Source organism: Rhodococcus pyridinivorans, from assembly GCF_900105195.1.
Lineage (GTDB): Bacteria > Actinomycetota > Actinomycetes > Mycobacteriales > Mycobacteriaceae > Rhodococcus > Rhodococcus pyridinivorans.
The window spans coordinates 345,758-403,428 of record NZ_FNRX01000002.1 but is presented as its reverse complement, the minus strand read 5'-3'; the positions used below and the strand labels follow the sequence as shown (position 1 = coordinate 403,428).

General features: G+C 67.4%; 54 protein-coding genes, 3 tRNA genes and 1 pseudogene (2 of these 58 running past the window's edge). 34 read left to right on the top strand and 24 right to left on the bottom strand.

The features are described 5' to 3' along the window. A protein-coding gene (locus BLV31_RS02505) for an N-acetylmuramoyl-L-alanine amidase (protein WP_024102537.1) crosses the window boundary here: on the top strand, positions 1-284 show its 3' end. It extends 895 nt beyond the left edge of the window; 284 of the gene's 1,179 nt are visible here — the last part of the coding sequence; the start codon falls outside the window, past its left edge; the stop codon is at positions 282-284. Positions 285-359: 75 nt separating this feature from the next. Here BLV31_RS02505 and BLV31_RS02500 read toward each other — a convergent pair whose 3' ends face one another. The 9 genes from BLV31_RS02500 to rpmH all read right to left on the bottom strand — a co-directional run bounded on the left by BLV31_RS02500 (position 360) and on the right by rpmH (position 7,301). Continuing rightward, on the bottom strand, positions 360-1,049 hold the full coding sequence (locus BLV31_RS02500) for a hypothetical protein (RefSeq protein ID WP_033098129.1): 690 nt from the start codon (positions 1,047-1,049) through the stop codon (positions 360-362). A gap of 58 nt (positions 1,050-1,107) precedes the next feature. Beyond that, a complete protein-coding gene (locus BLV31_RS02495) occupies positions 1,108-2,340 on the bottom strand; it encodes a ParB/RepB/Spo0J family partition protein (protein ID WP_072740465.1) in 1,233 nt (410 codons plus the stop codon). Then, entirely contained in the window at positions 2,337-3,308 is a 972-nt protein-coding gene (locus tag BLV31_RS02490; RefSeq protein WP_006550904.1) for a ParA family protein, read from the bottom strand. Before BLV31_RS02490 ends, BLV31_RS02495 begins: the two co-directional genes overlap by 4 nt. 623 nt (positions 3,309-3,931) lie before the next feature. Further along, complete coding sequence (rsmG, locus tag BLV31_RS02485) at positions 3,932-4,612, bottom strand: 16S rRNA (guanine(527)-N(7))-methyltransferase RsmG (protein ID WP_064061424.1); 681 nt, start codon at positions 4,610-4,612, stop codon at positions 3,932-3,934. 110 nt (positions 4,613-4,722) lie between these two features. Continuing rightward, complete coding sequence (locus tag BLV31_RS02480; RefSeq protein WP_006550906.1) at positions 4,723-5,268, bottom strand: Jag family protein; 546 nt, start codon at positions 5,266-5,268, stop codon at positions 4,723-4,725. 22 nt (positions 5,269-5,290) lie between these two features. Then, positions 5,291-6,385 (bottom strand): membrane protein insertase YidC, encoded by a 1,095-nt coding sequence (gene yidC / locus BLV31_RS02475; RefSeq protein ID WP_064061425.1) that lies wholly within the window; start codon positions 6,383-6,385, stop codon positions 5,291-5,293. Between the two features lie 69 nt (positions 6,386-6,454). After that, positions 6,455-6,745, bottom strand: a complete 291-nt coding sequence (gene yidD / locus BLV31_RS02470; protein WP_006550908.1) for a membrane protein insertion efficiency factor YidD — start codon at positions 6,743-6,745, stop codon at positions 6,455-6,457. Next, positions 6,742-7,137: a ribonuclease P protein component gene (rnpA, locus tag BLV31_RS02465; protein ID WP_024102541.1), complete on the bottom strand. Its 396-nt coding sequence runs from the start codon at positions 7,135-7,137 to the stop codon at positions 6,742-6,744. Before rnpA ends, yidD begins: the two co-directional genes overlap by 4 nt. Before the next feature lie 20 nt (positions 7,138-7,157). Further along, positions 7,158-7,301 carry a 50S ribosomal protein L34 gene (gene rpmH / locus BLV31_RS02460; RefSeq protein ID WP_006550910.1) on the bottom strand — a complete coding sequence of 48 codons (144 nt, stop codon included), beginning with the start codon at positions 7,299-7,301 and terminating at the stop codon, positions 7,158-7,160. 659 nt (positions 7,302-7,960) lie between these two features. Between rpmH and dnaA the strand changes: the two genes are divergently transcribed. From dnaA to BLV31_RS25190, 17 genes are all read left to right on the top strand, one after another. Further along, positions 7,961-9,634: a chromosomal replication initiator protein DnaA gene (gene dnaA / locus BLV31_RS02455; protein WP_217636626.1), complete on the top strand. Its 1,674-nt coding sequence runs from the start codon at positions 7,961-7,963 to the stop codon at positions 9,632-9,634. Between the two features lie 502 nt (positions 9,635-10,136). After that, complete coding sequence (dnaN, locus tag BLV31_RS02450) at positions 10,137-11,321, top strand: DNA polymerase III subunit beta (RefSeq protein WP_024102543.1); 1,185 nt, start codon at positions 10,137-10,139, stop codon at positions 11,319-11,321. 22 nt (positions 11,322-11,343) lie between these two features. Further along, positions 11,344-12,576 (top strand): DNA replication/repair protein RecF, encoded by a 1,233-nt coding sequence (gene recF, locus BLV31_RS02445; protein ID WP_006550913.1) that lies wholly within the window; start codon positions 11,344-11,346, stop codon positions 12,574-12,576. Continuing rightward, on the top strand, positions 12,573-13,145 hold the full coding sequence (locus BLV31_RS02440; protein WP_006550914.1) for a DUF721 family protein: 573 nt from the start codon (positions 12,573-12,575) through the stop codon (positions 13,143-13,145). Before recF ends, BLV31_RS02440 begins: the two co-directional genes overlap by 4 nt. A gap of 215 nt (positions 13,146-13,360) precedes the next feature. After that, complete coding sequence (gyrB, locus tag BLV31_RS02435) at positions 13,361-15,397, top strand: DNA topoisomerase (ATP-hydrolyzing) subunit B (protein WP_019290470.1); 2,037 nt, start codon at positions 13,361-13,363, stop codon at positions 15,395-15,397. Between the two features lie 349 nt (positions 15,398-15,746). Continuing rightward, on the top strand, positions 15,747-19,232 hold the full coding sequence (locus BLV31_RS02430; protein WP_064061427.1) for a sensor histidine kinase: 3,486 nt from the start codon (positions 15,747-15,749) through the stop codon (positions 19,230-19,232). Then, positions 19,229-19,645, top strand: coding sequence for a roadblock/LC7 domain-containing protein (locus BLV31_RS02425; protein ID WP_006550917.1), 417 nt, complete (start codon positions 19,229-19,231; stop codon positions 19,643-19,645). The genes BLV31_RS02430 and BLV31_RS02425 overlap by 4 nt, the downstream gene beginning before the upstream one ends. A gap of 13 nt (positions 19,646-19,658) precedes the next feature. Further along, positions 19,659-20,033 (top strand): DUF742 domain-containing protein, encoded by a 375-nt coding sequence (locus tag BLV31_RS02420; protein WP_006550918.1) that lies wholly within the window; start codon positions 19,659-19,661, stop codon positions 20,031-20,033. Positions 20,034-20,046: 13 nt separating this feature from the next. Beyond that, a complete protein-coding gene (locus tag BLV31_RS02415; protein ID WP_024102547.1) occupies positions 20,047-20,601 on the top strand; it encodes a GTP-binding protein in 555 nt (184 codons plus the stop codon). Then, the gene (locus tag BLV31_RS02410) at positions 20,601-21,413 is read left to right on the top strand and encodes an MHYT domain-containing protein (protein ID WP_006550920.1); all 813 of its coding nucleotides are present in this window, start codon (positions 20,601-20,603) and stop codon (positions 21,411-21,413) included. The genes BLV31_RS02415 and BLV31_RS02410 overlap by 1 nt, the downstream gene beginning before the upstream one ends. A 146-nt stretch (positions 21,414-21,559) precedes the next feature. Next, positions 21,560-22,399 carry an MHYT domain-containing protein gene (locus tag BLV31_RS02405; RefSeq protein ID WP_024102548.1) on the top strand — a complete coding sequence of 280 codons (840 nt, stop codon included), beginning with the start codon at positions 21,560-21,562 and terminating at the stop codon, positions 22,397-22,399. A gap of 133 nt (positions 22,400-22,532) precedes the next feature. Next, positions 22,533-23,366: an MHYT domain-containing protein gene (locus BLV31_RS02400; RefSeq protein WP_064061428.1), complete on the top strand. Its 834-nt coding sequence runs from the start codon at positions 22,533-22,535 to the stop codon at positions 23,364-23,366. A 148-nt stretch (positions 23,367-23,514) separates the two neighbouring features. Next, positions 23,515-26,019 (top strand): DNA gyrase subunit A, encoded by a 2,505-nt coding sequence (gyrA, locus tag BLV31_RS02395; RefSeq protein WP_024102549.1) that lies wholly within the window; start codon positions 23,515-23,517, stop codon positions 26,017-26,019. Next, positions 26,020-27,282, top strand: coding sequence for a DUF3566 domain-containing protein (locus tag BLV31_RS02390; protein WP_064061429.1), 1,263 nt, complete (start codon positions 26,020-26,022; stop codon positions 27,280-27,282). 75 nt (positions 27,283-27,357) lie between these two features. Further along, positions 27,358-27,431: transfer RNA gene (locus tag BLV31_RS02385), tRNA-Ile, on the top strand. A gap of 137 nt (positions 27,432-27,568) precedes the next feature. Then, a tRNA-Ala gene (locus BLV31_RS02380) sits at positions 27,569-27,641 on the top strand. Between the two features lie 99 nt (positions 27,642-27,740). After that, positions 27,741-27,956: a hypothetical protein gene (locus BLV31_RS25190; RefSeq protein WP_037217364.1), complete on the top strand. Its 216-nt coding sequence runs from the start codon at positions 27,741-27,743 to the stop codon at positions 27,954-27,956. Positions 27,957-27,998: 42 nt separating this feature from the next. Here BLV31_RS25190 and BLV31_RS02370 read toward each other — a convergent pair whose 3' ends face one another. Genes BLV31_RS02370 through BLV31_RS02360 form a run of 3 tightly spaced genes read right to left on the bottom strand, consistent with a single transcriptional unit; the run spans position 27,999 to position 30,410 of the window. Further along, positions 27,999-28,571 carry a TetR/AcrR family transcriptional regulator gene (locus BLV31_RS02370; protein WP_039584440.1) on the bottom strand — a complete coding sequence of 191 codons (573 nt, stop codon included), beginning with the start codon at positions 28,569-28,571 and terminating at the stop codon, positions 27,999-28,001. Between the two features lie 31 nt (positions 28,572-28,602). Continuing rightward, on the bottom strand, positions 28,603-29,283 hold the full coding sequence (locus tag BLV31_RS02365) for an ABC transporter ATP-binding protein (protein ID WP_006550926.1): 681 nt from the start codon (positions 29,281-29,283) through the stop codon (positions 28,603-28,605). Further along, positions 29,280-30,410 (bottom strand): FtsX-like permease family protein, encoded by a 1,131-nt coding sequence (locus BLV31_RS02360; protein ID WP_033098092.1) that lies wholly within the window; start codon positions 30,408-30,410, stop codon positions 29,280-29,282. Before BLV31_RS02360 ends, BLV31_RS02365 begins: the two co-directional genes overlap by 4 nt. Positions 30,411-30,552: 142 nt before the next feature. Between BLV31_RS02360 and BLV31_RS02355 the strand changes: the two genes are divergently transcribed. From BLV31_RS02355 to BLV31_RS02340, 4 genes are all read left to right on the top strand, one after another. Further along, on the top strand, positions 30,553-31,053 hold the full coding sequence (locus BLV31_RS02355; protein WP_019290459.1) for a hypothetical protein: 501 nt from the start codon (positions 30,553-30,555) through the stop codon (positions 31,051-31,053). Positions 31,054-31,130: 77 nt separating this feature from the next. Further along, complete coding sequence (locus BLV31_RS02350) at positions 31,131-31,637, top strand: copper chaperone PCu(A)C (protein ID WP_024102556.1); 507 nt, start codon at positions 31,131-31,133, stop codon at positions 31,635-31,637. Beyond that, the gene (locus BLV31_RS02345; RefSeq protein WP_064061430.1) at positions 31,630-32,805 is read left to right on the top strand and encodes a Dyp-type peroxidase; all 1,176 of its coding nucleotides are present in this window, start codon (positions 31,630-31,632) and stop codon (positions 32,803-32,805) included. Before BLV31_RS02350 ends, BLV31_RS02345 begins: the two co-directional genes overlap by 8 nt. 45 nt (positions 32,806-32,850) lie before the next feature. Beyond that, positions 32,851-33,828 (top strand): R2-like ligand-binding oxidase, encoded by a 978-nt coding sequence (locus BLV31_RS02340; protein WP_016931505.1) that lies wholly within the window; start codon positions 32,851-32,853, stop codon positions 33,826-33,828. 28 nt (positions 33,829-33,856) lie between these two features. On the opposite strand, the gene BLV31_RS02335 is transcribed toward BLV31_RS02340, so the two are convergent. Then, on the bottom strand, positions 33,857-34,963 hold the full coding sequence (locus tag BLV31_RS02335) for a DUF7159 family protein (RefSeq protein ID WP_006550931.1): 1,107 nt from the start codon (positions 34,961-34,963) through the stop codon (positions 33,857-33,859). A 215-nt stretch (positions 34,964-35,178) separates the two neighbouring features. On the opposite strand from BLV31_RS02335, the gene BLV31_RS02330 reads away from it, so the two are divergent. After that, on the top strand, positions 35,179-36,471 hold the full coding sequence (locus tag BLV31_RS02330) for a lipase family protein (RefSeq protein ID WP_033098094.1): 1,293 nt from the start codon (positions 35,179-35,181) through the stop codon (positions 36,469-36,471). A 73-nt stretch (positions 36,472-36,544) separates the two neighbouring features. Here BLV31_RS02330 and BLV31_RS02325 read toward each other — a convergent pair whose 3' ends face one another. Beyond that, a complete protein-coding gene (locus BLV31_RS02325) occupies positions 36,545-38,500 on the bottom strand; it encodes an acyl-CoA dehydrogenase family protein (protein WP_064061431.1) in 1,956 nt (651 codons plus the stop codon). A 354-nt stretch (positions 38,501-38,854) separates the two neighbouring features. After that, positions 38,855-39,319, bottom strand: a complete 465-nt coding sequence (locus BLV31_RS02320) for a hypothetical protein (protein ID WP_006550934.1) — start codon at positions 39,317-39,319, stop codon at positions 38,855-38,857. 101 nt (positions 39,320-39,420) lie between these two features. Here BLV31_RS02320 and BLV31_RS02315 point away from each other — a divergent pair, with 101 nt between their 5' ends. Further along, positions 39,421-39,948 (top strand): peptidylprolyl isomerase, encoded by a 528-nt coding sequence (locus tag BLV31_RS02315; protein WP_024102562.1) that lies wholly within the window; start codon positions 39,421-39,423, stop codon positions 39,946-39,948. A 10-nt stretch (positions 39,949-39,958) separates the two neighbouring features. Then, a complete protein-coding gene (locus tag BLV31_RS02310) occupies positions 39,959-40,885 on the top strand; it encodes a rhomboid family intramembrane serine protease (RefSeq protein ID WP_064061432.1) in 927 nt (308 codons plus the stop codon). Here BLV31_RS02310 and BLV31_RS02305 read toward each other — a convergent pair. Further along, a complete protein-coding gene (locus tag BLV31_RS02305) occupies positions 40,870-41,328 on the bottom strand; it encodes a PH domain-containing protein (RefSeq protein WP_064061433.1) in 459 nt (152 codons plus the stop codon). The genes BLV31_RS02310 and BLV31_RS02305 overlap by 16 nt on opposite strands. 107 nt (positions 41,329-41,435) lie before the next feature. Beyond that, positions 41,436-41,699, bottom strand: coding sequence for a cell division protein CrgA (gene crgA, locus BLV31_RS02300; RefSeq protein WP_006550938.1), 264 nt, complete (start codon positions 41,697-41,699; stop codon positions 41,436-41,438). 103 nt (positions 41,700-41,802) lie between these two features. Here crgA and BLV31_RS02295 point away from each other — a divergent pair, with 103 nt between their 5' ends. Together BLV31_RS02295 and BLV31_RS02290 are read left to right on the top strand one after the other, a co-directional pair. Beyond that, complete coding sequence (locus tag BLV31_RS02295; protein ID WP_024102564.1) at positions 41,803-42,528, top strand: DUF881 domain-containing protein; 726 nt, start codon at positions 41,803-41,805, stop codon at positions 42,526-42,528. 154 nt (positions 42,529-42,682) lie between these two features. Beyond that, on the top strand, positions 42,683-43,345 hold the full coding sequence (locus tag BLV31_RS02290) for an aminodeoxychorismate/anthranilate synthase component II (protein ID WP_006550940.1): 663 nt from the start codon (positions 42,683-42,685) through the stop codon (positions 43,343-43,345). 67 nt (positions 43,346-43,412) lie between these two features. Here BLV31_RS02290 and pknB read toward each other — a convergent pair whose 3' ends face one another. The 7 genes from pknB to BLV31_RS02255 form a co-directional block, all read right to left on the bottom strand. Continuing rightward, positions 43,413-45,317: a Stk1 family PASTA domain-containing Ser/Thr kinase gene (gene pknB, locus BLV31_RS02285; protein WP_006550941.1), complete on the bottom strand. Its 1,905-nt coding sequence runs from the start codon at positions 45,315-45,317 to the stop codon at positions 43,413-43,415. Then, on the bottom strand, positions 45,314-46,873 hold the full coding sequence (locus tag BLV31_RS02280) for a serine/threonine-protein kinase (RefSeq protein WP_064061434.1): 1,560 nt from the start codon (positions 46,871-46,873) through the stop codon (positions 45,314-45,316). Before BLV31_RS02280 ends, pknB begins: the two co-directional genes overlap by 4 nt. Before the next feature lies 1 nt (position 46,874). Beyond that, complete coding sequence (locus BLV31_RS02275; protein WP_006550943.1) at positions 46,875-48,359, bottom strand: peptidoglycan D,D-transpeptidase FtsI family protein; 1,485 nt, start codon at positions 48,357-48,359, stop codon at positions 46,875-46,877. Then, positions 48,356-49,804 (bottom strand): FtsW/RodA/SpoVE family cell cycle protein, encoded by a 1,449-nt coding sequence (locus BLV31_RS02270; RefSeq protein WP_064061435.1) that lies wholly within the window; start codon positions 49,802-49,804, stop codon positions 48,356-48,358. The genes BLV31_RS02275 and BLV31_RS02270 overlap by 4 nt, the downstream gene beginning before the upstream one ends. Then, complete coding sequence (locus BLV31_RS02265; RefSeq protein WP_006550945.1) at positions 49,804-51,333, bottom strand: PP2C family protein-serine/threonine phosphatase; 1,530 nt, start codon at positions 51,331-51,333, stop codon at positions 49,804-49,806. The genes BLV31_RS02270 and BLV31_RS02265 overlap by 1 nt, the downstream gene beginning before the upstream one ends. Next, a complete protein-coding gene (locus BLV31_RS02260) occupies positions 51,330-51,791 on the bottom strand; it encodes an FHA domain-containing protein FhaB/FipA (protein ID WP_006550946.1) in 462 nt (153 codons plus the stop codon). The genes BLV31_RS02265 and BLV31_RS02260 overlap by 4 nt, the downstream gene beginning before the upstream one ends. 154 nt (positions 51,792-51,945) lie before the next feature. After that, entirely contained in the window at positions 51,946-53,307 is a 1,362-nt protein-coding gene (locus tag BLV31_RS02255) for an FhaA domain-containing protein (protein WP_064061436.1), read from the bottom strand. A 202-nt stretch (positions 53,308-53,509) separates the two neighbouring features. On the opposite strand from BLV31_RS02255, the gene BLV31_RS02250 reads away from it, so the two are divergent. From BLV31_RS02250 to BLV31_RS02220, 7 genes and pseudogenes are all read left to right on the top strand, one after another. Continuing rightward, positions 53,510-53,592: transfer RNA gene (locus BLV31_RS02250), tRNA-Leu, on the top strand. Positions 53,593-53,721: 129 nt separating this feature from the next. Further along, on the top strand, positions 53,722-54,426 hold the full coding sequence (locus tag BLV31_RS02245; RefSeq protein ID WP_006553306.1) for a methyltransferase domain-containing protein: 705 nt from the start codon (positions 53,722-53,724) through the stop codon (positions 54,424-54,426). Between the two features lie 185 nt (positions 54,427-54,611). Then, a pseudogene (locus tag BLV31_RS02240) lies at positions 54,612-54,817 on the top strand (hypothetical protein). Positions 54,818-55,064: 247 nt separating this feature from the next. Continuing rightward, positions 55,065-55,412, top strand: coding sequence for a metal-sensitive transcriptional regulator (locus BLV31_RS02235; protein ID WP_033098102.1), 348 nt, complete (start codon positions 55,065-55,067; stop codon positions 55,410-55,412). 29 nt (positions 55,413-55,441) lie between these two features. After that, the gene (locus tag BLV31_RS02230) at positions 55,442-55,648 is read left to right on the top strand and encodes a heavy-metal-associated domain-containing protein (protein ID WP_033098103.1); all 207 of its coding nucleotides are present in this window, start codon (positions 55,442-55,444) and stop codon (positions 55,646-55,648) included. After that, entirely contained in the window at positions 55,645-56,607 is a 963-nt protein-coding gene (locus BLV31_RS02225) for a DUF8832 domain-containing protein (protein ID WP_064061437.1), read from the top strand. Before BLV31_RS02230 ends, BLV31_RS02225 begins: the two co-directional genes overlap by 4 nt. Before the next feature lie 26 nt (positions 56,608-56,633). Then, on the top strand, positions 56,634-57,671 hold the start of the coding sequence (locus tag BLV31_RS02220; RefSeq protein ID WP_064061438.1) for a heavy metal translocating P-type ATPase. It continues 1,245 nt past the right edge of the window; 1,038 of the gene's 2,283 nt are visible here — the first part of the coding sequence; the start codon lies at positions 56,634-56,636; its stop codon lies beyond the right edge, outside the window.

Here is a 57,671-nt window from a genome sequence, read left to right as displayed (position 1 = left end):
AGATCGTCGCCCGCACGAGCCTGCAGGACTGCCGCAGCCACGGCCGCACCTGGGATCTGCTGCGCCTGACGAACATGCCGACGGTGCAGATCGATCTCGGTTACCTCACCAACGAGCAGGACGCCGCGCTGCTCGCCGATCCGCGCAGCCGCGACATCATCGCCGAGGCGATCCTCATCGCGGTGAAGCGGCTGTACCTGCTCGGCCAGGACGACCAGCCGACCGGCACGTACACCTTCGCCGAGTTGCTTGCCGAAGAGTTGTCCATCTCCGACAGTCGCTAGCAGGCCCGTAGACGAGAAAAGGACCGCCTCGCAGAGTCTGCGGGGCGGTCCTTTTTCGTCGGTGTCCGGTGTACGTCAGTGAGCGCCGACGGCCGAACCTGCGGTCAGATCCGCGACGGTGAGAGAGGACTCCTCGAGGAGCCGATCGAGGGCGGCCTCCACGGCGAACTTCCACTCGTGGTCGCGGTCGAGCTCGAGACGCAGCCGCGGGTAGCGGTAGTGCGGGGCGACGACCTCGAAGCCCATGTCCTCGAGGAAGTCTGCGTCGATCATGCACTCCGTGTCGGAGCACCCGAGTGCGGCCGTCGCGTGCGGCACATCGCTCGCTTCTACGTCGGCGGTACGTCGGATCCCGAAGGCCTCGATGGCACGGACGTTACGACGGACGAGATCGGCGACGACACCGCGGATGAGGTCGGCTCCGACATCCGGCTCGTCCGCGTGCGGTTCGGTCCGCATGGATGTCAGCAGGATCGCGTCGGCGCTGACGGGCGCGGTAGGGAAGGCCTGCGCGCGGGGAACCATGCCCGGCGGAGCGTAGAGCGCGCACCCGGCGGCCTTGTCGCCGATCGTCGCGATCTGGCCGCACGACCCCCATTCGAGAAGGACCATGGACAGCCATGCTTCCTTCTCGAATTCGGGGTCGGCGAATTGCTGAACGTCGGGCGATGAGGTGGGATCCAGCTCCCAGAAAACGCACCGTCGCGCATGAGCAGGCAACTGCTCGATCCCACTCAACGTGAGCGGTGATACTCGGGTCGACACGGGATAGCTCGCCTCCACGTCTTTCGTCTACAGACTGTTGTCTTGCTCCGACGAGGAGTCAAGAAAGGTCGGTCTGAGACTCCATCATCTTCACGATGCGTTCGAGGTCGTCGACCGAACCGAACTCCACCACGATCTTGCCCTTGCGCTTGCCGAGGCTCACGGTCACGCGCGTGTCGAAGGAGTTCGACAGACGCTCCGCGACGTCCTGCAGCCCCGGCATCTGGATGGGCTTCCGACGCTTCTGCTGCGGAGCGTCGGGGGTGTCGTTGCGGTTGGCGAGCACGACGGCTTCTTCCGTCGCCCGCACGGACAGGCCCTCGGCGACGATGCGTGCGGCGAGTGCCTCCTGAGCGTCGGCACCGGCCTCGAGCGCCAACAAGGCACGCGCGTGCCCGGCCGACAGCACTCCGGCCGCCACGCGTCGTTGCACCGCGACCGGCAATTTGAGCAGCCGGATCATGTTCGTGATGACCGGCCGCGACCGTCCGAGCCGACTCGCGAGTTCCTCGTGGGTGACCTCGAACTCCTCGAGCAACTGCTGATAGGCCGCGGCCTCTTCGAGGGGGTTGAGCTGCACCCGGTGGATGTTCTCGAGCAGCGCGTCGCGCAACAGCGATTCGTCCTCGGTGTCGCGGACGATCGCGGGGATCGTGCCGAGGCCTGCCTCCTGGACGGCACGCCAGCGACGCTCACCCATCACGAGCTGGAATCGGTCGCCTTCGAGGCGGCGGACCACGACCGGCTGCATGAGCCCGAACTCGCGGACGGAGTGGACGAGCTCGGCGAGCGCTTCCTCGTCGAAGACCTGCCGCGGCTGCTTCGGGTTGGGCTCGATCCGGTCGATCGGGATCTCGAGGTACACCGCTCCGGTGGGGGAGGGGAGGGGTTCGCTTTCGGATGCCGCTCCGGACGCCCGTGCCGCGTCGTCCTCGACAGGCTCCGCCGGGGACGCGGACGCCGGCGTTCTGCCGTCGCCGATGATGAGATCGGCGGCTGCCATACCCAGACCCGAGGACGGGAGGTTCAGGACCGACGAGCCGGGGCGACGCGACGCAGCCGACTTGGACTGTCCGCCCGAAGCAGGCTTCGACGGTTCACCCGCGGCCGGTGCGGACTTGGCCGGCGCAGGAACGGCCGGAGCAGCGGTATCGGTGGGAGCGGTGGCCGTGGGGGCGGCGGCAGTGGAACTCGGGGCGGCCGTCGGCTTCTGCTCTGCATCCACCGGGGGACCGGTGGGGATGAGCGCTGCCAGACCTCGACCGAGCCCGCCTTTACGTGTCGCGCTCATCCGTTCCCCTGATTCTCGTGTACCCCGCGTGCCGCCAACTCGCGCCCGGCGTCGAGGTAGCTCATCGCGCCGCGCGATCCAGGATCGTAGTCGAGAACGGTCATCCCGTAACCGGGAGCTTCGGAAACCTTCACGCTGCGGGGAATGACCGAACGCAGCACCGCGCTGCCGAAGTGCGCACGCACCTCTGCGGCGACCTGATCGGCCAGCTTGGTGCGACCGTCGTACATCGTCAGGAGGACGGTGGAGACGTGCAGTTCGGGGTTGAGGTGCGACTGGACGAGCTCGATGTTGCGCAGGAGCTGCCCGACACCTTCGAGTGCGTAGTACTCGCATTGGATGGGTATGAGAACTTCCTTCGCCGCGACGAGCGCGTTGACCGTGAGCAGACCGAGCGACGGCGGGCAGTCGATGATCACGTAGTCGAACTCGCGGTCGCCTAGCGCCTCCTTGGTGAGGGCGTTCCGGAGGCGGTTCTCGCGCGCGACCATCGAGACGAGTTCGATCTCGGCACCGGCGAGATCGATCGTGGCGGGGATACAGAAGAGGCGTTCGTTGTGCGGGCTCTGCTGCACGGCCTCGGCGGCATTGATCTCGCCGAGGAGGATCTCGTAGCTCGAGGGCACACCGGAATAGTGCGGCACGCCCAGGGCGGTGCTCGCGTTGCCCTGCGGATCGAGGTCGACCACGAGGACCGACAATCCTTGCACGGCGAGCGCGGAGGCGATGTTCACCGCCGTGGTGGTCTTACCGACCCCGCCCTTCTGATTGGCGATCGTGAAGACGCGACGCTCGCGCGGCTTAGGCAGTGCGTTGGCATCGCTCGGATGCAGGACCTGGGTGGCGCGATGAGCAGCCGCGCCGATCGGGGTGTCGACGGTGGAGAAACCGTCGAAGGGTACGGGGGAGAAGTCGTCCTCGGCGCCTCCGGTTTCACGTGAAACAGCGGATTCAGATCCACCCGTCATAGAACACTCCTTACACGTAGATCCGCTCGGTTCGCACGCTACATCCTCGTCGCTTCCCGGTCGCGACTTCGAAGACCGGGTCGAGGCGCCGAAGGGAGAATGCGAGTCCCGGGCCCGGAGCTGTCCCCGGCCTTCCGACCACGCGCACGCATTCTCAGTTGGTTCAGTATCCCATCCGCATTCTAGGTTCCGTCGGCGACATGGCCGGGTGACGTTTCACGTGAAACGGGGAGCGGAGTTGTTTCACGTGAAACAGGCGGAGGAGCGGCTCGGTGGTTTCACGTGAAACAATCCCGACCCACACGAGTGGGCCCGAGAACCGCGAACACCCAGACTGAAATGCTCTGGTTCGCAATACTATTCACATTAGTGAGTTTCAATCGTAGTGCACAGGAAGATAATTCGTTTGATAAACACATTTCAGGGAATCTGAAACATCACAGTGACGAAACGTCATGGGGTGATCGGGTCTGGTATGACAACGTCCGAAACAACCGTTTTGCACCGGTAATGTACTCGAGTAGATTCCTCGAGTCGGAAAGAATGTCTCGGAAACGGCAACACCCTCCCGACCCGGTAGGGGAGGGAGGGTGTCGGGGCGATCGTCGCGCCAGGCGATTCGCTCAGCGCTTCTTGCGACGCCGCGCCGGCCGCGGAATCCGCTCGGCCTTCACGACGATCGTGGGTGTCGGAAGGAGATTGCCTCCGCACTCGAGCACCTCGAGATTGCCGGCACCGAGGCGAGCGAGTTCGTCGTGATCGCGGTCGATCTCTTCTCGAGCGGACGAACCCTTCAACGCCAGCATCCGGCCTCCCTCGTGGACGAGGGGGAGCGACCACTTGGCGAGCTTGGCGAGAGGTGCGACGGCACGGGAAGTCACGACGTCTGCGCCGCCCGCCTCCTGGAGGACGCTCGGCTGCTCAGCACGGCCACGGACCACGAGAATGTTCTCGATTCCGTGGGATTCGACGAACTCCGCCAGATAGACGGTGCGGCGCAGAAGCGGCTCGACGAGCGTGACCTGGAGGTCGGGACGGGCAAGTGCGAGAGGAACACCCGGCAGACCGGCACCGCTGCCCACGTCGACGACTGTCTCACCCTCCTGGATGAGTTCGCCCACCACGGCGCAGTTGAGAATGTGTCGTTCCCACAGGCGCGGCACCTCACGCGGCCCGATGAGCCCCCGCTCGACACCTGCCGTCGACAACGAATGGTGGTACCGCTCGGCAAGTTCGGTCCGATCCCCGAAGACCCGCTGCGCGACCGCCGACAGTTCCGCCTCGTGCTGTTCCACGTGAAACATCCTTTCCTGTCGGCTCACCCGAAACAACATCGGGACCCACAGCATCAGTTACGAAAAGGCGAAGAGGGACCCTGACGACGCAGAGTCCCTCTTCGGTCGGCACGGCCGACTCAATCCTTGACGATCACCACACGGCGGTGCGGTTCCGCACCCTCGCTCTCGCTGGACACACCGTCGATCTTCGCGACGGCGTCGTGCACGATCTTGCGCTCGAACGGCGTCATCGGCTCGAGCTCTTCGCGCTTGCTGGTCTCGAGCACGCGCTTCGCGGCCGACGCGCCGAGCGATGAGAGCTCGGCACGCTTGCCTGCACGCCACCCGGCGATGTCGAGCATGAGCTTGCTGCGCTCGCCGGTCGCCTGCTGCACGGCGAGACGGGTGAGCTCCTGCAGAGCGTCGAGAACCTCACCGTTGCGACCCACCAGCTTGGTCAGATCCTTACCGCCGTCGATGCTCACGACCGCGCGGTCGCCCTCGACGTCGAGGTCGATGTCACCGTCGAAATCGAGAACGTCGAGCAACTGCTCCAGGTAGTCGCCGGCGATCTCGCCTTCTTCGATGAGGTAGTCGTCATCGAGATCGGCGTCCGCCGCAGTGTCGCGCTCCTCGGGTGCCACCGCGAGGTCCTCTTCCACCTTGTCCAGGTCACTGGCCATATTCAGCTCTCTTCTACTTCGGTCAGCGCCGCTTGCGCTTGGAGTTCTTGGGTCGGCTACCCGGCTTGGGAGCGGACGCACCGGACTTCGAAGCCGCAGGGGAGCCGTCGCCGGCCGCGGCGTCCTTCTGCAGCGACACCTCGCCGGTCTCGTCGACCGTGGCATCGACGGCGTCGGACGCTGCGGCCGAGCCCTTCTTCTTGGACTTGTCGGGGCGAGCACCCGGCTTCGGTGCGTTCTCGTTCCGGCGGGCCAGAGCCGCAGCCTTCTTCTCCTCTTCCTCCTTGTCGATACGGCGGAAGACGAGGTGCTGCTGTCCGTAGGTCCAGATGTTGTTGCTGACCCAGTAGATGATGACGGCGATCGGCAGGAACGGACCACCGACGAGCACACCGAGTGGGAAGACGTACAGGGCCAGCTTGTTCATGATCGCGGCCTGCGGGTTCGCGGCGGCCTGCGCGCTCTGGCGGGAGACCGAGGCACGAGCGTTGAAGTGCGTGGCGACGCCGGCGACGATCATGAGCGGCACCGCGACGGCGGCAATTTGCCAGCGCGTCGGAATGCCGCCGAAAGGCTCGAACGCCTCGAGCGACGCCATCGGCTGCGTGATCCACGACGAAATCGGAGCACCGAACAGGCGGGCGCTCAGGAACGACTGGACGTCATCCGGGCTGAACGCATAGTTGCCGATCTGCGCGTTCTCCTCCGGAGTCAGCCCGAGCTGGCCGAAGCCGGTACCCGTGCGGTTGAACGAGCGCAGCACGTGGAACAAGCCGATGAAGACCGGGACCTGCAGCAGAACGGGCAGACAGCCCATCAACGGATTGAAGCCGTGCTCCTTCTGGAGCTTCTGCATCTCGAGTGCCTGGCGCTGCCGGTCCTTGGCGTACTTCTTCTGAAGTGCCTTGATCTGCGGCTGCAGCTCCTGCATCTGGCGGGTCGTGCGAACCTGCTTGACGAAAGGCTTGTAGAGAATCGCGCGCAGGGTGAACACGAGGAACACCACCGACAGCGCCCAGGTCCAACCGCTGTCCGGTCCTAGGAACGGGATCGCGGCGAAGACTTTGTGCCAGACCCAGAGGATCCAGGACACGGGATAGTAGATGAAGTCGAGCACGGCTCTATGTACTCCTCTGGTCGTCCATGATCGCCACGAAGAGGCGTCGGTCTCGGGTCTCGGCTCCGGTCAGGTACCCACTGGGGACGACCGATGTTTCCGTTCGGGTACCGGATCCCACCCACCAGGGTGCCAGGGGCCACACTTGAGCAGTCTCACCGATGCCAGGACCGCACCGACGACGACACCCCGCGTGCGCAGCGCCTCCACGGCGTACTCGCTACAAGTCGGGGTGAATCGACAGGTCGGCATCCGTGTGGGCGACACATAGGTGCGATAGAGCTCGATACAGAAGATCAATGCCCGGGCCGGGGCGGACCGCAGGGACCGCCACCACGACCTCCGCTCGGGCTCGGTCATGCGCGAGCACTCCCATGCGAGGCGGAAGCACCGGCGTCGAGCAGTCCGAGGCGGGTGAGACCCGACCGCACCTGCTTGTCGAGCTCACGGGAATCCGCGATGGCAGCGCCGGGTAGTGCGCGCAGCACGATGTCGGTCTCGGAGGGCAGAGCCTCGACGAGACCTGCACAGATATGACGAAGCCGGCGTGCGACTCGATGTCGAATCACCGCCGGCCCGACAGCCTTGCTCACGACCAGTCCGAAACGCGGACCGCCGACACTCACCAAGGACTCGGTGCGATCGCGTTCGAGAACGTGAACGACCAGATCCCGCCGCCCCTGACGACGCCCTCGGCGGACGGTATCCGAGAAATCCGAGTGGCGCCGCAGTCGATACGGCTCAGGTAGCACCCCGAGCTCCCGTTAGGGAATCAGGCGGTGAGAGAAGCGCGGCCCTTACGGCGACGCGCCGAAACGATCGCGCGACCCGCACGGGTGCGCATCCGGAGACGGAAGCCGTGAACGCGCGCGCGGCGTCGGTTGTTCGGCTGGAACGTCCGCTTGCCCTTGGCCACGGTCGACACTCCTCGATAATTCTGCGACGGCGCGGCAAGCACCGTCGTCCAACGTGTACGTGAATTCGCAGGATTCGTATTGCTCGACTCGAGCCGGACGAACCCGTCACCTCGGTATGAGTGACTGTTCGAGGCTACTCGGACGCGGGCGCGAAATCAAACCGCGACGAACAGCGCCGATCAACGCGACACGCCGGACCTGTTCGGCGAAAACTACTCGCCGAGAAGATATGTGATCCGGAGCACAGCTCGGGTACGCTTTGGGCCATGTCTTCGACGGCGCATCGCGACTACCTGTGCAGTCCCGCGTCTCGCTCCGTTCGACGACGATGTGCCGGCCGGTGACGGCCTGCTGCCCCGCGCCTCTTCGGGCGTCGTCGCGCAGCTTCTCCGGGCGCGTTCACCGAACACGGAGTCGGACCGCGTCGCACCGTGTGTCACACTGATCCTCGCAGACCGCCCGGGCCCACGAGCCCCGCCGAGCGAATACACACCTCCCATCCACACATCCACCGGGTGATTCCCCCGGTTGTCCACACCTGTGGATAATCGTGTGGAAAACCGGTGACCAAAGGGAGGGAAGCTGCGTGAGCGACGAGCCGAACGCGCTGGCCGATGTGTGGACGGACGTCGTATCCGAGCTGACCATCGACGACGGAATGCTGACGAAGAGCCAGAAGGCATGGCTCGCGCTGGTAAAACCGATCACGCTCGCACAGGGATTCGCGCTGCTCTCGGTGCCGTCCACCCTCGCCCAGCAATCGATCGAACGCGATCTGCGCGAACCCATCCTCCGCACCCTCAACCGGCACCTCGGTCACCGGGTCGAGGGTCTCGGTGTGCGTGTCGAACCGCGGGAACGCATGGACGACCCCGCCGAGGATCCCTACGCCGAACCCCGCGACACGCTGCCCCTCGAGGGTCTGCCGGAAGATGCACAGCCTGTGAATCCGCGCACGGCAGAGCCCCGCAGCCGTGACCCGCGCACGGCAGAGCCCCGCAGCCGTGATCTGCGTCGCGACCCTCCGATGCCCCGGGATGTCGCCGGCGCGCGGGACGGGGCTGTGGCCAGGGACGGCGTCGGGGCGATGGACGGGGGATTCACCCGGGACGGCATGCTTCCCGGTGAGGGTGCGGCCTATCGGCGACGCCTGATCTCCTCGCGCGAGCACGACATGCTCGAGGCCGACCACGGCGAACTCGAGGAGGTCGACGACGACCGGGAGGCGATGACCGCCGTCCGCGAGTCGTGGCCGTCCTATTTCACCCAGCCCCCGCCGCCCGAGACGCCGCCCATCGGCAGCAGCAGCCTCAACGCGAAGTACACCTTCGACACCTTCGTGATCGGTGCGTCGAACCGGTTCGCGCACGCCGCGGCGGTGGCCATCGCCGAGGCACCGGCGCGCGCCTACAACCCCCTGTTCATCTGGGGCGCCTCGGGCCTGGGGAAGACCCATCTGCTGCACGCCGCCGGCCACTATGCACAGCGCCTCTTCCCGGGCATGCGGGTGAAGTACGTCTCCACCGAGGAGTTCACCAACGACTTCATCAACAGCCTCCGCGACGACCGCAAGGTCGCGTTCAAGCGGCGCTACCGCGAGACCGACATCCTCCTCGTCGACGACATCCAGTTCATCGAGGGCAAGGAAGGCATCCAGGAGGAGTTCTTCCACACTTTCAACACCCTCCACAACGCCAACAAGCAGATCGTCGTCTCGTCCGACCGGCCGCCCAAGCAGCTCGCGACGCTCGAGGAACGACTGCGGACCCGGTTCGAGTGGGGACTGATCACCGACGTCCAGCCTCCCGAACTCGAGACGCGCATCGCGATCCTGTCGAAGAAAGCACGCATGGACGGCCTGAACGTGCCGCACGACGTGCTCGAGCTGATCGCGAGCCGGATCGAACGCAATATCCGCGAACTCGAGGGTGCCCTGATCCGTGTGACGGCCTTCGCGTCGCTCAACAGGCAGCCGCTCGATCTCACCCTCGCCGAGGTCGTGCTGCGTGATCTGATGCCGGATTCCTCGGCTCTCGAGATCAATGCCGCCACGATCATGGCTGTGACCGCGGAGTACTTCGGGACGTCGATAGACGACCTGTGCGGGCCCGGAAAGGCACGGCCGCTGGCGCAGGCCCGCCAGATCGCGATGTATCTGTGCCGCGAGCTCACCGACCTGTCGCTGCCGAAGATCGGGCAGACCTTCGGTCGCGACCACACCACAGTCATGTACGCGGACAAGAAGATTCGCAAGGAGATGACCGAGCGTCGCAAGGTCTACGACCAGGTGCAGGAGCTCACCGCGCGTATCAAACAGCGGTCCAAGCGCTGATTCCTCGAGCCTCGAGTTTCCATCCACAGGGAGCGTCCACAGGGCGCTCCCTGTCCCGTATCTCGAGAAATTTCCGGTCCCCACACCTGTGTACAAGGGTGTGCAGAACGTGGGATCTTTGTGGACGAACGGTGGACAAAGAATGAACAGTCTCGAGGAATCCACATTCATCCTCGAGAACTCCTCGAGTTCATCCTCGAGTTCGACGCCCTCGAGAACGTTGCCCCACCAGCCTAGACGGTCGTTCGTCCACAGATTCCACAGGCCCTATTACTACTTCTGTGAGTTCTCTTCAGAAATCTTCTTTCAAAACAGCTGTGTGGAGAGCGTCGGTCCACAGGCCCTCGAATGAGGCTCACGCCTCGAGCCTCCCGGCTTTCCAAGCAGCGAGGGAAGGCATAACGTGGACCCGCATCCCCCGGCTCCGCTCTCATCGGTGTCGGGGTTCTGTGACAGACTTCGTAGACTTGTCGAGACCACGATCGAAGGGATCCACCGGGCGATGGAGCTGGGAAGTATGAAGTTTCGTGTGCCTCGCGAGGACTTCGCTGATTCCGTTGCATGGGTTGCCCGAAGCCTTCCGTCGCGACCCCCCGTTCCCGTCCTGGGCGGTGTCCTGCTCGGAGCGGACGAACGCGGGCTGACGGTCTCGGGCTTCGATTACGAGGTATCCGCGCAGGTCCACGTCTCGGCCGAGGTCATCACCCCCGGTCAGGTGCTGGTGTCCGGCAAGCTGCTCGCCGACATCACCCGCGCGTTGCCCCACAAGCCTGTGGATGTCGTGCTCGACGGCACCCGCGTGCTCATCACGTGCGGTAGCGCCAAGTTCTCGCTCCCCACCATGCCTGTGGAGGACTACCCGCAGCTGCCCGCGCTCCCGCAGCAGACCGGTGCACTCTCCGGCGATCTGTTCGCCGAGGCCATCAGCCAGGTCGCCGTCGCCGCCGGCAAGGACGACACGCTTCCCATGCTCACGGGCATCCGAGTCGAGATCGAGGGCACCGACATGGTGCTCGCTGCCACCGACCGTTTCCGTCTCGCAGTGCGCAAGCTCGAGTGGATGCCCACCGCGGAGTCCACCAGCTCGGCCGTGCTCGTGCCCGCAAAGACCCTCTCCGAGGCCGCGAAAACTGTTGGCGGGTCGTCCAACTCCCCGGTCCAGCTCGCGCTCGGCAGCGGGTCGTCGGTGGGCGCCGAGGGCCTGCTCGGCATCGTCGCCGAAGGTCGCCGCACCACCACGCGCCTGCTCGACGCCGAATTCCCCAAGTTCCGCCAGTTGCTCCCCAACGAGCACACCGCGATGGCGACCGTCGAAATCGCACCGTTGGTCGACGCGATCAAGCGTGTCGCGCTGGTCGCCGAGCGCGGTGCGCAGGTCCGACTCGAGTTCACCGAGGGCAGCGTGATGCTGTCCGCCGGTGGCGACGACGCCGGCCGCGCCGAGGAATCGCATCCCGCGGAGTTCTTCGGTGAGCCGCTGATCATCGCGTTCAACCCCGGCTACCTGCTCGACGGTCTGACGTCGCTGCACACCGACAAGGTCTCGTTCGGGTTCACCACTTCGAGTCGTCCGGCCGTGCTGCGGCCGGCGCTCGACGAGGAGCCCGTGCCGGATTCCTCGGGTACGTTCGCCGCTCCGGACAGCGATTACACCTATCTTCTGATGCCGGTGCGCCTGCCGGGCTGACCGGCCCCGAGACTGGACCCCCGTGTACGTTCGCACCTTCTCGCTGCGCGACTTCCGTTCGTGGAGAACGGTTTCCGTCGACCTCACTCCGGGGGCGACGGTCTTCGTCGGGCGCAACGGACACGGGAAGACCAATCTGCTCGAGGCCCTCGGATATCTGTCGACGCTGTCGTCGCACCGGGTGTCCTCCGACGGCCCGCTGCTGCGGGCCGGCACGTCGCGGGCGTTCGCCGGGGCGCTGGTCGTCAACAACGGTCGTGAGCTCGGTATCGACATCGAGATCAACGAGGCCAAGCAGAACCGGGCGCGGATCAATCAGTCGCCCGCCCGGCGTCCTCGAGAGATCCTCGGCATCCTCCGCACGGTGCTCTTCGCCCCGGAGGATCTGTCGCTCGTGCGCGGCGACCCGGGTGATCGCCGGCGGTTCCTCGACGAACTGCTCAGCACGCGTTTCCCGCGGATGAGCGGGGTTCGGGCCGACTACGACAAGGTGCTGCGCCAGCGATCCGCCCTGCTCAAGACCGCGGGGGGAGCACTGCGGCGGGGGAGTCGCTCGAGCGACGGGGCGGGCGCTCTGGCGACCCTCGACGTGTGGGACGGTCATCTCGCGGCCCACGGAGCCGAGCTGCTCGCCGCGCGCATCGCGTTGCTGCACGAACTGGCCCCGCACGTGTCCGAGGCGTACCGGTCGATCGCACCCGAGTCGCGTCCGGCGAGCCTGCGTTATCGCAGCAGCCTGGCCGACGCGCTGCCGCCGGAGTTCTCCGACCCGGCCCGCACGCCCGCGCCCGACGACCGAGAGTTTCTCGAGACCGTCTTCCTCCACCGCCTCGCGGAGGTGCGGTCGAAGGAGATCGAACGCGGCGTCTGCCTCGTCGGACCCCACCGCGACGATCTCGACCTGACGCTCGGTGCCGAACCCGCGAAAGGCTATGCGAGCCACGGCGAATCGTGGTCGTTCGCGCTCGCACTGCGGCTCGGGGCATTCGCCCTGCTCCGCACCGACGGCACCGATCCCGTTCTCATGCTCGACGACGTCTTCGCCGAACTCGACCGACGGCGCCGCTCCGCCCTCGCCGAGGTCGCCGCGACGGCCGAACAGGTGCTGATCACGGCGGCCGTGCCGGAGGACGTGCCGGCCGAACTGAACGGCGCCCGATACCCCGTGCATGCCGAGGACACCGAAGAAGGTCGTATCTCTGTGCTGGGATCGGTGCAACGGGAGACGGACCCGCTCACCGGGGAGGTCGGTTGAACGACGAACAAGCAGGTCCCGAACGCGGTGCCGGGCCGGCGCGCAGCGCGGACGAGCCGGAGCCGAAGGGCATCGATCTGGCCCGCCGCGCGCTCGAGGAGGCTCGAGCTGCCGCCAAGGCGAGCGGTAAGGCCGTCGGCCAGGGACGCGCGTCGCGCGGGCCGCTGCGCCCGAAACGCCGACGTCGTGGCTGGTCGGGGCCCGGGCCGGACGACCGCGATCCCCAGACCCTCGGTTCGCTCGCGCAGTCGCTGTCCAAACAGCGGGGCTGGTCGGCGCACGTGTCCGAGGGCACCGTCATGGGAAGCTGGGCGCGGGTCGTCGGCGACGACATCGCGAGCCATGCCCAGCCGACCACACTGCGCGACGGGATCCTGCACGTCTCGGCCGAGTCGACCGCCTGGGCGACCCAGCTGCGGATGATGCAATCGCAGATTCTCGCCAAGATCGCCGCGGCCGTGGGGCACGGGGTGGTCAAGGAACTGCGGATCACCGGCCCGACGGCTCCGAGCTGGCGGAAAGGCGAACGCCACATCCGCGGCCGCGGACCGCGCGACACCTACGGGTGATCCCGGGCTCGCTCCCGGCCCGTACGAGGGGCGAAAATCGGAGCGCGTAGGAAATCACGTTGTCCGGGTCGCGAAGAGGCCGCTACGGGGACGTCAGCGGTACGGAACGCCCGCTTTCGTGTCCGCCCCGGCGCAAGGCTCACGGGCACGTAGAATGGACAGGAATGCGTCGCGCGCGTGCGCGGGGCCGATCGGAGAAGGAGAGCTACCCACCCGTGGCTGCCCAGAAGTCGAACAACAACAAGAGTGAGTACGGTGCGTCGTCCATCACCGTCCTCGAGGGTCTCGAGGCGGTGCGCAAGCGCCCCGGTATGTACATCGGTTCCACCGGAGAGCGTGGCCTGCACCACCTGATCTGGGAGGTCGTCGACAACTCCGTCGACGAGGCCATGGCCGGTTACGCGTCGAAGGTGGAGGTCACCCTCCTCGCCGACGGCGGTGTCCAGGTCGTCGACGACGGTCGCGGTATCCCCGTCGGTATGCACGCCTCCGGTGTGCCCACCGTCGAGGTCGTCCTCACCCAGCTCCACGCGGGTGGCAAGTTCGACTCCGATGCCTACGCCGTCTCCGGCGGTCTGCACGGTGTCGGTATCTCCGTGGTGAACGCCCTGTCCACAACCCTCGAGGTCGAGATCGACAACGACGGCTACCACTGGGAGCAGACGTACACCGCCTCGAAGCCGGGCGAGCTCGTCCGCGGTGAGGCCACCAAGCAGACCGGTACCACCGTCCGCTTCTGGCCGGACCCGGAGATCTTCGAGACCACGACGTTCAACTTCGAGACCGTCGCGCGTCGCCTGCAGGAGATGGCGTTCCTCAACAAGGGACTGACCATCACTCTCACCGACGAGCGGGTCGCTCCCGAAGAGGTCACCGACGAGGACGTCCCGGAGACCGCCGAGGCGCCGAAGACCGCCGAGGACCAGGCCGTCGAGGCGACCGAGCCCGAGGTGCACAAGGTCAAGGTCCGCACCTACCACTACCCGGGTGGTCTCGAGGACTACGTGCGCCACATCAACCGCACGAAGTCGCCGATCCACAACTCCGTCGTCGGGTTCACCGCCAAGGGCACCGGCCACGAACTCGAGGTCGCGATGCAGTGGAACTCGGGTTACTCCGAGTCCGTCCACACCTTCGCCAACACCATCAACACTCACGAGGGCGGTACGCACGAGGAAGGCTTCCGTGCGGCGCTGACCACGGTCGTCAACCGCTACGCGAAGGACAAGAAACTCCTCAAGGACAAGGACCCGAACCTCACGGGTGACGACATCCGTGAGGGTCTCGCGGCGATCATCTCCGTCAAGGTCGCTGAGCCGCAGTTCGAGGGCCAGACGAAGACCAAGCTCGGCAACACCGAGGTGAAGTCCTTCGTGCAGAAGGCGTGCAACGAACACATCTCGCACTGGTTCGAGGCCAACCCGGCCGACGCGAAGACGATCGTCACCAAGGCCGTGTCGTCGGCGCACGCGCGTGTCGCCGCTCGTAAGGCGCGCGAGCTCGTCCGCCGCAAGAGCGCGACCGACATCGGTGGTCTGCCCGGCAAGCTCGCCGACTGCCGGTCGAAGGACCCGAGCAAGTGTGAGATCTACATCGTGGAGGGCGACTCCGCGGGTGGCTCCGCCAAGTCGGGTCGCGACTCGATGTACCAGGCGATCCTTCCGCTGCGCGGCAAGATCATCAACGTCGAGAAGGCCCGGATCGACAAGGTCCTCAAGAACGCCGAGGTCCAGTCGATCATCACGGCGTTCGGTACCGGCATCCACGAGGAATTCGACATCTCGAAGCTGCGGTACCACAAGATCGTCCTGATGGCCGACGCCGACGTCGACGGTCAGCACATCGCGACGCTGCTGCTCACGCTGCTCTTCCGCTTCATGCGGCCGCTGGTCGAGGAAGGCCATGTCTTCCTGGCACAGCCGCCGCTGTACAAGCTCAAGTGGCAGCGCAGCGAGCCGGAGTTCGCGTACTCCGACCGCGAGCGCGACGCCCTGCTCGAGGCGGGTCTGAAGGCCGGCAAGAGGATCAACAAGGACGACGGCATCCAGCGCTACAAGGGCCTCGGTGAAATGAACGCCAAAGAGCTGTGGGAGACCACCATGGATCCGAGCGTCCGCGTCCTGCGTCAGGTGACCCTTGACGACGCCGCTGCCGCCGACGAGCTGTTCAGCGTTCTGATGGGTGAGGACGTCGCGGCACGACGGAGCTTCATCACCCGTAACGCGAAGGATGTCCGCTTCCTCGACGTCTGATCACGGCCGGCAGCGCCGGAGAACTGCATGCGAATCCCCGCTGTGTCGTACATCACGGCGGGGATTCGCATGTCGTGCGCCCGGAAGTGGGCAGGGCCGTTAGCCTTCTTCGTTACTCGTGAGTACACTTCTATCGGCCATCTGTACGTGTGGCTGCCGACGAGGGGGCTGGGGCAGCGCGGGGTACGGGAAGAACTCACTCTTCCGTATCCGCTGTATGTCCCGATATGGTGCCCTCACCCGAAACGTCTCGTTCGACTGCACTCGATCGAAAACGCGCTCAACGGAGTGCAGTGCCGACTGGTGTTCGTCGCCCGGCGCGGACGGGGTGGAAGGAGAGCTGTGATCCATGAGTGACAAGTCGCCGCCCCAGCAGCGGTGGTGGAACATCGAGGGGTGGGGTCTTCGCAGGAAGGTCACCGCCGTTCTCGCTGTCCCCGTGACTGTGGCAATGGTCCTCGGTGGTCTTCGGGTCGAGAACGAGCTCAGCAACGCCGTCCACTTCTCGTCCGCAGCCGATCAGGTCGCAGCCGTGCCGGACATCGTGGATTTCTCGACGGCGTTCGCCACCGCCACCGCGGATGCCGCGGTCGGAACGGCGACCCCCGAGGAAATGGCGGCTCTCGGTGACGCTTTCGGCACGATCGCCGCGATCACGGAGAACCCCGAGCTCGATCCCGCCGTGACCGCCGACCTCAGCCGCACCGCCGCCACGGCCCAGTCGCTCTACACGAAGATTCAGGCGGGTCCGGTGCCGATCGAGGAGATCGGTGCCGTCACCAACGAGGTGCGCGACAGCCTCAACCGTGTCGTCGAGGCCATCCTCGACGAGGTCGACGATCGCGAGATCATCGGCTACGGCGACCAGCTGATCAACGCGTGGTACTCGCAGCGCTACCTCTTCGGTCAGGTTCTCGGTCTGCTCCAGCTGATCGACGACCCGACCCAGCCGGGCACCGCGCTGGTGTCCGCCTCCGGCGCCGAGCTCGCGATGCTCGACCTGCTCGCCCGCTCCTACCTGATGGCCGATCAGCAGATCGCCGAACTGCGGGCCGGCGTCCAGGAACGTGCCGACATGGTCGACGCGGCCGGTTCCGGTCCGCTCCCGATCCTCGACATCCGCGCGTCGCTGCTCAAGAGTGTCGACATCTACGGCACCATCATCGACGAGGCGTCGTCGCAGGTCAGCACCACGATTCAGGACCGCGCCGCGGAAACCCGCTCGGCCGCTCTCCGCGACACCGCGATCGTGCTCGCAGCCCTGCTCGCAGCCCTCGTGCTCGCATTGCTCGTGTCCCGCTCACTGGTCGGCCCGATCCGCCGCCTGCGTTACGGCACGCTGAAGGTCGCGCGGCAGGAGCTGCCCGAGGCCATCGACCGCATCAAGGTCGGCGACAACATCGAGGATATCGAGTTCACCCGAGTCCCGGTGCACACCACCGAGGAGATCGGTCAGCTCGCCCGCGCCGTCGACGACATGCACGGGCAGGCACTGCGTCTCGCCGGCGAGCAGGCACACCTCCGCCTGCAGATCAGCGACATGTTCGAGACACTCGCACGTCGCTCCAAGTCGCTCGTCGAGCAGCAGCTCGGCCTCATCGAACGACTCGAGTACGAGGAGAAGGATCCGGCCCGACTCGAGAGCCTGTTCCGCCTCGACCACCTCGCCGCGCGTATGCGCCGGAACGGCGACAACCTGCTGATTCTCTCCGGTACCCGCACGCGCCGCGGTCACTCCGCGCCCGTGCAGCTCGGCGACATCCTGCGCGCCGCGATGTCGGAGGTCGAAGACTACCAGCGCGTGCAGATCGGTTCGACTCCCGACGGTGCCCTCAGCGGCGCGGTCGCGACCGACATCGTGCATCTGCTCGCCGAGCTGGTCGACAACTCGCTGCGCGCGTCGCCGCCCGACAGCAACGTCACCTTCAGCTTCGCGCGAGCCGTCGACGGTGGCCTGCTCGTCGAGATCGCCGACCGCGGTATCGGTATCCCGGCCGACGAACTCGAGTCCATCAACCAGCGTCTCGCCAAGGGCGGCGAGGTCGGTCCCGACACCGCACGCCACATGGGTCTGTTCGTGGTCTCGCGACTGGCCGAGCGGCACGGTCTCACCGTGCGCCTGCGCCCGACCTTCGACACCGCACGCAACCCGGGTATCACCGCGAGCGTCCACATCCCGGACGTCCTGCTGGTCTCCCCGTTGGCGTTGTCGCACACCGGTCCCCAGCCGCGCATCGAGATCGAAGCGGAGGAGTACTCGGCACCGCAGGCGCTCTCGGCGCCCGTCGCCCCGCAGGGTCTGCCCGCGGCCGACGACCGGCACGAGTACGCGTCCTCGCAGTCGCTCGACTCCGCCGACGATGTCCGTGCGGACGAGTCCGACGATGCCTACGACAACGGCTACGCGAACAACGGTTACGCCGCCGATGTCGACGAGAGCGCTTCCGCCGCATGGGATGCGGAGCCGTCCTACGACGACGAGCGACGCGACGAGCCGCAGCGCGACAATCAGGCACCGCCGGCATCCCGCGAGTTCGGCCCGTCGGGGCTTCCGCAGCGTCGCCCGGGTGGAACTCCGGGTCTGCCCACGCGTCAGCCGGGCGAGACGCCTGGTCTCCCGACTCCACCCCGGTCGCCGCAGCCGCGCCGGATCGAGCCGGACGCCGCCGCAGCCTTCGCGTCGTCGCTGCCTCCGCGCGGTCCTCGTCGCGGGCCGGACGAGACCAACGGTCACCCGCTCGACGGCCGCAACGGTGCCGGGCCACGACCCGACGCCGATCGGTCTCGCCGGGAAGGGCTTTCGGGTCTTCCGCAGCGTCGTCCCGGTGCCACACCGGGCCTGTCGCCAACGGACTCCCAGCAGTCGCAGTCGCAGTCCTTGCCGGTCCGTGAGCCCCAGCAGGGTTCGGCGCATCGTGCACCCGCCCCGCAGCAGCGACCCGCGTCCCCCGGTCTTCCGCAGCGTCGGCCGGGCGCGACTCCCGGCCTGCCGGGACGGGCTTCCGGATCGTCCCCGTCCGTTCCGCAGAACCGGCCGCAGCAACAGCCGTCGGCGGGACCGCTCGCAGGTGGCGACGCCGCAGGTCGCCCGGACACACCGAACCGTCCCGACCTGCCCCAGCGCGCCCCCGCGCCGGACGCACAGCGCGCCCCCGAGCAGGATGCGGACCGTCGGCAGCAGGAACCCTCGACGGGTTTCCCGCAGCGTCGTCCGGGAAGCACGCCCGGTCTGCCGCGTCGTCAGCCGGGCAGCACGCCGGGGCTTCCGCAGCAGCCCGCTGCGTCGACCAACGCTTCCGAACCCGATTCGGCCGCAGCGGTCTCCGGCCCGAGCATCGCCGACGGTGGCTCCGTCTCGCCGCACAGCGACGCGCAGCAGGCGGCCCGCCATCGCTACCGGACCAACTCGGCGAAGACCGCATCGTTCTTCCAGCCGCGGTCCGACCTCGCGTCGGCCCGTCCGCAGCCGGCGAACACCCCGATCTTCACCACGATGATGTCGGACTGGCTCGTCGACCCGACGAGCCTTCCGGAGGACCGCAGGAAGCGGGAGTGGCGCTCCGCGGCGGACGCGGGTTGGGAAGCCGCACAGCGTGCTACCGAGTCCCCCGTGGAGGAGCACACCACCGCGGGTCTTCCGCGGCGCGCTCCCGGCGAGCGTCTGGTGCCGGGTGCTGTTCGGGCACCGGCAACGGGTGAGCTGCCGAGGACCATTCGACGTCGAGACCCGGAAGCCATCCGGGCCAACTTGAGCCGCCATCAGCAGGGTGTCCGCAACGGACGCGCCTCGGCGAATTCCAGCAATCGCGAGAACGACGAACAGGGAGTTCGATGAATATTGATCATGGATCCGACGCAGCTCGTCCATTGGACTGGTTGGTTTCCAACTTCGCGCGCGAAGTCCCGGGTGTCTCGCATGCCGTGCTCGTGTCCGCCGACGGTCTGCTCATGGCCGCCAGCGCCCACCTCCCGGTGGATCGTGCCGAGCAGCTCGCTGCGGTGACCTCGGGTCTGGCCAGCCTGTCCAACGGTGTGTCGCAGCTGTTCGACGGTGGGGGTGTGCTGCAGTCCGTCGTGGAGATGCAGCACGGCTACTTGCTGCTGATGAGCGTCGGCGACGGCTCGCACCTGGCGGCTCTGACCGCCTCCGAGTGCGACATCGGACAGGTCGGTTACGAGATGGCGCTCTTGGTCGATCGAGTGGGTGCTTCGGTCGAAGCCACCCCGCGGGTCGGTCTAGGGTCCTGACGTCGAGGTGGCCATGGAATCGCGGAAGCCGGAGTCCGTGCCGGATCAGCCCAGTCTGGTCCGGCCCTACTCCCTGACTTCGGGACGTACGAGTCCTGCGGTCGAACTGGCGTTGGAGGCGCTCATCCAGGCCATTCCGGGAACCGACGATCGGTCCCGGGATCTGGACAACATCAATGCCACGATCCTGGAGCTGTGCAAGGAATCACCCTCCGTCGCGGAGATCGCCGCGCGCGTGGGGGTGCCGATCGGCGTGGCACGCGTGCTCGTCGCCGATCTCGTCGAAGCCGGACACGTACAGATCCTGGCCACGCTGAAAGACGATTCGAGCGACGCGGAGCGTCGTGAGCTGATTGAAAGGGTCCTCAGTGGACTTCGCGAACTCTAACGCCACGAAGCGCGTGACCTCGACCAAGATCGTGATCGCCGGAGGCTTCGGCGTCGGTAAGACGACTCTGGTCGGGACGGTGTCGGAAATCGTGCCGCTTCGTACCGAGGCGCTCGTGACGAACGCCAGCGACGGCGTCGACAACCTCTCTGCGACACCGCAGAAGGCGACCACCACGGTCGCCATGGACTTCGGTCGTATCAGTCTGGCCGACGACCTCGTCCTCTACCTGTTCGGCACGCCCGGACAGCACCGCTTCTGGTTCATGTGGGACGACCTGATCCGCGGCGCCATCGGGGCGATTGTGCTGATCGATACGCGTCGCCTGGATGAGAGCTTCGCCGCCGTCGACTTCTTCGAGGCGCGCAATCTCCCGTTCATCGTCGCCATCAACGAATTCGACGATGCTCCCCGGTACCCGCTCGAGGACATCCGTCAGGCGATGGCGATCTCGGCGGATGTGCCGATCGTGTCGATCGATGCGCGAGCACGTGAGTCGGCGAAGCAGGCCCTGGTCACCGTCACCGAATACGCTCTGCGGAAGCTGCACCAGCCGGTGACCCAGTAATGGGGGAGGGCCTCGAACTCTTCACGATGGGCTCGTGGGTCACGGTCCTTGCCTATCTGACCTCGGCGATCGGGGTGTTCATCGGGGTCACCGGTGCTCGACGGGTCCGCACCACCTCCAGCGACCGATTGCGTTCGTACTGGATGATTCTCGCTGCCCTGGTGAGCGGTGGCGTCGGTGTCTGGCTCGCTATGTTCCTTCCGATGGCGGGCTTCAACGTCGAGGACAGTGTGGTGCGGTTCGACACCGTCACCATCGTGTTCTCGATGCTCGTCGCGCTGGTGTCGGTGTACGTGGCGCTGCTCGTCGCGATCCCGGACAACGCTCCCGCCACCCTCGCCCGGACGGTCACGGGTGCTCTCGTGCTGGGCGCCGGCCTTGCGGGCGCGCCGTTCTCGGTCCTCGCAGCGGTGCGGATCCAGGGATCGCTGACCTTCGATCCGCTCTGGGTCGCCGCAGCGGTGGGGCTGGCGATCGCGACGGCCGTGGGCTTCCTGGCCCAGGTGAAGACGGCGGACACGTGGCCCAAGCGCCTGCTGAGCAGCGCGTTGGCCGGCGTCGCCGTGATCGCGGTGCACTTCCTCGCCGCCGCGTCGGTCCGTGTGGAGATCGACCCCGCCGTGGTGGTTTCCGGTGGGATCGAGGTCTTCTCCATTCTCTTCCCGCTCTTCGTCGTAGGCCTGTTGCTGCTGGCCGTTCCGATCGTCCTGGTGCTCCAGGCCCCGGATCGTCTTGCGGCGGAACTGGAAGAGGAATCCGAGCGGTGGGCGGCCGACGGCCCGGTAGATCCCGTCGACGGTCGGACCTTCTGAATATCGTCCGAACATGTTGTAAGTCAACATATCTGGTTGAAAACCCGGAAGTGGAGTAGTCTTCTGTGCAGCGTCGGGGGTCGCTGTCGGTCTACTCGGCACGACACGGATCGATGTGCCGTGCGTGCCGCTTCCTGGGGGGCAACATGTCGCACGAGGTTCACCATTTTTCCATGGGCGGTTGGCTTTTCGCACTCGCCTACATCACGTCCGCAGTGGGGTGCTATGCCGGTCTGTCCTGCGCGCGCAAGGCTGCGAACGCATGGACGTCGGTCGCCCGGACCCGATGGACACTCATGGCAGCCCTGTCCATCGGGGGCGTCGGAATCTGGTTGATGCACTTCATCGGGATGATGGGCTTCGACGTACCCGGTTCCGCGATCCGTTACGACCTCGGACTGACGTTGCTGTCGGTCGCGCTCGCCGTGACGGCCACGCTGGTCGGATTGCGGATCCTCGACACCGACGTGCAGTGGATCCGTGGGTTGCCGTCGGATGTCCGGCTTCTCGTCGGCGGCGTGATCATGGGCTTCGCGGTCGCCGGCATGCACTACAGCGGCATGGCCGCGGTGCGGATCCAGGGCGAACTCGAGCAGGGACGGTCGTACGTCGCGGCGTCCGTCGCGATCGGTGTCGTCGCGTCGATCGTCGCGTTGTGGCTGTCGCGGGTCGCGGAACGGCCGGCCGTGCGGATCCCGGCCGCCGCCGTCATGGGATGCGCCGTGGTGGCACTGCACTACACGGGCATGGCCGGGATCGCGGTGACCGTCGATCCGTCCGCTCCGAATCCGGAGGGGATGACCATCATGACCCTGCTGTTCCCTGGATTCATCATCGGTGTCGCGCTGCTCGCGGTGCCGGTCGTAGCTCTGATGGCATCGGCGAGCACACAGGACCTCGAGCAGGAGCGGGAGATGGCGATCTGGCTCGGTGGGGACGGCCCCGAGACGGTCTCCCGTCCTTACGGACGACATGTGAAACGGTGATGTGATGTGAACACCCACAGCGCGATAAGCTCGCTTACGCTGCTGGAAAGTCGGGGTGCAGCCCGCATCGGGTAGGTCGTGGCGCGTGCCCTCCGAGCGCGGTGGTGACAGCGCGCCGCTGTGAGGACCTCACGTGTCGCACGACGTACACCACTTCTCCATGGGGATATGGGTTTTCCTCCTCTCCTACGCCACCGCTGTGATGGGATCCTTCGTCGGATTGTCCTGTGTCCGGCGGTCGCTCGAAGAGCCGCGGCGCAGCGGCAACTGGTGGCTCCTCATGGCATCGTTGTCCATCGGCGGCGTGGACATCTGGCTCATGCATTTCATCGGCATGATGGGCTTCTCCGTGCCGGGTACGACCATCCGATACGAACTGGCACCGACGGTCTTCTCTGTCGTGCTCGCCGTCGTCGCGACCCTCGTGGGTCTGCGGATCGCCGACGTGCACGACGTCAGCAAGCACCGCATTCCCGAATCGGTGCGGTTGCTCATCGGCGGTCTGCTCATGGGCGCCGCCGTCAGCATGATGCACTACAGCGGCATGTACGCCATCCGCATCCGGGGCGCGATCGAACACGAGACGGGGTACGTGATCGCCTCGGTGATCATCGGTGTCGTCGCCTCCACGGCCGCGCTCGCACTGGCCCGCCGCACGCGTCGTCTCGAGATCCGCGTCGTCGCGGCCTTCGTCATGGGATGCGCGGTCGTGGCGCTGCACTACACCGGCATGGCCGGCGTGCGGGTCACCCTCGATCCGAGCATGCCCGCGCCCGAAGGCATGACCGTGATGTCGCTGCTGTTCCCTGCGTTCGTCCTCGGCATCATCGTCCTGGCCGTGCCGATCACCGCGCTGCTGCTCGCCTCCGACCCGGAGGACGCCGTGCGCGACGCCCGGCTCGGGCAGTGGGCGTCGGAGGCGGAACGGCAGGTGGACCGCGACCCGGTCACCGGATCCCACATGTGAGAACTCGGTTCCGGACAGATCTCGGGCTGTGAAGTGCCTGTCCTTCTCGGCATCGGCTGACCTGCACCTATAGACTCGTGTGGTTGCGAGACGTCCGTCGGGCCGAAGGCCGGAGCCGGGCGTGCGAGCCGAGTAGAAGAAGGAGCTCATGACCGACACCACGTTGCCTCCGGAGGGGCCGGGGCACGACCGCATCGAGCCCGTCGACATCCAGCAGGAGATGCAGAGCAGTTACATCGATTATGCGATGAGCGTGATCGTGGGCCGTGCTCTGCCCGACGTGCGTGACGGTCTCAAACCGGTGCACCGTCGCGTGCTCTATGCGATGTTCGACAACGGCTTCCGCCCCGACCGCGGGTACGTGAAGTCGGCGCGCGCGGTCGCCGAGACCATGGGCAACTACCACCCGCACGGCGACGCGTCGATCTACGACACGCTCGTGCGTCTGGCGCAGCCGTGGTCGATGCGCTATCCACTCGTCGACGGCCAGGGCAACTTCGGTTCCCGCGGCAACGACGGCGCCGCCGCCATGCGGTACACCGAGTGCCGGCTCACGCCGCTCGCGATGGAGATGCTGCGGGAGATCGACCACGAGACGGTCGATTTCCAGCCGAACTACGACGGCCGCACGCAGGAACCGACGGTTCTCCCCAGCCGTATCCCCAACCTGTTGATCAACGGTTCGGGCGGTATCGCGGTCGGTATGGCCACCAACATCCCGCCGCACAATCTCGGGGAGGTTGCGGAGGCCATCTACTGGGCGCTCGACAACTTCGAGGCCGACGAGGAGACCACCCTCGCCGCGGTCATGGAGCGGATCAAGGGACCGGACTTCCCGACCGCCGGCCTGATCACGGGCACGCAGGGCATCCACGATGCCTACACGACCGGTCGCGGATCGGTGAAGATGCGCGGCGTCGTGGAGATCGAAGAGGACTCCAAGGGCCGCACCAGCATCGTCATCACCGAGCTGCCGTACATGGTCAACCCGGACAACCTCATCACGTCGATCGCCGAACAGGTCCGCGACGGCAAGATCGCGGGCATCTCCGACATCCACGACGAGTCGTCCGACCGCGTGGGCATGCGCATCGTCGTCACTGTCCGCCGCGACGCGGTGGCCAAGGTGGTTCTCAACAACCTCTACAAGCACACGCAGCTGCAGACGAGTTTCGGCTGCAACATGCTGTCGATCGTCGACGGGGTGCCGCGCACGCTGCGCCTCGACCAGATGATCCGGTTATACGTCAACCACCAGATCGAGGTCATCGTCCGGCGTACGCGGTACCTGCTGCGCAAGGCCGAGGAACGCGCCCACATTTTGCGCGGCCTGGTCAAGGCCCTCGACGCGCTCGACGAGGTCATCGCGCTCATCCGCGCGTCGCAGACCGTCGACATCGCGCGCGCCGGCCTGATCGATCTGCTCACGGTCGACGAGATCCAGGCCGACGCCATCCTGGCGATGCAGCTGCGTCGCCTGGCTGCTCTCGAGCGTCAGAAGATCGTCGACGACCTCGCCGAGATCGAGCGCGAGATCGAGGACTACAAGGACATCCTGGCCCGTCCGGAGCGGCAGCGCGCCATCGTCCGCGACGAGCTGAAGGAGATCGTCGACAAGTACGGCGACGAGCGCCGCACGCGGCTTGTCGCGGCCGACGGCGATGTCAACGACGAGGACCTCATCGCACGTGAGGACGTCGTCGTCACCATCACCGAGACCGGTTACGCCAAGCGCACGCGCACCGACCTGTACCGCTCGCAGAAGCGCGGCGGCAAGGGCGTCAAGGGTGCCGAGCTCAAGCAGGACGACATCGTCAAGCACTTCTTCGTGACGTCCACGCACGACTGGCTGCTGTTCTTCACGACGAAGGGCCGCGTCTACCGCGCGAAGGCGTACGAGCTGCCCGAGGCGAATCGCACGGCGCGTGGTCAGCACGTCGCGAACCTCCTGGCCTTCCAGCCCGACGAGCGCATCCAGGGCGTCATCCGCCTCAAAACCTACGAGGATGCGCCGTACCTGGTGCTCGCGACCCGCAACGGCCTGGTCAAGAAGTCGCGCCTGTCGGACTTCGACTCAAACCGTTCGGGCGGCATCGTCGCGATCAACCTGCGCGGCGACGACGAGCTCGTCGGCGCGGTGTTGTGCTCCGCCGAGGACGATCTGCTGCTCGTCTCGCAGCAGGGCCAGTCGATCCGTTTCTCGGCCACCGACGAGGCGCTGCGTCCGATGGGCCGCGCGACCTCCGGTGTGCAGGGCATGCGGTTCAACGGCGAGGACAAGCTGCTCTCGCTCAACGTCGTCAAGGAGGGCACGTACCTGCTGGTCGCTACCTCGGGTGGTTACGCCAAGCGCACCCCGATGGAGGACTACCCGGTCCAAGGTCGCGGCGGTAAGGGTGTTCTGACCATCCAGTACGACCGCAAGCGTGGCAACCTGGTCGGGGCGCGCATCGTCGAGGACGACGACGAGTTGTACGCCATCACCTCGAGCGGCGGTGTCATCCGCACTGCGGCGAAGCAGGTGCGCAAGGCAGGCCGTCAGACCAAGGGCGTGCGGCTCATGAACCTGGCCGAGGGCGATACATTGCTCGCGATCGCGCGCAACGCCGACGAGCCGGACGAAGCCGACGCAGCCGGAGCTAAGGAGTCGTAAGTGAGCACTCCCCAGGGACCGAACGGGGCCGATCGCGGGCAAACCGGTCGGAAGCCGGAGGACCGTACAGAGAACGAGGTGAAGCCCGAGAACAAGGGCACGCAGCAGGGCCCGGCCTCGGAGCAGAAACCGGCGCCGGAGAACCGGCCGTTGCAGTCGTCACCGGCCCAGCCTTCGCAGGCTCCTGGGGCACCGGCGGAGGGTTCGTCCGCTCCCGCAGCGGGAGCAGCGGACCCGGCACCCGTGCAGGGTCCGGCCGACCAGCAGCCGGCAGCAGGCCGGAAGGCCGCCGAGCCGACGGCGAAGGCGGCGCAGGACACGCCTGCTCAGGGCGGCTCCCAGAAGTCCGGTGGTGCCTCAGCGGACGGTAAGAATGGATCGGCTGCGGCCGATCAGCCGGCCACAGGTCAGCAACGCACCGCCCAGATGCCCCGCTCCGGCGGCCCGACCCCTCCCTGGCAGCGGGGAGCGGCGTCGGCGCAGTCGGGCTCCCCGCAGAACGCTCCGCAGACGAACGTTCCGGGTGTGGGTCAGGGTCTGTCCAAGCAGGGTGGAGCGCCTCAGCGCCCCGCTGGGGCCTCGGCCAAGGGCTCTGCGGCCGGAGGCCCGGAGCCGTCGACGCGTCCCGTCGTGACCGGCACAGCGGCTCCCAATGCCGCCGGAGGAGCTAGCCCGGCCGGGGGCGGAGACGCCGCGCGCGGGACGCGCGACCGGGCCGCTGCAGCGAAGGCGAAGTCCGCGGTAATCGACGGCCCGACACGGCACATCGAACGCAAGGATCTCGCCAAGGACCTGCCGGATCTGTCCGCAGTGAAGCATCCGTCGACCGGTTCGTCGAGCACGGGGGAGACCCCGCAGGTGAGCGCCCCCGCCACCACCGCGGTGCCCACGGCGATCCCCGCCGCCGGACCGCTGCGGGCCACCGTGCAGATCCGCCGTATCGACCCCTGGTCGATGCTGAAGATCTCGTCGGTGATCTCGGTGTCGTTGTTCTTCGTGTGGATGATCGCGGTCGGCCTACTCTACGGCGTGCTGGCCGGCATGGGGGTATGGGAACGCCTCAACAGTGCGTTCACCGACATCGTCTCCGACGCCGGTAGCGGTGCGCTCGTCTCGGCCGGCCAGGTGTTCGGCTACGCGACGATCATCGGCATCGCCAACACGGTGTTGCTGACGGCTCTCGCGACCCTCGGTGCGTTCATCTACAACCTCTGCACCGATCTCGTAGGCGGCGTTCAGGCCACCCTCGCCGACCCGGATTGACCTGCCGGAACGCTGCCCCGCCGAGGCGATTTGTTTCCGGCGACCCCGGTGGGGTAGTGTTCCATCTCGGTTCGAGGGCCTATAGCTCAGGCGGTTAGAGCGCTTCGCTGATAACGAAGAGGTCGGAGGTTCAAGTCCTCCTAGGCCCACTCCCGTGCCGAAAGGATGATCGGAATGAGGGTTCTCGCACTCGTGGGAACCGGGATTCTGATCGTTCTCGGAATCGCTCGCATGCTTCGGAGCGAAGACGAATGGCACGCGGTTCCCAGTCGCTGACGCGGCGGACGGGGCCTTAGCTCAGTTGGTAGAGCGCTGCCTTTGCAAGGCAGATGTCAGGAGTTCGAATCTCCTAGGCTCCACAATCACATGAATGCAGGTAAAGGGCGCTTCCGATCTTTCGGAAGCGCCCTTTCTCTGTTGCTGCCTCGGCCCGTCTGCCCACATTCCACATTCGAAGGGTGACGCCCCGCCTCTCTCCGCGACTCGCCGAGATCGTCGCCGCGCTGCCGCTGGAGCCGCACCTACGTGTGCTGGATCAGGGTCGGTGCACTCGACGGTCGGCACCCGAAGCCGGCAGGGTCGCTCTGGAGCGGATCGCGGCGGCGACACGGCCGGATGCGCGCCTGTTCGTCGACGGTGGTGACCCGCTCCGGGAGCTTGTCACCCCGAGGTGATCGTGAACGGTCCCGGATCGACGGTCCGTTTCACGTGAAACATCAGGAGAGCGCGGTGGTGAGAACCCTGCGGATCGAGGAGCGCACCTCGTCGAGCTTGCGGCCGGATTCGATCAATTCCGTTCCCTTGTGCACGAGCGCGGTGACGAGCTCGGCATCGAGTTCGGGATCCGCGACTCCGAGGACCCGCAGCGACTCGACGAGGGGGAGGACGAGGTCCTGATGCATGGCGTGCATGCTCTCGTCACTGAACGCCTGAGGGGTGAAAGCGGCGAGAGCACCGACGATCGCGTGCTCTCCCTCGGCGACCAGCTGCAGATTGACGTCGATGTACGTCAGCACCCGCTCCGTCGGATCGGACACCTTCTCCATCGCCTCGACCACGCGCGTGTTCCAGCGCGGGAACATGTCGACGACGACCGCGTGCAGCAGGTCGTCGCGCGAATCGAAGTAGTTGTAGACGCTCGACCGGGCCAGACCCGCACGACGCGCCACGTCGCCGAGCGAGGGTGCCTGTTCCGGTTTCTCGGCGAGGAGTTCGAGCGCCGCGTCGAGGAGGGCGCGGCGCTGCGCTGCGCGGTGCTCCGCGACCGTCGCTGCGGAAATCTTCGGCACCGCCGGCCCTCCTCGTTCGGCTGTCGACCGTTCAGTCGTGTGGTCGAAGTCTTCCGTCGACCATTTCGAGCACGCGGTCGCAGTGCCGCAGGATTTCGTGGTCGTGGGTGACCATGATCGTAGCCACTCCACTGGTGTGGGTTTCCCGTGCCAGCAGTTCGACGACCTCGTGGCTGCGTTTCCGATCGAGGGCGGCGGTGGGTTCGTCGACGAGCAACAACGACGGTTCGGCCATCAGGGCCCGCGCGATGCCGACACGTTGACGCTCACCGCCCGAGAGCTGCCCGGGTCGCCGCTGGGCGCGGTGCTCCATACCCACCGAGGCGAGCAGCTCGTCAGGGTTCCGTCCGGGGCGTCCGGCGATCTTCTCGACGAGGAGCAGTTGATCGCGTGCGGTCAGGGCGGGGAGGAGATTGCCGGACTGGAATACGAACCCGACCCGCTCTCGGCGCAGCTTCGCGGTCGCCCGCGGGTCGAGTGCGGTCACCTCGATACCGTCGACACTCACGGTGCCGGAAGTGGGTCGGCCGAGGCCACCGGCGACCGCCAGCAGACTCGATTTGCCGGCACCGGACGGCCCGACGACGGCGACCAGTTCACCCGGCTCGACGCCCAGGTCGACGTGATCGAGGGCGTGGACCGTGCTGTCGCCGTCGCCGAAGGACAGGCAGACGTCGGACAGTGCGAGGCCGGTGGAGGTGGTGACGGTCATCTGTTCTCTCCCAGGGCAGCGAGCGGATCGACACGGACGATGCGGACCACGGCGAGGGCGGCGCCGAGCAGGCCGAGGACGACGAGCAGAACGGCACCTCGAGCGACGGGGCCGGATTCGAGGACGAAAGGCATGCCGCTGCCCTCGAGGCCCGACCCGAGTCCGAGACCGACGAGCACACCGAAGGCGACCGAGCCGACGAGCACGATCACGGCCTGCAGGAGGGCGTCGCGCAGGAGGAATCCGGTGGAGGCGCCCATGGCGCGGAGGACGGCGATCTCACGGCTGCGCTGCACGGTCCAGATCGTGAAGAACGCTCCTACGACGAGGGCTGAGATCGCGTAGAGGAAGGCGGTGATCATCGACATCGTCATCATCTCGGCGCTGTAGCCGGGGGAGGAATCGAACGATTCCTCCAGGGTCTTCGCTGTCGTACCGGCTGCTGCGTCACCCGCGGTGAGATCGGGCAGTGCTCCGTCCACACCCTCGATCGCGACCACACTGGCTTCGGTGTACGCGCTCGGAGGGACCTGTTCACCGAGCCGGACACCGGCGTGGATCTCCTGCCAGGTGCTCAGGGGAAGGTAGGCGACGTCGACGTGACCGAAGGTGCGCTTGTCGGAGGTGAACCCGACGACGTCCAACCGGGTACCGAGACGATCGACGACGATCGTGTCGCCGAGTTCGACGCCGGTGGCGCGGGCGCTGTCGCTGAGGACGACATCGGTGTCACCACCGAGCGGTGCCCCCTCGGAGACCGAGGGTTCGAGGAACGAGCCCGGCCGGATGCCGAAGAGTGTGAGGTCCACGGGGACCCCGCTCTCGGTTTTCGCGTTGACGATGGTGTTGCCGAACAGTTCGGCGCGAGCGACGTCCGGGCGGGCACGCCAGGTGTCGGCCTGGTCTTCCGTGACCACGGATCGGGAGAATGCGGAGTCGGCCTTGGTTCCTTCGGCGAAGGCGAATGCCTGCACCGGTGTGCGCTGCAGTGCGGAGACGCCGTCGACGACGAGACCGGACGACAGACCGGACAGGATCACCATGAGGATCGAGATGAGCGCGACGACGGCGCCCATCAACAGGAAGCGGGTGCGCGCGAACCATAGTTCGCGCATGGCAAGAAACATGTGGAGTCCTTCGTGGGCTGGACCGGGTATGTGCCCAATCTTCTCGACGGCACGTCGATATCTTACCGACGCTCTGTCGTTATATTCGGTGATAGTTACTACATGGGGTAGTAATCGCAGGTGAGGGAAGTATTCTGACTTCATGGCCGAGGTGAACACCGTGATGCGCATGCGCGCGGTCTTCGTGAGCGGAATCTCGGCCGCACTGAGCATCGCCGCGCACGCCTTCGCCGGCGGAGCGATTCCCCACCAGGACGCCCTGGTGTTCCTCCTCGGGCTTGCCTTCGCTGTCGGAGTCCTCACCGGCGAAACCAGGCTTCCGGTGCCGCTCGTCCTCGTCCTCGGGCAGGTCGCCGGCCACCTCGTGCTGGGACTCCACGACGGTCACCTGCACACACCGGGATCCGGAATGATGTCCGCCCACGCGGTTGCCGTCCTCCTCGCCGCAGTATTGGTACGGGGTGCCGAGAAGGGCTGCGAAGCAGCACTCGCAGCGCTGCGCCGGATCGTTCCCGAGACGTACCGCACGCTGCCCGTGGCCGTCGCCGAACCTGTCCCGACGATCCACCGCCCCGATATCGGTCCCGGCGTACTACTCGTCGGCGGAACCGGCAGCCGCGCACCTCCCGTTGTTCTCCGCTAGGTCAACCTTCTCGGTCGCCGCCGCCGGCGACCGCTCGTTCCGTGTGCCCGCAGAGGCACCGACACTTACGGAGAATCATGAAGAAGACCATGTTCGGCACTGCGATCGCCGCAACGGCCCTGCTCGCCGCCGCCTGCGGTTCCGACACCGGCACCACCGACTCGGCCGAGGCCGTCGTCGTGTCCGAAGCCTGGGTCAAGGCATCCGACACCGGGATGACCGGTGCCTTCGCCGAGATCGAGAACACCGGCAGCAGTGACGTGCACATCGTCGGCGCGTCCAGTCCTGCATCCGCCACCACGGAACTGCACGAGATGGTGTCGTCCGGCGGCGCCTCGATGGTGATGCAGGAGATGGGGGACGGGCTCGTCATCCCCGCGGACACCGTGCACAGCCTCGCGCCCGGCGGCGACCACCTCATGCTCATGGACCTCGTGGAGCCTCTGCGACCCGGGAGCACGGTGACCTTCACACTCGAGTTCGCGGACGGATCGACCGAGGAGTTCACGGCCCAGGTCCGCGACTTCGCCGGGGCACAGGAGGAGTACGTGCCGTCCCACGACGGGGCAGCCCACGATGGCTAGGTTCACTCGACGCACCCTGCTCGGGGGCGGTGTCGCCGCGCTGGGTGCAGCAGGACTCGGCGCGGTCGGAGGTGGGACGGCGGTCGCGTCCCGCATCTCCGAACCGATCGGCGCGCGGACCGTGGAGATCCACGGCACCCATCAGGCCGGTATCGACACCCCCGCGCAGTCCTTCGCGTCGTTCGTGGCATTGGACCTCGCCGAGGGTGTCGATCGTGACGGGCTCGTCGGGATCATGCGGGTGTGGGCCGAGGATTCGCGGCGACTCACCACCGGGACGCCGGCGCTGGGCGACACCGAACCCGAACTCGCCGTCGACCCGGCCCGGCTGACGGTCACGGTCGGCTACGGTCCCGCGGTCTTCGACGCCGCGGGCCTGACCGACCGACGACCCGCGTGGCTGAAGCCGCTGCCGGCCTTCTCGATCGACCGGCTCGAGGAACGATGGTCCGGCGGCGACCTGCTGTTGCAGGTCTGCGCCGACGACCCGGTGACCGTCTCGCACGCGGTCCGCACACTCACCAGGAGTGTGCGATCGGTGGCGACGGTCCGCTGGATCCAGCGAGGGTTCCGGCGTGCGGCCGGCACGCGACCCGACGGGACGACCATGCGCAACCTCATGGGGCAGGTAGACGGCACCGTCAATCCCGCGCCGCGCAGCCCGGACTTCGACCGGCAGGTGTGGAATCCGGGTGACCCGCCGTGGATGGCCGGTGGCACCTCGCTCGTGTTACGCCGGATCCGCATGGAACTCGACACCTGGGACGAGCTGGACCGTCCCGCTCGGGAACTCGCCGTCGGCCGGCGACTGTCGAACGGTGCTCCGCTGACGGGTTCGGAGGAACACGACGATGCCGACTTCGAGGCCACCGACCGGTTCGGTATCCCGGTGATCCCGCCGGAATCGCACGTCGCGCGGGCACGTCCCCGCACCGGCGACGAGCAGTTCCTGCGACGGGGTTACAACTACGACGACCAGGACGGCGTCGGATTGCTGTTCGCCACCTACCAGGTGGACGTGGACCGTCAGTTCGTCCCGGTGCAGCAGCGCCTCGCCGAGCACGACGCGCTGAATCCGTGGATCACGCCGATCGGGTCGGCGGTCTTTCTCGTCCCTCCGGGATTCGGTCCGAAGGGGTATCCCGGCGACACCTTGCTGGGTGACTGAGACAAGGCCGCGACGTATGTGGAATCGAGGTCTAGCCTCGAGGGTGTGACCGAGATTACACAGATACGTCAGGGTTTCGCGTCGCTGCGGGAAGGCGGCTTGAACTGGGACGCCTTCCCGCTCCGGCTCTTCGCGAAGGGCAACGCAGCGCACTGGGATCCGATGGACATCGACTTCTCCCACGACGCCGAGGACTGGGCGTCGCTCAACTCGGAACAACGCCGCAGTTCGACCTATCTGGTCGCGTTGTTCGTCGCCGGCGAGGAGGCCGTCACGCAGGACATCCTTCCGTTCCTCCGCGCCATGGAAGCGGAGGGCCGGTTGGGTGACGAGATGTACCTGACCCAGTTCTGCTACGAGGAGGCCAAGCACGTGCAGGTGTTCCGTCGCTGGATGGACACCGTGGGACTGACATCCGACCTGCACCCGTTCGTTGCCGAGAATCCCTACTACCGGCGGCTGTTCTACGAGGAACTGCCGCACAGCCTGCGCGTGCTCGATCGAGATCCGTCCCCGGCCAATCAGGTCCGCGCGAGTGTCACCTACAACCACGTCATCGAGGGCAGTCTCGCGCTGACGGGCTACTACGCGTGGCAGAAGGTGTGCACCAAGTACGGGATCCTGCCGGGCATGCAGGAGATCATCCGGCGGATCGGCTCCGACGAGCGCCGGCACATGGCCTGGGGCACGTTCACCTGCCGACGGCATGTGGCAGCGGACGACTCGAACTGGAACGTCGTGTTGCAGCGGATGGAGGAGTTGCTTCCCCTCGCGACCGGAATGATTCAGTGGCAGAACGAGCAGTTCGACGAACAGCCCTACGGTCTCGACAACGACGAGTTCATCTCCTATGCGGCCGACCGGGCACAGAGACGGCTCGGCGCAATAGAATCCGCGCGCGGACGCCCGCTGGAGGAGATCGATCTCGATTTCGCTCCCGCCGTGCTCGAGGACCGTTTCGGGGACGAGGACGCCGCCGCGCTCGCTGCGGTTCCGGCTCCCGACCGCACCCCGGCGGACTGAGCAGGGTCGATCGGAGACAGGAGATCGATCAGAGCAGCATGCCGGCGAGGATCGCGATCAGCACGAGAACGGCGACCACCCCGATGACGACCGTTCTCGTGTTGCCGGTGTTCTCGTCTGCGGTGCCCGTGGTGAGCACCGGAACGGGTGTGGCCTCCTTCCTCGCGGCTCCGCGGTTCTCGGCGGTGCTCTCGGCCCCGAGACGTCTCTCCTCGAGTTCGCGCAGCCGAGCGAAACCGCCGGTGAGTACGTCGGTTTCGTCGTAGGAAGGTGGAAGTCCGATCCGGGTCTTGTTGGTCTCGCGTGCCGGCGTGAATCCGGCCGCGAGGATCGCGGCGCCGAGCGCCGCCGTCTGTTCCGGGCCCGGCCCGACGAGGCTGCGCACCGTGAGCTTCGTGGCGAGGCTGTTCGCGATCTCCTGGATGTGGGTGCGATCTCGTGCGACGAGACCGTCGCCCATGACGACGACGGCCTCGAGATTGTCCGGTATCCAGCCGAACGATCCGAGGGCCGTGGCGAGTTGGGCCGCCGGGGACGGTGCGCCCTGGGCGGGGGTGCGGTAGGCCTTGCCGGCGGGCACGCCCGAGCGTACGAGGGTGACGGTCGAGCCGCCGTCGTCGAGATGGAAGACCCCCACGAGTTGGCCAGGGGTCTCGGAGATCTCGGAGGCGTACCAGGCGGCGGCCGCCTGCGCGTCGGACACGAGATCCACGTGCCGCAGATTCGCGTAGTCCAGGGCGGCACGCAAGGTCGCGATGGTGTCCGGATCCCAGTGCGACGGGTAGGTGGCGGCGTAGCCGGGGTCGCTGTCCCGGTCCATGCCGCCGAAGGTCGGCAACGGGTGACACTCCCGCAACAGGCAGTGGATGGCGGTGGCCATCGCGTCCTCGGCGCGGTACATGCGACCGTCGCTCGCGGTGATGCCCGAGGCGTCGCCGACCCGCGTGAGGAAGCCCGCGATCGTGCGTGCTTCGTCCCCGTGCGCCACGCTGCCGAGCGACGTGTTGCCGTCGTGGTCGACGTGCAGGACGGAGTCGCGGGCGAGGACGACAGGGTCGGGAGTGCCGGGTTCGTTGGATGCGATGACCGCCGTGGACACGACTCGCCCGATCCGGAGGCCGACACCGATTGCCATGTCTTCCCTTCCTCGAGAGGCTGCTCGTCCGTCGTGCTGCCGAGGACCCGACTCGCTCCGGGTGCGCCGGACAAATGCACCGCTTCGGGCGCGAAGAACGATTGTGGCAGACAGGGAGGGAAGTGCCGACCTTACTTTCCGGTAAGTACGTGTTACAGTCCGTACCGCCGTGACGAGGGACACACGGTTCCGGTGGATCCAGGTGGAGGAACAACATGGTGGGGCGCGCTCGGAAGTGGATGGCCGCGGCGGTGACGACGACCGTCCTTGCTGGCGGAATTCTCGGAACCGCGGCGACAGCGGGAGCCGAGACGGACTTCTATCTCCCGCCCGACCCGCTGCCGACGGGTGCTCCCGGCGACGTCCTGCGCACGGCACCGTCCGATCTGGCATTGCGCGCACCGGTCGCCGACGGCATCTTCCCGGGTCAGGGCACCAAGCTGCTGTACCGCAGCAACGACGCCAAGGGCGCACCCAACGCGGTGAGCGGCACCTACATCGAGCCGTCGACGCCGTGGAACGGTCCCGGCGACCGGCCGCTCGTCGCGCTGGCCGTCGGTACCCACGGTCAGGGTGACCAGTGCGCGCCGTCCCGCAATCTCGGCGCGCTCGTCAACTATAATCCGCCCCTCGACTTCTTCACCGAGTACGAGGTGCTGTCGATCAACGCGCTGCTGCTGCGCGGCATCGCCGTGGTCGTCACCGACTACGACGGTCTCGGTACGCCGGGGCACCACACCTACGTGAACCGCGCCGCCGAAGCCCACGCGGTGCTCGACTCGGTGCGCGCGGCGCTGAAGCTCGAGAACGCGTCGGTGACCGAGAACAGCCCGGTCGGCCTCTTCGGTTACTCGCAGGGCGGCGGCGCGTCGGGCGCTGCGGCCGAGCTCGCTCCCGAGTACGCCCCCGAACTGAACCTCGTCGGCGCCTACGTGGGTGCTCCGCCCGCCGACCTCGTGGCCACGTTGAAGCAGATCGACGGCACGCTGCTCACCGGTGCCATCGGGTACACGATCAACGGTCTGGCCGACGCCTACCCGGAGATCCGCGACGAGATCGACGCCGAGATCAGTGATCGCGGCCGCAAGATGCTCGCGGCCGTGGCGAACCAGTGCGTCCCGGAGACGGTGGCGAATTTCGCATTCCAGCGCACCGGCGACTACACCCGCACGGGTGAGCCCCTCGATGTCGTGCTCGACCGCCTGCCCCAGGTCCAGAAGATCCTCGCGGAGCAGCGCATCGGCAACCGCACGCCTGCCGTGCCCGTCCTCCTCCAGCACGGCACGCAGGACGACACGGTCCCCTACGGTCAGGGCCGTCAGCTGGCGCTGGACTGGTGCGATCAGGGCGCGACGGTGCAGTTCCTGCCCAACACGACGCCGCCGATCCTGCCCGGCTTCATCATCAACCATGCGGTGCCCATGATCGGCGGACTGCCCGACTCCGTCGCGTACATCGAAGCGCGACTGCGCGGTGAGCCCGCACCGTCGAACTGTGGAGCCTTCTGACGCTCCTTCGAATCCGCAATCGATCCGGCCCGCACTCCCTTCCGGGGGTGCGGGCCGGATTCGTGTGCAGGGTCTACACCGAGTGACGGGTGTCGATGATCCGGCGCGCGACGTTCGTCTCGGTCGACGGGCCCGGTTCCCAGCGGGAGATCCACGGACCGGTGCCCTCGCTCGGATCGAGCACACCGCGCTCGAGCCACTCGTATCTGCCCTCGAGAACGCCGGCCGCGGTGCGACGATCCTCGGCGTCGGTGTTCGTCCACAGGGCGTCGAACAACTTCTCCACGCGCAGCCGCGACTGCTTGCAGAACGCGTCGGCCAGTTCGAAGGCCGCGTCGGCTCCCGGGTGCCCGTCGACGCGTTGCCGTTCGGCGCGCACGCACACGGCGGTCGCGGCGAACAGCTCGGCTCCGATGTCGACGATCCGTCCGAGGAAGTTCTCCCGCTTCTCGAGTCCGGCCTGCCAGCGGGCCATCCCGTAGAATGTCGAGCGGGCGAGCTTGCGCGAGCTGCGTTCGATGTACCTCAGATGTGTTGCCAGAAAACCGAATTCGTTGTAGGTCCGCGGTAGCTGTCCCTTGCCGGTGACGAGTTTCGGGAGCCATCGGGCGTAGAACCCACTCGCCCGTACCGCGGCCTGCGCCTTCTCCTTGCCCGTCGAATCGGGGTCGGCGAGTTCGCCGGCTGCGCGCAGGTGGGCGTCGACCGCCTCGCGGGCGACGAGGAGACGCATGATCTCGCTCGACCCCTCGAAGATGCGGTTGATCCGCAGGTCGCGGACGAGTTGCTCTGCGGGAACGGCCCGTTCGCCGCGCGCCGCCAGCGACTCGGCGGTCTCGTAGCCGCGTCCGCCGCGGATCTGCACGAGTTCGTCGGCGATGAGGCATCCCATCTCGCTCGCCCACAACTTCGCCAGTGCCGCCTCGATGCGGATGTCGTTGCGCTGTTCGTCGTTCATCTGGCCCGACAGTTCGACGACGGACTCGAGTGCGTAGGTGGTCGCGGCGATGAACGAGATCTTCGCGGCGACGGCCTCGTGCTCACCGACCGGCTTGCCCCACTGCACCCGCTCCGACGACCATTCGCGGGCGATCTTCAGCGCCCACTTGCCGGCACCCGAGCACATCGCGGGGATGGCGAGGCGACCGGCGTTGAGCGTCGTCAACGCGATCTTCAGCCCATCGCCCTCACGTCCGATGAGGTTCTCCTTCGGAACCCGCACCTTGTGCAGCCGGGTCACGCCGTTCTCGATGCCGCGCAGGCCCATGAAGGAGTTGCGGCGTTCGACGGTGATGCCGGGTGAATCCGCTTCCACGACGAAGGCGGAGATCCCGCCGCGATGGCCTTCGCTCTTCGGTACGCGGGCCATGACGACGAGCAGTTCGGCGACCACCCCGTTGGTCGTCCACAGCTTGACGCCCTCGAGTTCGTAGGCGCTGCCGTCCTCGACCGGGATGGCGGTGGACGCGAGTCGGGCGGGGTCGGACCCGACGTCGGGTTCGGTGAGCAGGAAAGCCGAGATGGCGCCGCGCGCGCATCGCGGCAGGAAGCGCTGCTTCTGCTCAGGGGTGCCGGCGAGCTTGAGCGGTTCCGGCACACCGATCGACTGATGGGCCGACAGCAGCGCGCCGATGCTGGGATGCACGCAGGCGACGACCGTCAGGGCCCGGTTGTAGGCGACCTGCGACAGCCCGAGGCCGCCGTACTCCTGCGGGATCTTCATGCCGAAGCAGCCGAGTTCGGCCAGCTCGCGGACGTATTCGTCGGGTATCCGCGCGTCGCGTTCGATGCGGCCGCCGTCCATCGAACTGCACGCGGCGCGCAGGCGTGCGAGGAACTCCTCGGTACGGGAGTCCTCGTCGGGTGTCGGTCGCGGGAAGGGGTGGACGAGGTCGAGGGTGAGCCGTCCGAGGAACAGTTCCTTCGCGAAGGACGGCTTGTTCCACTCGGATTCGCGCGCCTGCTCCGCTACTTCACGAGCCTGCCGCTCGGTGACCTGTGGGGTTCGGGCATCGGCGCTCTCTGCCATGACTGCCTCCGGGTCGCGTGCCTACTGGTGAGTATGCACCCGGATATGCCTCTTATCACAGGTTCGGCCGAGTCGATCATGAAGCAGTTGGATGTGAACTAGATCACTACCGCGGAAGTCGTCGGGGACGTGCGGGTACTCCCGGACGCGCCTACGCTCGAATAGTCACCGACGACGTGCCCCGCCCGTCACTCGCCGATCCCCATCGCGGATCGGAACGGAGGTGGCCATGGAATTCCTGGCCTTCGTCCCCGTCCTGCTCACTTTCCTCGGCGCGCTCTACTTCGCGGCGTGCCTCATCGTCGACCGCGAGATCCGATCGGCGGAACGAGAATTCGGCACCGCGGACGGCGATCAGGCCTCCGAGGTGTCGGTGGACTCGGGGGAGACCGGCGTCGAGGCGGCCTCGTCGGTCGTCGTCGCCGCGGACTCCGCGGGCCGCACGCGCGGCGGTTCCGGAGCGATCGGAGGGTGATCCGGCCGTCGTCGCCGGTAGAACACGACCCCGCCTGCGGCCACGACGGCAACCGCGCCGGCGACGACGAGACCGAACCGCCTGCCCGTGCGCTCCGGACGAGAGGACGACTTCGCGGCACACCGCTCGGCCGCGGCCCGCCGGGCCACCGAGAGCAGTTCGCCCGCGACGTCCAGACCCTTGCGTGCTGCGAACAGTCCGGCCGCACTCGAGCCCTGCGCGAGAGCTACCGCGCCCTCGCCGGCCACGCGGAGAGCACCCGCGAGATTGCCGGATTCGTCGTGGCGTCGCACGAATGCCGGAAGCCACACGTCGTCGGTCTCGGCATGAATCAGCTTGCTCATGCGTCCACTCTTCCATACCGCCCGGACCTGTGGTCGTGACCGGAGAGCGTGTCCCGCGCCGCCTGTCCTGCCCGGGAAGCGGGCAATGGCACCATGGTGGGGTGACTTCACCGCATCAGACAGCAACGGCCACGCTCCACACGAACCGCGGCGACATCGCGATTGCGCTTTTCGGCAACCACGCGCCGAAGACCGTCGAGAACTTCGTCGGCCTGGCTCAGGGCACCAAGGAGTACAAGACCCAGAACGCCAAGGGCGAGACCAGCGGTCCGTTCTACGACGGCGCGGTCTTCCACCGCGTCATCGACGGCTTCATGATCCAGGGTGGCGACCCCACCGGCACCGGCCGCGGCGGCCCGGGCTACCAGTTCGCCGACGAGTTCCACCCCGAGCTGCAGTTCGACCGCGGCTACCTGCTCGCGATGGCGAACGCCGGCCCGGGCACCAACGGCTCGCAGTTCTTCATCACCGTCGGCCCGACCCCGCACCTCAACCGTCGCCACACCATCTTCGGTGAGGTCGTCGACGCCGAGTCGAAGAAGGTCGTCGACGCGATCGCGACCACCGCCACCGACCGCGCCGATCGCCCGGTCGACGACGTCGTGATCAACAGCATCACCATCTCCTGAGAGAGTTCCCATGACGAACCCCGGCTGGGGCTCCGCGGCCGAGGGTGGTGGCCCGCAACCCCAGCCGCGGTGCGTTCGCCATCCCGACCGCCCGACCCTTCTCGCCTGCTCCCGATGCGGCCGGCCCGCGTGCCCCGAGTGCCTGCGTCCCGCCTCGGTCGGTCAGCACTGCGTCGACTGCGTCGCCGCGGCCGAACGGTCGACACCGCAGGCCCGAACCATCGCCGGCGCACCCGTCCGTTCCGATCGGCCCTCGCCGATCGTGACGTACGTGTTCATCGCGCTGAATGTGCTCGTCTTCGGCATCACCGCCGCGCAGTCGGGCAGCGTGATGACCAACGAGCAGGGCTCGGCGCTGTTCCTCGACTGGGCGTTGTGGCCGCCCATCATCGCCGCGCACGGCGAGTACATCCGGATCCTCGGCAGCGGATTCCTGCACTTCGGCCTGCTCCACCTGGCCGTCAACATGTTCGCCCTGTGGGTGATCGGACGCGACACCGAACTCGTGCTCGGACGCGCCCGGTACCTCTCGGTCTACCTCGTGTCGATCCTCGGCGGGTCCGCCGCAGTGATGTTCATGGAGACCGGAGCGGTCACCGCCGGAGCGTCGGGAGCGGTCTTCGGTCTGCTCGGCGCGCAGGCCGTCATCCTGCTGCGCCTGCGTCGCAGCCCGGCACCCGTGCTGACCATCGTCGGCCTCAACGTGATCATCAGCATCACCGTCCCGGGCATCTCCCTGTGGGGTCACCTGGGCGGTCTCGTCGCCGGTGCCGCCGCGACAGCGGCCCTGCTCTACGCCCCGCAGTATCTCGGTGCCGGCACCGACCGGGACCGCATCGTGCGCACCGGATGGATCGCGCTGGTCGCGGTCGTCGCGGTGACGCTGGTCGCGATCGTGCTCGCCGTCGTGCGGCTACGCGATCAACTGGGTGTCTGATCGGGCGCGAGATCGCGCATCGCCAGCGCGGCGTGCACGTTCCGCGGGTCGGTGCCCAGATCCCACCGGCCGAAGATCATCAGGTTCTCCGTGCCGGTCGCGGGGTCGATCGTGTCGATCTCGAGCATCGGCACGCGCCGCCCGAAGCGCGGGTACTCGACGATCCGCACGCGGTGCAGGGCCGCGCGCAGGAACTCGCGACGACCCGTCAACCGCATCGTCGCGATCCCCGTTCCTCCGGGGAGCACTTCGAGACGCGGACGCTGCCGCAGCGCGAGCGCGACCATCACGAGGACGAGCACCGCCGCGAAACCCACCAGTACGCGACCGGCCGCGTCGGGAACCGCAACCGCGGCGGTCACGGCCAAGGCGATACCGGCGGCCGACAACGCCGCTATCGCGGCGGGCGGCGTCGCCCACCGCAGCGGTGTCTCGTCGGGCATCTGCGTCCTCTTCCGATCCGTTCCCCGGGGACCTCTCACCGGGTTGTGCACAGTGTTATCCCCAGGTGGGGATGAATAACATCGGTGTAACCCGAGCGGGGTGGAGGTCAGCGCCAGTTCATCGTCATGATCAGACCGACCACCATGAACCCGAAACCGATCAGGAAGTTCCAGGCACCGAGATCGTTCATCCACGTGATCTGCTCGGCCGCGAGGTAGTAGACGATCAGCCACAGCAACCCGATGACCATCAGGGCGAGCATCACCGTCACGTACAACGTGCTCGACGGCGTGCCCTTGACCTTCACCGGTGTGCGGCTCACCGTCCGGGTCGCGGAGACGTCCTTCTTGCGAACCTTCGACTTGGGCATGGTGTCCTCGTTCTCACGTCTCCACCCGTCGTACACGGATGGAGTGGTCGGTCAACTACCTGTTGAGATCACGCTAACGTAAGGCCAGGATCGGAGGTACGACGTGTCGGAACGACGACTGCGCGCGCCCGTGTGGGGTGTCGCGACCCTCGTCGTCTGCCTCGTGGCCGGTCTGCTCGTGGGTACCACCCGCGGAGTGTCCGAAGGCGACGAACTGCGCGCCGGCGACTCCCCGCGACTGTCCGATCTGGTCCGGGCCGCGCAGGAGAAGGCCGACGAACTGGCCGCCACCCGAGACGATCTCACTACCCGCATCGACGAACTCCAGGACCGTGCCGCGGTGAACGACGAGGACGTCGCCGCGGTGCTCGACGACCTGTCCGCGATCGAGGACCCGGCCGGACTCGTGGCCCGCCGCGGTCCGGGCGTGACCGTCACTCTCACCGACGCACCCCGCGACGCCAACGGACGCTATCCGTCCGGTGCCTCACCCGACGATCTCGTCGTGCACCAGCAGGACGTGCAGAGCGTGCTCAACGCGATGTGGGCCGGCGGTGCCGAGGCCGTGGCCATGCAGGATCAGCGGATCGTCGCGACGTCGGCGCCACGCTGCATCGGCAACACGCTGCTGCTGCACGGACGCACCTACTCACCGCCCTATGTCGTCACCGCGCTCGGCGACCCGGCACGGCTGCAGGCCGCGCTCGACGCCGAGCCCGGTATCCGCATCTACAAGCAGTACGCGGCCCGCTATCAACTCGGCTACACGCAGCAGGCGTCGGAGGATCTGTCGGTCCCCGCCTATACCGGTAGTTCGTCCGCGCGCTGAGCGGTGCCCGGGAGCACTGTCCGAATCGGGCCACCGGGCGGGTCGCCCTCTGCCGGCCACCGGGCGGGTCGCCCTCTACCGGCCACCGGGCGGGTCGCCCTCTACCGGCCACCGGGCGGGTCGCCCTCTACCGGCCACTGAGTACCCTCGTCTCATGCGCATTCTCGTCGTCGACAACTACGACAGCTTCGTCTTCAACCTGGTCCAGTATCTGGGGCAGCTCGGAACGACGGCCGACGTGTGGCGCAACGATGACGAGCGGCTCACCGCACCGGGTGCTCTCGCGCGGGTCGCGAAGGAGTACGACGGCATCCTCCTCAGCCCAGGGCCGGGCACACCCGAACGCGCCGGGGCGAGCATCGATCTGGTCAAGGCATGTGCCGACAGCAGCACTCCGCTGCTCGGTGTGTGCCTCGGCCACCAGTCCATCGGTGTCGCGTTCGGCGCGACCGTCGATCGCGCCCCCGAGCTGCTGCACGGCAAGACCAGCCTGGTTCGTCACAACGGTGCCGGTGTGCTCGCGGGCCTGCCCGATCCGTTCACCGCGACCCGCTACCACTCGCTGACCGTGCTGCCCGAGACGATGCCCGCCGAACTCGAGCCCACCGGCCACACGGAGACCGGCATCGTCATGGCCCTGCGTCACGCCGAGCTGCCGATCCACGGTGTGCAGTTCCACCCCGAATCGGTGCTCACCCAGGGCGGTCACCGCATGCTCGCGAACTGGCTCGCGGCCTGCGGCGAGGCACCGGACGAGACGCTCGTCGCGCGCCTCGAGGCGCAGATGGCACGCGCGCTCGACGGCGGAGCCGCCTGACGCACCCCATTTCCGACGAGAAAGGCGCCGGTCCTTCGAGGATCGGCGCCTTTCGTCGAAAGCTCGTTCAGCGGATGCCGAGCACACCGACGCCCACGGTGAGGGGCTGGTTTTTCGAGATCTCCGAACCCGGCGGCTGGGCCTGCGTGATCACGGTGCCGACGAGATCGACATCGAGTGTGGCCTCACGCGTCTGCTGGAGCTGAGAGGCGTTGCCCGTCCAGCCGGCGCCGCGCAGAGCGGCGAGTGCATCCGACACCGACCGGTTGGTGACGACGGGCATCTCGATGCGGTCGCCGTTGGACACCCGCACCGTCACCGTCGACCCCTGTTCGGTGGAGGCGCCACCGGCCGGACTCGTCGACACGACGGTGCCCTCGGTCTCGCTGGAGTCGATGTTCTCGACGACGACCTCGAAACCGGCACCCTCGATGTTGTCGCTCGCCACCTCGACGGTCTGGCCCACGACGTTGGGGACGCGCACCAGTTCGGGGCCGGATCCCAAAGTGATGGTGATGGGGCTGTCGCGGTCGACGCTGGCTCCCGCACCGGGGCTCTGGTCGACGACGAGGTCCTCGTCGTCGGCATTCGACGGAGCACGTCCGACGTTCGGGTCGAGCCGGAGACCGGCGGCGGACAGCTCCTGGGCTGCGCGTTCCTGCGTCATGCCTTCGAGCCGCGGGATCTGCACCTGTTCCGGTCCTGTCGAGACCTCGAGGGTGACGGTCGAACCCTCCTCGGCCTGGCTCCCGGGCACGGGACGGGTGTTGATGACGTTGCCGTTCGCGACGACCGGATCGCTCTTCTGCTGGATCGAGACCCGGAAGCCGGCGTTCTGCAGCTGGCTCTCGGCGAGCTCGGCGGAGACGTTGCGGACGTCGGGCACCGTGACCTGGGCGGCCGTCGAACCGGGTCCGAGCGACCACAGGAAGACGCCGACGATACCGACCACGGCGAGCGCGGCGATGCCGAGCAGCACCTTTTTGAGAACTGAGCCGCCGCCGGAATCCTCGGCGGGTGCCCCGGCGGCTCCGGCGGCCGCGACGCGGCCGTGCCGCCCCGTGTTGTTGTCGACGGAGTCGATCAGCGTCGTGCGGTCCTCGTCGGTCATCACCATCGGCGCACTCGGACGCTGCCCGCTCAGCACGCGGATCAGGTCGCTGCGCATCTCCGCGGCCGACTGGTAGCGGTTCGCGGGGTTCTTCGCCATCGCCTTGAGGATCACCGAGTCGAGCTCGGGCGGCACCGACGAATTCACCGATGACGGCAGCGGCGGATCCTCCCGCACGTGCTGGTAGGCCACCGCGACGGGCGAGTCGCCTTTGAAGGGGGGCTCGCCGGTGAGGATCTCGAACAGGACGCAGCCCACCGAGTACACGTCGGACCGGGCGTCGACCTGTTCACCGCGCGCCTGCTCCGGGGAGAGGTACTGTGCGGTGCCGATCACCGCGGCGGTCTGCGTCATCGGGCTCGCGGCGTCGGAGATGGCCCGGGCGATGCCGAAGTCCATGACCTTCACCGCGCCGGCCTTGTTGATCATGACGTTGGCCGGCTTCACGTCGCGGTGCACGATCATGTTGCGGTGGCTGAAGTCCAGGGCCGCGCACACGTCGGCGATGATCTCCATCGCCCGCTTGGGGGTCATCGGCCCGTCGGCGCGCACGATGTCGCGCAGCGTGTCGCCCTCGACGTACTCCATGACGATGTACGGGAGCGGCCCGGCCTCGGTCTCGGCCTCACCGGTGTCGTAGACGGCGACGATCGCCGGATGGTTCAGCGCAGCGGCATTCTGCGCTTCGCGCCGAAAGCGCAGGTAGAACGTGGGGTCGCGTGCGAGGTCGGCGCGCAACACCTTGATGGCCACATCCCGGCCGAGCCGCAGATCCCGCGCGAGGTGCACCTCGGACATACCGCCGAAGCCGAGGATCTCACCCAGCTCGTAGCGGGAGGAGAGCTTGCGGGGTGTGGTCATGACGTTCCTTGGTTGTTCGTACCGTTGCTGGTTTCGGATGAATTATCGTCCCCTCCACCGGCGGCCTCGGGGTCGGTCTCGTCGTCGCCGTTACCCTCCGCGCCGCCCGTGCCGCCGTCGCCGCCACCCGTGTCCTCCGCTGTGGTGGTCGTCGTCGTGGTCGGGGCGGTCGTGGTGGTGGGCGGTTGCGTCGTGGTCGGCTCGGTCGTCGGCTCCACCGTGGTCGTCGGCGGCTGCGTCGTCGTCGTGGTCGGAGGAGGCGTGAAGGTCTCCGTCTCGACGGGCGGCGGCAGCGGCACGAACGTCGTCGTGGTGGTCAGCGGCGGACGGGTCGTCGTGGTGGTCGCGCGGGTCGTGGTGAGTTGCGTCGTCGGAGACGGAGCGCGCGGGGTCTCCTCGTCGTCGCCACCCAACAGCACGATTCCCAGCGTCACGAGGGCGAGCACCACTGCCGCACCTGCGGCCCAGGCCAGCGCTGTGGGACTCGGGGACCGTCGTCCGTCATCGTCGGCGGGCACTCCCGTTGTCGGCGGACCTGCCACCGGCGGACGGCCGGCGGTCGGCGGCTGAGCCGAGCGGGGAATCGACGAATAGGCCGTCTGGTCGTACTGCGTCGGGTGCAGGGCACGGGTCGAAGAAGTGTGGGCCGTCCCGGGCACGCCGGGCGGAAGCACGCGGTTGGCGCTGGTCACCGGCGGCACGTTGCCGGGCGGGGGCACGGGCCGTCCGGACCGCACCGCAGCGACGGCGTTGGCGAATTCGCCACCGTTCGAATAGCGGTAGGCCGGGTCCTTCGACATCGCGATCTCGATGAGTTCGCGCACCTCGGGCGGAAGATCCGTCGGCAGCGGCGCCGGGGTCTCCTGGACATGCTTCATCGCGACGGTCACGACGCTGTCGCCGAGGAACGGACGGCGTCCCGACAGCACCTCGTAGCCGACGACGGCCAGCGAGTACACGTCGCTCGCGGACGTCGCCTCCTGACCCAGTGCCTGCTCGGGAGCGATGTACTGTGCGGTGCCCATCACCATGCCGGTGCGGGTGACCGGGGAGGCGTCGACTGCCTTCGCGATACCGAAGTCGGTGATCTTCACCTGGCCCGTCGGGGTGATGAGGATGTTGCCGGGCTTGACGTCGCGGTGCACCACGCCGGCGTTGTGGGCCGCCTGCAGGGCGCGTCCGGTCTGCTCGAGCATGTCGAGCGCGTGCGGCAGCGACAGGCGTCCGAGCCGCGACAGGACGGCGTTGAGCGGTTCGCCGTGTACGAGTTCCATCACGAGATAGGCGATGGACTGGCCCTCGGCGTCGGTGGTCTCGCCGTAGTCGAACACCCCGGCGATGCCGGGATGGTTGAGCTGGGCGGTGGTGCGGGCCTCGAAACGGAACCGGGCGAGGAAGTCCTCGTCGCCGGACAACTCGGCCTTGAGGACCTTCACCGCGACCCGCCGGTCGAGCCGGGTGTCGAGTCCTTCCCACACCTGACCCATTCCGCCGGTCGCGATGAGTCGCTGGAGACGGTAACGGTCGGCGATCATGGCGCCGCTGCTCAGAGCCATGTCAGCCTCCCTGTAATCCGGCCGAGATGACGGCCCGTCCGATCGGGGCGGCCACCGAACCGCCGGTCGCGGCGAGAGCTCGGTCGCCGCCGTCCTCCACGATCACCGCGACGGCGATGCGGGGTTGTTGTGCAGGTGCGAATGCGATGTACCAGGTGTGCGGCGGGGTGTTCCGCGGATCGTTGCCGTGTTCCGCGGTGCCCGTCTTCGACGCGATCTGCACACCCTGGATGGCACCGCCACCGCCGGCGTTGTTCTCGGCACCGATCATCAGGTCGGTGAGGGTCGCCGAGACCTCCGGCGAGATCGCCTGGCCCAGCGATTCGGGCTTGGTCTCCTCGAGCACCGTCAGGTCGGGCCCCTGCCGACGGTCGACGAGATACGGCTTCATGCGCACCCCGCCGTTGGCGATGGTCGCGGCGATCGACGCGTTCTGCAACGGAGTGAGGGCCACATCCCGCTGGCCGATGCTCGACTGGCCGAGTGCCGCGCCGTCCGGGATGGGGCCGACGGTGCTCGCCGCGACGGGCAGCGGGACGTCGAGGGTCTCGCCGATGCCGAGCTTCTCCGCCTGCGAGACCAGGGCCTCGCGTCCGTCGTCGATGCCCATCTCGACGAAGGCCGTGTTGCACGACCGCGCGAACGCCTCCCGCAGCGTCACCGTCGATGCGTCGCCGCACGCGGCCCCGCCGTAGTTCTCGAGGGTCGTCGCGGTGTCGGGCAGGGTGATCTGCGGCGCTGCGGTGAACTGCGTGTCGGGGGTGACGCCGTTCTCGAGCGCGGCCGCCGTCACGACGACCTTGAAGGTCGAGCCCGGAGGGTAGGTCTGGGAGATCGCGCGGTTGAGCATCGGCTTCTCGGGATCGGCGTTGAGCTCGTCCCAGGCCTGCGAGGTCGCGGCGCCGTCGTGTCCCGACAACCGGTTGGGGTCGTAACTCGGCGTGCTCACCATCCCGAGGATCCTGCCGGTGCTCGGTTCGATCGCGACCACCGAGCCCGTGTAACCCTTCGAGGTCAGCTCGTCGTAGGCCACCTGCTGAACGACCGGATCGATCGTGGACACGACGTTTCCGCCGCGCGGGTTGCGGCCCGACACCAGGTCGAACAGTCGACGTCCGAACAGCAGGTTGTCGGAACCGTTGAGCAGCGAATCCTCGGACCGTTCGAGTCCGGTGCTGCCGTATTGCATCGAGTAGAAGCCGGTCACCGGCGCGTAGGCCAGCGGGCTCATCGGCTGGGTCGGCGGCGCCGGGTATTCGCGCAGGTACTTGTAGCGGCTGTCGGTGGGCACCGACACCGCGAGAGCCTGACCGGCCGCGACGATCTGTCCGCGCTGACGGGAGTACTCGTCGATCAGCACACGCGAGTTGCGCGGATCGGTACGGAGATCGTCGGCCTTGATGACCTGCACGTAGGTGGCGTTTGCGAGCAGCGCGACGACCATGAACATCACGGCCATCGCGACCTTGCGGAGCGGACCGTTCATTCGCGCCCCATCATTTCCGTCTTGGCCTCGGCGATCGGCGTGGGCGCTTTCTTACGGGGGATCGCGGGTTGGCGGGCAGCGTGCGAGATCTTCATCAACAGAGCCAGGAGCAGATAGTTTGCGAGCAGCGACGAACCACCGTAGGACACGAACGGTGTGGTCAGGCCGGTCAGGGGGATCAACTTCGTGACACCGCCGACCACCACGAACAGTTGGACGGCGAGGGTGAACGACAGGCCGGCGGCGAGCAGCTTGCCGAAGCTGTCGCGCACCGCCAGCGCCGTGCGCATGCCGCGGACGACGAGGATCAGGAACAACAGCAGGATGGCGGCCAGGCCGATCAGGCCGAGTTCCTCACCGATCGCGGAGACGATGAAGTCGGTCTTCGCGAACGGCACCTGCCCCGGCCGTCCGCTGCCCAGGCCGGTGCCGGCGACTCCGCCGGTCGCGAGACCGAACAGCGACTGGGAGATCTGGTAGCCGGTGTTGTTGTAGTCGGCGAGCGGATCGAGCCAGGTCTCCACGCGCACCCGCACGTGACCGAACATCTGGTACGCCGCGTAGAAGCCGACGGCGAGCAACGAGAATCCGATGATCAGCCAGCCGACACGTTCGGTCGCGATGTAGAGCATCACCAGCACGGTGGTGAACAGCAGCAGCGACGTGCCGAGGTCCTTCTCGAAGACCATCACACCGATCGAGATGATCCAGGCCGCCAGGATCGGGCCGAGATCGCGGGCGCGGGGGAAGTCCATCCCCAGGAAGTGCTTGCCTGCGGTGGTGAACAGGTCGCGCTTCGCCACCAGGACCGATGCGAAGAAGATGATCAGCAGGATCTTCGCGAACTCGCCGGGCTGGATGCTGAAACCGGGCAGCCGGATCCAGATCTTGGCGCCGTTGACCTCGGAGAACCTGCTCGGCAGCAGGGCCGGGATCGCGAGTGCGATCAGGCCGATGAGACCGAGCGTGTAGCTGAACCGCGCGAGCAGACGGTAGTCGTGCAGGAACACGAGCACGACGATGAACAGCGCGATGCCGAGCGCCGTCCACAGCACCTGCTGCGTCGCATCGGGCGACGGCGGCGGCAGGCCCATGTAACGGGCGTTCTCCTGATCGGACAGGTCGAGCCGGTGGATGAGCACGAGTCCGAGACCGTTGAGCAGCGCAACGATCGGCAACAGCAGGGGATCGGCGTACTTCGCGAAGCGCCGGACCGCGAGGTGCGCGGCGAGGAACAGCGCAGCGAAGGTCACCCCGTACTTGAGCAGGTCGAGGGTCAGCGCCTGCTCCATCGAGACCTCGACGAGCATGAGCGACACCGTCGTGACACCGATGGCCGCGACGATCAGGGCCAGTTCGGTGTTGCGCCGGGTCGACTGGACGGGCGCCGGGGCGAAACCTCCCGGAGGGCTCGGGAAGTCCCCCACACCATGGGACACCGACATCAGGCGCCCACCCTGCAGTTCTGACCGGGGATCTGGGGCGCGGGCTCGGGAGCCGGCTCCGTGTTCGGAGCGGGTTCGCCGGGAGTCGGCTCGCCGGGAAGCAGTTCGCCGGGCTGGGAGGCCGGTGCCGGTTGGCCCGGCTGCGGCTCACCGGACGCCGGCGGCTGCACCGTGGGTGTCTCGGTGGGCGGGGTGCCGTTCGGTCCGGGCGTCGGCGTCGGCTCTCCCGGGCCGGGGGCCGGTGCGGGAGCCGGCTCGGGTTCCTCCGGGGTGCACACCGGCAGCAGGTCCAGTTCGGCGAGCCGCTGCATCTGCTCGCGGGTGTCGTCGAGCGACCCCGACGGAAGCCCGGCACGGACCTGCTCGCGAGCGGCGGGCCACAGGTCGTCGACGAGCATGACCCGGCACGACGCGCTGTTCGGATCGACGAGCGTGAGGTCGCCCTCGTCGGTGACGCACCCGACGCGCGCGGCCTCCTGCAGCGAGTAACCGAAGACGTCGCCGGGGATACCGCGCAGCACGGTCACGCGACCGTCGTCGGCGCCGACGTAGTAGTTGTTGCGGATCAGCTGGCGGCCGACGAACAGGCCACCGACCAGCACCGCGATGATCACGACGGCGGCGACCGGCCACCACAGGCGGCTGCGCTTCTTCTTCGGCGCCGGTTCCGGGGCCTTGTTGATGACCCGCTTCGGGGTGGCGCGCGGTGGCCGCATCGCGGCGGCGCGACCCGCTGCGGTGTTCGGCGGGGGAGTGTCCTCGTCGTCGTCCGCGGATGCCGCTCCGGCGACGATGGGATGCGACTGGCCGTAGTCGAGATCGATCACGTCGGCGACGACCACGGTGACGTTGTCGGGGCCGCCGCTGCGCAGCGCCAGCTCGATGAGCCGGTCGGCGCACTCGTCGTGCGTGCCCTGCCGCATGGTGTCGGCGATCGTCTCGTCGCTGACGACGTCGGACAGACCGTCGGAGCACACGAGGTAGCGGTCGCCGGCGCGGGCCTCGCGCACGGTGAGGGTCGGTTCGACCTCGCTGCCCGTCAGGGCGCGCATGATCAACGACCGCTGCGGGTGCGTGTGCGCCTGCTCGGGGGTGATGCGGCCCTCGTCCACGAGCGACTGCACGAAGGTGTCGTCGCGGGTGATCTGGGTGAGCTGGTCGTCGCGCAGCAGATAGGCGCGGGAATCGCCGATGTGGGCGAGTCCGAGTTTGCTGCCTGCGAACAGGATGGCCGTGAGCGTCGTGCCCATGCCGTCGAGCTCGGGTTCTTCCTCGACCTGGTCGGCGATGGAGGCGTTGCCTTCGCGGACGGCCGCGGCGAGCTTACCGAGGAGGTCGCCGCCCGGCTCGTCGTCGTCGAGGTGGGCGAGCGCCGCGATCATCAGCTGTGAGGCGACCTCACCGGCCGCGTGGCCGCCCATGCCGTCGGCGAGGGCGAGCAGGCGGGCACCGGCGTAGACGGAGTCCTCGTTGTTGGAGCGCACGAGGCCGCGATCGCTGCGGGCGGCATATCGGAGTACGAGGGTCACGGGCGGAGCTCGATCACGGTCTTGCCCACCCGGACCGGGGTTCCGAGCGGGACACGGACAGCGGTGGTGACCTTCGCGCGGTCGAGATACGTGCCGTTCGTCGACCCCAGGTCTTCGACGTACCAGTCGGAACCTCGTGGCGACAGGCGTGCGTGGCGCGTGGATGCGTAGTCGTCGGTCAGCACGAGTGTGGAGTCGTCGGCACGGCCGATGAGAACCGGCTGGGTGCCGAGCGTGATCCTCGTGCCGGCCAGCGCGCCCTGCGTGACCACCAGGTACTTGGCGGTCTTGTTACGGCTCAGCGTCGGCAGCACCGACTGCTTGGGCGAGTAACGCGGGAGCGGTCGCGCGGCACCGGCGTAGATGTCGGACCGGAGCGTGCGCAACACCGCCCATACGAACAACCACAGCAGGAGGAGGAATCCCGCTCGGGTCAGCTGCAGAATCAGCCCCTGCACGGTGCATCCTCCTTCGGGGTAGTCGACCGGTCGTATTCCAGGTCGTGCGGTCACTCACAATACGGACACCGGACGACTCCATGCAGCGTCCGACGCGCTGTCACACGCGTCGGACGGTATGAACGGGTCCGGTAGGTCTTTCGATACCGGCTGATCAGAGGATGCGCACGAGGATTTCGGAGTGCCCGGCGCGAATCACGTCACCATCGGCGAGCTGCCAGTCCTGCACCGAGGCGCCGTTGACCGTCGTGCCGTTCGTCGACCCGAGATCGGAGAGCATCGCGACCTGGCCGTCCCAGCGGATGTCGATGTGGCGACGCGAGACGCCGGTGTCGGGCAAGCGGAACTGTGCGTCCTGGCCGCGGCCGATGATGTTGCTGCCCTCGCGGAGCTGGTAGTAGCGGCCGCTGCCGTCCTCGAGCTGGAGCGTTGCGGTCAGCACCCGGCCGGCGGCGGGGGACTGGTAGCCGGCCTGCTGGTAACCCTGGTCGTAGCCGGGGGCCGCGGCGGCGTAGCCCTGGTCGTAACCGCCCTGCTGCGCGCCGTACTGCTGGTCGTAACCCGGCTGTGCGTAGCTCTGCTGGCCGTAGGCCTGCTGGTCGTAGCCGCCCTGCTGGTAGCCCTGGTCCTGGTAGGCCTGGTCGTAACCGGGCTGTGCGTAACCCTGCTGGCCGTACGCCTGCTGGTCGTACCCGCCCTGCTGCGGGTAGTCCTGGCCGTACGCCTGCGGCTGGGCGCCTCGAGCGCCGTAGGCCTGCTGGTCGTAGCCACCCTGCTGGTCGTAACCGCCCTGCTGGTCGTAACCGCCCTGCTGGTAGTCCTGCTCGCTGTAGGCCTGGCCGTACGCCTGCTGGTCGTAACCGCCCTGCTGGTCGTAACCGCCCTGCTGGTCGTAACCGCCCTGCTGGTCGTAACCGCCGGGAGCCTGGTCGTAGCCGGCGTTGCCGTAGCCCTGGTTGTAGCGCTGCTCCTGGCCGACGTGCGCGTGACCGTTGCGTGCGTACTGCGGTTCCGCCTCGGCGGGGTCACGGCTGGGGTCGTAGCCGGGGTTCTGCGTCATTGGGCCAGCTCCTGGTTCAGAGGTCACGGGTGGGCGGTTCTGCGGGTTCCGCGGTGACGGAGCACGCGTCGCTGAGCGCCCCGCATCGGGATCTACCGAGCCGCGAGTCCGGAACTGCCCGGTGTGCAGTGCCGACGACGACTCGAAGACGACTTGGATCTCACCGTATGTCTGCCATCCCTGTTCTCGGATGAAGTCCTCAAGGTGACGGGAGAATGCCTTCACAGTCAAGTCCCGATCCGCTGCGAGGGCGTCGTGATCGGTTTCGCTGATCGTGATGACGTAGTGATTGGGGGCGAGCATGTGGCCCCGATCGAGCTGTCGGACGCCGTCCGTTGCCTCCTGCTGCAGCGCCGCCTCGACTTCCTGGGGCACGACGCCGCCGCCGAACACGCGGGCGAAAGCGTCGCCGATCGCGGCCTGGAGTTTGCGCTCGAAGCGCTGGGCGATGCCCATGGCGACCCCCTTTCCGTACTCAGCGTGTCGCAATGCAGATCTCGTCACTGCATGGTATCCACTTTTCCCCGGATTCGACCCTGAGGCATGCGGCACGTCTCGCCCGGATGTGCTCGGCGATCGAGCCGGAAGTGTTCGCGGCCCTCTGACCAGGCGAATAGTTGTTCGGCTCCGGTGTGTGTTACTGTTTTCGGCGTTGCTCGGGCGAGTGGCGGAATGGCAGACGCGCTGGCTTCAGGTGCCAGTGTCCTTCGGGACGTGGGGGTTCAAGTCCCCCTTCGCCCACAGTGTGCAGTTCCACGAACTGCGACGGACGAGGTCACGAACTCTTCGGAGATCGTGACCTCGTTTTCGTTTGTCCGGCCCCGATCCGATGCCTTTTCGGCCGTGCTTTACTGGGGCGGTGATGGCCCGGTGACTCCCAACACGGCAGATATCGGCGCAATCCTCATCAGCTCGCGCTCCCTGGACGAGTACCGGTCGATGTTCGACCTCTCCGACGACGATCTGTCGCGGAGGATCCTGGACTGCCCGGCCGGCGCGGCGGGCTTCACCGCCGTGGTGAACCGCCTCGGTGGTGACGTGACGGCCTGCGACACGGCCTACTCCGACTCCGACGCTGAGCACCTCACCGTCGTTGCCGCTGCTGAGGCCGAGCGCGGGAACCGGTACATCCGGGACCACGCCGAGAACTACGACTGGACGTTCTTCGCCGACCCCGACGAACACGCACGGGTGCGGCGGCAGGCGGTCCGGGATTTCGCCGAGGACATCCGTCGGCATCCGCACCGATATGTCGCCGGGTGGTTGCCGTCCCTGCCGTTCCCCGATGCGGCATTCGATCTCGTGCTCAGTTCGCACCTGCTGTTCAGCTACGCCGACCGACTCGACCGCACCTTCCACCTCGACGCGATCCGGGAACTGATGCGTGTCGCCCGGGACGAACTGCGCATCTTCCCGCTCGTGGAGTCCGGAACCTCGGTCCTCTGCCCCTACCTGGACGAACTGCTCACCGATCTCCGGGAACACGGCATCGACGGTGAGGTCGTGGAGGTCGACTACCGATTCCAGAAGGGCGCCCACCACATGCTGGTGTGCCGCCGCACCGGGTTTCCCTGAGCGAAAGGAAGGGCGCAGGGTGGCCGCGCCCTTCCCGATCCGGCTACTCACTCGACCAACTCCGCGGTACCGGCACTCCGGTGGGTACTCGTGTCCGTCGATTGCCGTGCGCGCCGGCGAGTTGCGGTCCGGTGAGATACAGCGCGAGACCGGCGCACAATGGGAGATGGGGGTAGGAGGTCGTCATGCGTGCTCTGAGTGGCCTACTGAATGTCGTGCTCGACTTCTCACCGCCCTGCTCGGCACCGTTCTGGGGATCGTCGCCGCCGTGGTGATGCTCCTGGGTGCGGTGTTGTGCGTGACGATCCTGCTGATCCCACTGGGTATCCCTGTCATCCGGCTCTCCCGCCGGCTGTTCACCCTCGCCGGGAAGATGATGCACGTGCCGTGACGTCCCGCGACGAATCGGCTACGAGGCGCTCGATCGCCTCGTGAGGCGCTCGGGCATGTCGTCCACCGGCTACGGAACCTCTTCGGAGCGGCCCCGCATTTTCGAGGGATGCTGGGCACTCTTGCAGCCATCACGATGTCATGCGCCTCTACCTGAGCAAATAGCCTGCGCAGTCTGTTGGTTGCCGTGCATACCCTAGGGGGGTATGGTATCTGCCAGGACGACCGACGCGACAAGGACGATTCCGATGCCGAATACCCCGAGCGAGACCGTGCACACCGATGCCGTCGCACACGACGACGCGCATCAGCACAGCTATATCGCCAACAACACCAAGGCCGACTACCTCAAGCGACTGCGTCGCATCGAGGGGCAGGCCCGCGGCCTGCAGCGGATGGTCGAGGAAGAGAAGTACTGCATCGACATCCTCACGCAGATCGCGGCGATGAAGAAGGCCCTCGAGGCCGTCGCGCTCGGTCTGCTCGACGAGCACATGGCGCACTGCGTGGCCGGTGCCGTGCGCGCCGGCGGCGACGAGGCCGACCTCAAGTTGAAGGAAGCCGGCGACGCCATCGCGCGACTCGTCCGTTCCTGATCGTCCAGACCCGTATCCGAGGAGTTCCCATGAGCCGGACCAGCACCTACACCGTCACCGGCATGACCTGCGAGCACTGCGTCGCGTCGGTCACCGAAGAGGTCCAGGAGATCCCGGGCGTCGAGAACGTCGCGGTCGATCTGGCCACCGGTGCCGTCACCGTCACGAGCGCCGAGTCCCTCGACGATGCCGCCGTCGCGGCCGCCGTCGAGGAGGCCGGTTACAGCCTCACATGAACACCCCGGCCAAGCTCACCGGCTTCGTCGCCGCCGTAGCCGCGGTCTTCGGTATCGCGCTGCTCGTCGGCGCGACCGTCGGCCCGGTGGAGGAGCAGACCGAGGATCCTGCCGCGAGCGCCCACGATGCCGGTCACGGTGACGACACCGCCAGCGGCGACGCCGCGGAAACACCTGCTGTGGAAGAAATCCCGGGAGGACTGATGACGTATCGGAACGGTTATGCCCTCGCACTCGCCGAGACCGACCTCGGGTCGGGCGAGGACAGGAACCTGACATTCGCGATCAACGGTCCCGGCGGCGCGCCGGTGACCGACTTCGACGTCACCCACGACAAAGAGCTGCACCTGATCGCCGTGCGACGCGACTTCACCGGATTCCAGCACGTCCATCCCGTGCTCGACGAGAACACCGGCATCTGGTCCGTCGACGTCGACCTCACGCCCGGCACGTGGAGGGTCTTCACCGACTTCACACCCACCGGGGGAGAGCCGCTCACGTTGGGCACCGACCTCGCGGTGGCAGGCGAATTCGTTCCTGCCGCACCGCAGGCCGACAACCGCACCGCAACCGTCGACGACTACGAGGTCACCCTCGACGGCGACCTGTCGTCGGGCAGCGACGCGATGCTCACCCTCACGGTGAGCAAGGACGGACGGCCGCTCACCGACCTGCAGCCCTATCTCGGTGCCTACGGACACCTGGTGGCACTGCGCGGCGGTGACCTCGCCTATCTGCACGTCCATCCGGACGGGACACCCGGCGACGGCACCACACGACCCGGTCCCGAGGTCGTCTTCCACACCTCCGTCCCGAGTGCCGGCACCTATCACCTCTATCTCGACTTCCAGCACGACGGAGTGGTTCGCACCGCGGCCTTCACCCTCACCGCCGGAGGCACCGGCGAGGTGCAGCCGGGGTCCGGCGCACACGGTGACCACAGCCATTCCGGCCGCTGACGGCCCATTCTTCCGAGGAGACGCACATGACCACGCAGAGTCAGCCGGTCGCCGCCGAATCGATCGAGCTCGCCATCACCGGCATGACCTGCGCATCCTGCGCCAATCGCATCGAGCGCAAGCTCAACAAGCTCGACGGCGTCACCGCGACCGTCAACTACGCCACCGAGAAGGCGAAGGTCACCTACCCCGACGACATGACACCCGAGCAACTCGTCACGGTCGTCGAACAGGCCGGCTACGGTGCCGCACTGCCGCCACCACCCGCTCGGGCAACGGACCGGTCCGATGACGTGCCTGAAGCCGATCCTGTTGCGGCGCTTCGCCACCGACTCGTCGTCTCGGCGATCCTGACGGTGCCGGTGATCGCGATGGCGATGATCCCCGCCCTGCAGTTCACCAACTGGCAGTGGCTCTCCCTCACCCTCGCCGCGCCGGTCGTGGTGTGGGGTGCCTGGCCGTTCCACCGGGCGGCGTGGATCAACCTGCGCCACGGCACGTCCACCATGGACACGCTCGTGTCGCTGGGAACCCTTGCCGCCCTAGGGTGGTCGGTCTACGCCCTGTTCTGGGGAACGGCGGGTGAACCGGGGATGGTCCACCCCTTCGAGTTCACCATCGCGCGGGGCGACGGCAGCGGCAACATCTATCTCGAGGCCGCGGCCGGTGTCACGACGTTCATCCTCGCCGGGCGCTACTTCGAGCAACGGTCGAAGCGACGTGCCGGCGCCGCCCTGCATGCCCTGCTCGAACTCGGAGCCAAGGACGTCGCGGTCCTCGGACCGGACGGGACCACCGAGACCCGGATTCCGGTGGAGCAGTTGGCGGTCGGCGACCTGTTCGTCGTGCGTCCGGGCGAGAAGATCGCCACCGACGGTGTGATCGCACGGGGCACGTCGGCGGTCGACGCGTCGATGCTGACCGGTGAATCGGTTCCCGTCGAGGTCGGTGTGGGCGACAGTGTCGTCGGCGGAACGGTCGACGTCGGTGGACGACTGGTGGTGCGTGCGACCCGCGTCGGCTCCGACACCCAGCTCGCGCAGATGGCGAAGCTGGTGGAGGAC

Bases quoted from the DNA above. Each gene is read 5' to 3' on its own strand.
- BLV31_RS02495 (WP_072740465.1), bottom strand. From the start codon at position 2,340: ATGAGCGCGACACGTAAAGGCGGGCTCGGTCGAGGTCTGGCAGCGCTC.
- BLV31_RS02490 (WP_006550904.1), bottom strand. From the start codon at position 3,308: ATGACGGGTGGATCTGAATCCGCTGTTTCACGTGAAACCGGAGGCGCC.
- rsmG (WP_064061424.1), bottom strand. From the start codon at position 4,612: ATGTTTCACGTGGAACAGCACGAGGCGGAACTGTCGGCGGTCGCGCAG.
- BLV31_RS02480 (WP_006550906.1), bottom strand. From the start codon at position 5,268: ATGGCCAGTGACCTGGACAAGGTGGAAGAGGACCTCGCGGTGGCACCC.
- yidD (WP_006550908.1), bottom strand. From the start codon at position 6,745: ATGACCGAGCCCGAGCGGAGGTCGTGGTGGCGGTCCCTGCGGTCCGCC.
- dnaA (WP_217636626.1), top strand. From the start codon at position 7,961: ATGCTGACGAAGAGCCAGAAGGCATGGCTCGCGCTGGTAAAACCGATC.
- dnaN (WP_024102543.1), top strand. From the start codon at position 10,137: ATGGAGCTGGGAAGTATGAAGTTTCGTGTGCCTCGCGAGGACTTCGCT.
- BLV31_RS02430 (WP_064061427.1), top strand. From the start codon at position 15,747: ATGAGTGACAAGTCGCCGCCCCAGCAGCGGTGGTGGAACATCGAGGGG.
- BLV31_RS02425 (WP_006550917.1), top strand. From the start codon at position 19,229: ATGAATATTGATCATGGATCCGACGCAGCTCGTCCATTGGACTGGTTG.
- BLV31_RS02420 (WP_006550918.1), top strand. From the start codon at position 19,659: ATGGAATCGCGGAAGCCGGAGTCCGTGCCGGATCAGCCCAGTCTGGTC.
- BLV31_RS02410 (WP_006550920.1), top strand. From the start codon at position 20,601: ATGGGGGAGGGCCTCGAACTCTTCACGATGGGCTCGTGGGTCACGGTC.
- BLV31_RS02405 (WP_024102548.1), top strand. From the start codon at position 21,560: ATGTCGCACGAGGTTCACCATTTTTCCATGGGCGGTTGGCTTTTCGCA.
- gyrA (WP_024102549.1), top strand. From the start codon at position 23,515: ATGACCGACACCACGTTGCCTCCGGAGGGGCCGGGGCACGACCGCATC.
- BLV31_RS02365 (WP_006550926.1), bottom strand. From the start codon at position 29,283: ATGACCGTCACCACCTCCACCGGCCTCGCACTGTCCGACGTCTGCCTG.
- BLV31_RS02360 (WP_033098092.1), bottom strand. From the start codon at position 30,410: ATGTTTCTTGCCATGCGCGAACTATGGTTCGCGCGCACCCGCTTCCTG.
- BLV31_RS02355 (WP_019290459.1), top strand. From the start codon at position 30,553: ATGGCCGAGGTGAACACCGTGATGCGCATGCGCGCGGTCTTCGTGAGC.
- BLV31_RS02350 (WP_024102556.1), top strand. From the start codon at position 31,131: ATGAAGAAGACCATGTTCGGCACTGCGATCGCCGCAACGGCCCTGCTC.
- BLV31_RS02345 (WP_064061430.1), top strand. From the start codon at position 31,630: ATGGCTAGGTTCACTCGACGCACCCTGCTCGGGGGCGGTGTCGCCGCG.
- BLV31_RS02335 (WP_006550931.1), bottom strand. From the start codon at position 34,963: ATGGCAATCGGTGTCGGCCTCCGGATCGGGCGAGTCGTGTCCACGGCG.
- BLV31_RS02330 (WP_033098094.1), top strand. From the start codon at position 35,179: ATGGTGGGGCGCGCTCGGAAGTGGATGGCCGCGGCGGTGACGACGACC.
- BLV31_RS02325 (WP_064061431.1), bottom strand. From the start codon at position 38,500: ATGGCAGAGAGCGCCGATGCCCGAACCCCACAGGTCACCGAGCGGCAG.
- BLV31_RS02320 (WP_006550934.1), bottom strand. From the start codon at position 39,319: ATGAGCAAGCTGATTCATGCCGAGACCGACGACGTGTGGCTTCCGGCA.
- BLV31_RS02310 (WP_064061432.1), top strand. From the start codon at position 39,959: ATGACGAACCCCGGCTGGGGCTCCGCGGCCGAGGGTGGTGGCCCGCAA.
- BLV31_RS02305 (WP_064061433.1), bottom strand. From the start codon at position 41,328: ATGCCCGACGAGACACCGCTGCGGTGGGCGACGCCGCCCGCCGCGATA.
- crgA (WP_006550938.1), bottom strand. From the start codon at position 41,699: ATGCCCAAGTCGAAGGTTCGCAAGAAGGACGTCTCCGCGACCCGGACG.
- BLV31_RS02290 (WP_006550940.1), top strand. From the start codon at position 42,683: ATGCGCATTCTCGTCGTCGACAACTACGACAGCTTCGTCTTCAACCTG.
- pknB (WP_006550941.1), bottom strand. From the start codon at position 45,317: ATGACCACACCCCGCAAGCTCTCCTCCCGCTACGAGCTGGGTGAGATC.
- BLV31_RS02280 (WP_064061434.1), bottom strand. From the start codon at position 46,873: ATGGCTCTGAGCAGCGGCGCCATGATCGCCGACCGTTACCGTCTCCAG.
- BLV31_RS02275 (WP_006550943.1), bottom strand. From the start codon at position 48,359: ATGAACGGTCCGCTCCGCAAGGTCGCGATGGCCGTGATGTTCATGGTC.
- BLV31_RS02270 (WP_064061435.1), bottom strand. From the start codon at position 49,804: ATGTCGGTGTCCCATGGTGTGGGGGACTTCCCGAGCCCTCCGGGAGGT.
- BLV31_RS02255 (WP_064061436.1), bottom strand. From the start codon at position 53,307: ATGGGCATCGCCCAGCGCTTCGAGCGCAAACTCCAGGCCGCGATCGGC.
- BLV31_RS02235 (WP_033098102.1), top strand. From the start codon at position 55,065: ATGCCGAATACCCCGAGCGAGACCGTGCACACCGATGCCGTCGCACAC.
- BLV31_RS02230 (WP_033098103.1), top strand. From the start codon at position 55,442: ATGAGCCGGACCAGCACCTACACCGTCACCGGCATGACCTGCGAGCAC.
- BLV31_RS02225 (WP_064061437.1), top strand. From the start codon at position 55,645: ATGAACACCCCGGCCAAGCTCACCGGCTTCGTCGCCGCCGTAGCCGCG.